Here is a 57,671-nt window from a genome sequence, read left to right as displayed (position 1 = left end):
ATGCCGAGTCAGCACTCATTGATCGGATTCATCAGGCACGCGAAGACAAGGTTGACTTCATTATTATAAATCCGGCCGCATACACTCATACCAGTGTCGCGATCAGAGATGCCCTACTGGGCGTTAGCATCCCCTTTATTGAAGTCCACCTGTCCAATGTTCATGCTCGTGAAACTTTCCGACATCACTCTTACCTATCAGATATCGCCAAAGGCGTCATTTGTGGTTTAGGAGTTGATGGCTATAATTATGCGCTAAGTTCTGCAATTAAGCTGACAAAAAACACCTGAACCCAAACTAAAAGCGAAATTTGTATCTCGCTTTTACATTGAGAGAATGAGAATAGAATGGACATCCGCAAAGTAAAAAAGCTGATTGAACTTCTGGAAGAATCCGATATTAACGAAATCGAAATTAAAGAAGGTGAAGAGTCGGTCCGCATTAGCCGTGCATCTAGCGTTCAACCTCAATACGCTATGCCTTATCCTCCACAACAAGGATATGCGCCTGCACCGGCTCCGGCAGCTCCCATTGCTGCGCCAGCAGCCCCGGCTGCCCCAATAGCAGAAGCTAAACAGTCAGGCCATCTCGTCTGTTCACCTATGGTCGGTACTTTTTACCGCTCAGCATCTCCCAGCTCACCAGCGTTCATCGAAGTAGGTCAGCATGTTAAAGCAGGTGAAGTTATCTGTATCGTTGAAGCCATGAAAATGATGAACCAGATTGAAACTGATAAATCCGGCGTAATCGAAGCTATTTTGATTGAAGACGGTCAGCCTGTTGAATTTGACCAGCCGCTGGTTACCATTGTTTAACTGCCCGAATATCGCTAAAGGAACTTAACCAGATGCTGGATAAAGTTGTTATTGCCAACCGTGGCGAGATTGCTCTGCGCATTCTGAGAGCCTGTAAAGAACTAGGCATCAAAACCGTTGCTATCCATTCTCAGCCAGACCGCGACCTTATGCATGTACGACTGGCCGATCAGGCCGTTTGTATTGGCCCTGCGTCTTCAGCAAAGAGCTACCTGAACATCCCTGCAATCATCAGTGCTGCCGAAGTTACCGATGCTACTGCTATCCACCCAGGGTATGGATTCTTAGCAGAAAACGCTGCATTTGCAGATCAGGTAGAGCAATCAGGCTTCGTATTTATCGGCCCTACTGGCGATGTCATTCGCATGATGGGTGACAAGGTATCCGCTATTTCCGCCATGAAAACAGCGGGTGTACCTACGGTGCCGGGTTCTGACGGTGCACTACCAGACGATCCTGACAAGATCCACGCCATTGCTAAACGTATTGGCTACCCCGTCATTATCAAAGCAGCATCAGGCGGTGGTGGACGCGGCATGCGAGTGGTGCATTCTGAAGCATCGCTTATCAGCTCTATTCACGTGACTCAATCCGAAGCAGCCGCTGCATTTGGCGACCCTACGGTCTACATGGAAAAATATCTTGAAAATCCGCGCCACGTGGAAATTCAGGTATTAGCCGACGGCCAGGGCAACGCCATTCATCTTTACGATCGCGACTGCTCGATGCAGCGCCGCCATCAGAAAGTAGTTGAAGAAGCGCCTGCACCTCACATTGATCCGGAAGCTCGTCGCCAGGTTTTACAATCCTGCGTAGATGCCTGTATCAAAATTGGTTATCGCGGTGCGGGGACGTTTGAATTCCTATATGAAAATGGCGGGTTTTACTTCATCGAAATGAACACTCGTGTTCAGGTGGAGCATCCGGTAACAGAGATGATTACCGGCGTCGATATCGTAAAAGAACAACTGCGCATTGCCGCAGGCCTTCCGCTTTCTTATAAACAAGAAGACATTGTCGCACGCGGACATTCATTTGAGTGCCGTATCAATGCTGAAGACGCTAAAACATTCCTGCCAAGCCCTGGTAAGGTCGTGCATTTTCACGCGCCTGGCGGAAATGGCGTGCGTGTTGATTCACATTTGTATGATGGCTACACAGTACCGCCTCATTACGACTCACTGATAGCCAAGCTGATTACTTACGGTGAAGACCGCGAAACCGCTCTGGTTCGCATGAGAAATGCATTAGATGAAATGCTGATTGAGGGCATTCGTACCAATATTGCCTTGCATCAGGATATTGTTCGTGACGCTCACTTCATTAAAGGCGGTATGAATATTCACTATCTTGAAAAGAAATTAGAACTGTAAACATCTATTTTGATTCTTAAAGCCCGCACAGCGGGCTTTTTAGTTCTCTGAAGGGAATTTTTGCGCAATACTTTAACCCAACTGTTCGATTAGGATTCTAGACACTATGCCGTGGCTTCAACTCAAAATGGAAATCAAACCTGAGTACTCCGATCAATTCGAGGATATTCTCCTAGCAGCCGGATGTGCAGCCGTCACTTATGAAGACAGTGCCGATCAGCCAATTTTTGAGCCCGACCTTGGCACTACCCCTCTTTGGCAACATACAACAATAACCGGCCTGTTTGCAGCAGAGCACGATGTCGTACAAACAGAAAAATTTATTCGACAAGCACATAAGCAAATTTTTGATAACTCCCCTTTCCCGCCCTTCAAAGCCGAGATTCTGGAAGACAAAGACTGGGAACGGGAATGGATGAAAAACTACCATCCGATGCAATTTGGTAAGCGCCTGTGGATCTGCCCTAGCTGGAGAGATGTCCCCGACCCTACTGCCGTCAACCTTATGCTTGATCCCGGCTTAGCCTTCGGTACCGGAACCCACCCAACCACGGCGCTCTGCTTAGAGTGGCTGGATAGCCAAGACCTGAACAAAAAGACGGTCACCGACTATGGATGCGGATCAGGTATCTTAGGTATCGCAGCACTCCTTCTGGGTGCCACACACGTTATCTCTGTTGACATCGACCCTCAAGCGCTTCAGGCAACACGCGATAACCTGCAACGCAACTCGCTACCCGATAAACTAATGGATGTGTATTTCCCCGAAAACGCACCCGAAGTCGAAGTGGATGTGCTCGTGGCTAATATTCTGGCAGGCCCGCTGACCTCTCTGGCACCGATATTAGCCAAGCGCGTCCGCCAGGGCGGGCTTATCGCATTATCCGGCTTACTCAACCAACAAGCTGAAGAGCTGCAAAACACCTACGGTGAATGGTTTGATTTAGACCCGATCACTGAGCGGGAAGAGTGGATTCGCATTACCGGCAGGAAGCGATGAATGGCAGCTCCATAAATACTCGCTGCCCCGCGTGCCACACGGCTTTTAATGTCACAAACGGGCAACTCAAAGTAGCGGACGGGCTGGTTCGCTGCGGAGGTTGCCTGCATGTATTCAACGCACAAGAATCCGCAGAAAGCCCTTTAGCCGGTCACGCAAATACGCCCAAGTATGCCGCCACGCCAACGCCAACCATTACTGAAAAGCACGCAGCGGCGCCCGAGGCACCAGCTGAAACGCTTTACCAGAAGCAGCCGATTCAGCAACGGGCAGCACGACAAGCTCAACAGCCGGTCCAACAATCCTCTTCGCGACTAACGCAACTAACGCAACAACCAACCCAACCGCTAACAACGCAGCAGGCCATAAAGCTGCCGCTCCTCAAACACGACTTCGAATCACCCGACGAGACAGTGGCCGAGAGTTCATTATCACACTTTATCAGCCATTCTTTACTTATCTGCCTCGTGCTTTTATGCATTACTCAAATCCTCTGGTTTCAAAAGGATGAGTGGATACAGCAAGAGCAGTTCAGGCCAGTCTATAAAGCCCTTTACGCCCTCATGGATCAGCCCTTGCCCGCCAGGCGATCACCCGACCTGATCATCAATAAGCAACTGATTATTCAACCACATAAAGAGTTCGCAGATGCTATCAGGGTCTCGATCCTACTCGAAAATACAGCCGATTTTTCACAACCCTTCCCGACGCTTCAACTGATATTCAGCGATCTGAAAGGCCGCACCACAGCGCAGCGCACCCTGACCGCCAGCGAATACATTAACACCCAGTTGTTTCCTCATCAGCTGATGCCAAGCAAACAACCCATCCAGATTCAATTAGACATGATGGCCCCCGGCCTCAGAGCTGTCGGCTACCAACTGAACTTGATTTCAAGCTAAAAAGCTAGTCGATTAGAAAAATAAGATGATCAAAAAATCATCAAAACGTCTTGGAGCATCAGCGGCTAATGGAGTATCATTACGCCCTTCCCTTGAACATCATGTCACTGTCCTTTATGGAGAGTGGTTAACTATTTTTCTGACGATTAAGGTCTGTCATGTTCAGTATTGGCACTTACAATATCGACAGCCGGGTGATACTTGCCCCGATGGCCGGTGTGACTGACCAACCCTTTCGACAACTATGTCGACGCTTGGGTGCAGGCCTTGTTGTGTCTGAAATGGTGACCGCGGATACCCGCTTGTGGAATAGCCGTAAGTCATCCTTTCGCCTCAACCATGCGGGGGAAAATGAGCCGCGTTCCGTGCAAATAGCCGGCGGTGATCCGCACATGATGGCGCAAGCTGCTCGCATGAATGCCGAGCGTGGCGCTCAGATCATCGATATTAATATGGGCTGCCCTGCAAAAAAAGTCTGCAACAAGGCTGCAGGTTCTGCTTTATTAAAAGATGAGCCGCTAGTACTTTCTATTTTACAAGCGGTGGTCGCTGCAGTTGATATTCCGGTTACGTTGAAAATTCGTACCGGCTGGTCAACTGATCACAAGAATGCTGAAACCATTGCACGCATGGCTGAAGACACGGGCATTAAAGCACTGGCGATTCATGGACGCACCAGAGCATGCGGTTATAAAGGCGAGGCTGAATACGACACGATTGCTAACGTCAGAAAAATTATTGAGATCCCTTTATTTGCAAACGGCGACATTTCAACGCCCGAAAAAGCAAAAAAAGTGCTCGATTACACGGGCGCGGATGCGGTCATGATCGGCAGAACAGCTCAAGGGAATCCTTGGATTTTCAAGGAGATCGACCATTTTCTTCGTCATAATGAACGATTAGAGAAACCTTCACTGAACGAAGTCCGAAATACACTTCTGTCTCACCTGGCCGCTCTACATCAATTTTATGGGGAATATTTAGGCGTAAGGATTGCACGCAAACATGTTGGCTGGTACTTGCATCACCAGCCAAAAGGCGTATCTTTCCGCGCTCACTTCAATCAACTGGAATCAGCAGTTGAACAGGTAGCCGCTATCGAGCAATATTTTATTCAAGCTCAATTAACAACCGCTGCTGCCTGATTCAAGTCAATGGGTATATAAGTACTGTGGATATTAAAGAAAACTCAACAATCGCTTTTACCAGAACCAACGAATCTCAGGAAGAGACACAGCATCAGACATTACGCGACAGTGTTCATACGTCGCTGGGACACTACTTTAAACAGTTAGATGGCCAGCCTGTTACTGATGTGTACCAAATGGTATTAGCAGAAATAGAAGCCCCATTATTCGAAACAGTAATGGCATACACCAAAGACAATCAGACGAAAGCCTCTGAATTATTGGGCCTTAACCGCGGCACTCTGCGCAAGAAGCTGAAACAATACGGCTTACTGTAATTTTTTCATTTTCAACGATAGTGACATTACCAATGGCTGAGCAAGACTACACTCCTATCCGTAGAGCACTCATCAGTGTCTCTGATAAAACAGGTATTATTGAATTTGCACGTGCTTTACAGGCACAGGGCGTAGAAATTCTCTCAACAGGCGGAACCTACAAGCTGCTTTGCGACAATCAGATCCCTGCTGTTGAAGTATCTGACTACACTGGTTTTCCTGAAATGATGGACGGGCGTGTAAAAACGCTGCACCCAAAAGTTCACGGTGGTATTTTAGGCCGACGCGGAAAAGATGATGCCATCATGAACGAGCACGGCATCGATCCGATCGACATGGTTATCGTCAATCTTTACCCATTCGAGACAACCATTGCACGTCCTGATTGCGATCTGGCTTTAGCCATTGAGAATATCGACATTGGCGGACCGACTATGGTTCGCTCAGCCGCTAAAAACCATAAAGATGTTGCTATCGTTGTTAATGCAGCCAGCTATGATGTGGTTCTGCAAGAACTGACTGCTAACAACGGCCTGTCGCAGAAAACCCGTTTTGACCTGGCGGTTCAGGCATTTGAGCACACGGCAGCCTACGATGGCATGATTGCCAACTATCTTGGCGCTATTGTAGAGAGCGATGATCCGGAAGATCCGGCTATTTTTCCGCGCACATTCAATACTCAGTTTATTAAAGCTCAGGATATGCGTTACGGCGAAAACCCGCATCAGCGCGCGGCTTTCTATATTGAAAGCAATCCATTTGAAGCGTCTGTTTCAACAGCACGCCAGCTTCAGGGTAAAGCATTATCCTATAACAATGTTGCCGACACGGATGCCGCATTAGAATGCGTCAAACCTTTCCGCGAGCCAGCGTGTGTTATTGTAAAACACGCCAATCCATGCGGCGTTGCTGTTGGTAATGACATTCTGTCGGCTTACAATCTGGCTTTTCAGACAGACCCGACATCCGCATTCGGCGGCATTATTGCCTTCAACCGTGAATTAGACGGCACAACAGCACAAGCTATTGTTGATCGCCAATTTGTTGAAGTTATCATTGCACCTAAAGTCACTCAGGAAGCATCTGACATCATTGCCGCCAAGCCAAATGTTCGCTTATTGGCCTGTGGTGAATGGAGCACTGAGCGCGCTCACGACTTTGACTTCAAACGCGTCAATGGTGGTCTGTTAGTGCAGGACCGCGACATGGGTATGGTAAATGCGTCTCAACTGAAAATAGTGACCAAGATCGCGCCTACCGAGCAAGAGATCCGTGATTTGCTGTTCTGCTGGGAGGTAGCCAAGTTTGTTAAATCCAATGCTATCGTTTATGCCAAAAATGGCCAGACTATCGGCATAGGCGCTGGCCAGATGAGCCGTGTGTATAGCGCTAAAATCGCCGGGATTAAAGCGGCCGACGAGGGACTGGAAGTAAAAGGCTCTGTAATGGCTTCGGATGCATTCTTCCCATTCAGAGACGGTATAGACTCAGCCGCTGCAGCCGGTATCAAAGCCGTTATTCAGCCAGGTGGTTCTATGCGCGATCAAGAAGTTATTGATGCAGCCAATGAACACGGTATGGCGATGGTCTTCACCGGCATGCGCCATTTCCGCCATTAATCGTTAACAGACAATGCAGCCTGCGGGCTGCATTTGTATTTTACAGAGTAGATTAAAGATGAAAGTGTTGATTATTGGTTCTGGCGGTCGTGAACATGCATTAGCCTGGTCCGCTGCAAAAGATAACCGTGTGAGCGATGTTTTTATTGCACCCGGTAATGCGGCCACCGCTCTTGAAGAGAAAATGAGCAATGTTGCGATTGATGTTATGGACATTAATGGCTTAATCGAGTTTGCTCAGCAGAATGCGGTTGACCTGACCATTGTCGGCCCCGAAGCTCCGTTAGTTGCCGGTGTCGTTGATAGTTTTCGTGACGCAGGCCTGGCTATTTTCGGCCCGACAGCCGCTGCAGCTCAACTGGAAGGCTCTAAAGCTTTCACCAAAGATTTCTTGGCACGCCAACACATTCCGACAGGCTGGTATCAGAACTTTACTGAAATTGAGCCTGCCCTTGCCTATGTACGTGAGAAAGGCGCCCCCATTGTTATAAAAGCAGATGGATTAGCCGCAGGCAAAGGCGTTATCGTCGCCATGACTCTGGACGAAGCAGAATCAGCCATCCGCGACATGCTGGCAGGTAATGTTTTTGGCGATGCCGGCAGCCGCGTAGTTATTGAAGAGTTTCTCGATGGTGAAGAAGCCTCTTTCATCGTGATGGTTGATGGCGACAACGTGCTCAGCATGGCCACCAGCCAGGATCATAAACGCGCAGGCAATGCTGACACAGGGCCAAACACAGGTGGCATGGGTGCCTACTCTCCTGCTCCTGTGGTAACACCCGCCATCCATCAGCGCATTATGGATGAAGTGATCATGCCAACGGTTAATGGCATGAAAGCAGAAGGCAATGAATACACCGGCTTTCTCTATGCAGGCCTGATGATCATGGCAGACGGCACACCTAAAGTAATTGAATACAATTGCCGCTTTGGTGATCCCGAAACACAACCTATCATGCTACGCCTGAAAAGCAGCATCGTTGAATTATGCCAGGCAGCGCTGGCTAAAAAGCTCGACTCAACCACAGCAGAGTGGGACTCAAGATCGGCGGTGGGTGTTGTTATGGCCGCTGGCGGTTACCCGGGTGACTACAAAAAAGGAGATATTATCTCCCTGCCTGACAGCACCCCTGAAGGCACTAAGATCTTCCACGCGGGTACTCAAGAAGTTGATGGCAAAGTAGTCACGGCAGGCGGACGTGTTTTGTGCATTACCGCACTGGGAAACAGCGTGACGGAAGCTCAACAACGCGCTTACCTGTTACTCGAAAAGGTTAGCTGGAAGGACGCCTATTTCAGAACCGATATCGCCTATCGGGCAATTGCCAGAGAGCAGTCATAATCAGCACCTATAAGGCCACTTTCGAGTGGCTTTTTATGCTCTATATGGCGCTTCTTATTACACTTTTTACTACTCCCTGCTATTTTTTAAAGTTTACAATCTATTAAGCCACACTTACTTAAAGTTATTTAAATTCAGGTAAACTTTTGGACGCTACGCAAAAGTAGAATAATCAGGCTATAATTATCGACCTAATCCGATTAATCAGATATTTGTATTCTTCGGCAATGACACATAAAGTAAGCGATTACATCAGCGGACAAAGACAGCGATTCATGGATATTAAACGTACCCCTATTGCCCTAATTATTGCGGCTACCGTGACCAGCGGTTGCAGCGCAGACGGTCGTGAATCAAGTACCGAGTATTGTCGAAACGGTGGATTCAGTACCGACTACACGTGTGAACAGAGCCAACAGGTTCCGGATCGTAAAATGATTGATGTGAAGGCGCTGCCTTCTACTGATGAAGCTTGGATGGAAGGTAAACTCGCTGAAATTAAGGCGTGGCTGCAACAAGAGCACAGCCCATCAGATACAAAGGGAGGCCAGGCAGCGACAGTCACCCCACAAGGTATTGCTGTCAGAAACCCATCAGCCACCGATCCTGAACTAATGCGCATTGAAACAATGTCGCGTGAAAACAATCATCGTGCAGCCATGTCTGCGGTTAACAGCTTTCTCGCCGCTAATCCCGACAGCCTCGAAGGCAAACTAACCAAGAGCCTTGTGCTGAATAATATGGGCCAATTTGATGAAGCCGAAGCACTTCTGAAAAACACCATTGGCCGCTACCCTAACTCTCCGGAGCTGTACAATAATCTCGCTGTTCTTTACTCAGAACAAGGGGACTATGGGCGTGCAATTGAAACCCTGCTAAAAGCTTTCAGCACTCACCCGACTTATGCACAAGTTCATCAGAACCTTCGTGAACTGTATGCGACCGTTGCATCACAGGCTTACAGCCGGGCCTTAGACCTGAATGAAAACAAAAATGCGCCAAAACTGGTGATGTTACGCCGCACCTCTGACAATAATGCGCCTGTTTTAAATTACCAGCCTAGTGTGCTTGTTACAGATGACGCTCAACTAGCCGCCGCTACAGCAGCATCAACAACACTAAAAGCACCAACTATCGCCAAATCCACTATTCAGCCTGTCACAGCGATGGCGCAAGCCACCACACCAACAGCACCAGCTGTTGAAAAACCCGTGGTAGTCAAACCTCAAAATACACAAGCTGTGATTGTTGAAGCATCAACTCCCACGCCGAAAGCAGCACCGATAGATACAAAAATATTGGTTCAGGAAGCGGTCAGCCACGTCAACAACTGGGCCTCGGCCTGGGCTAACCAGAATGTGGAAGGCTATTTGAACGCCTACATTCCTGACTTCCAACCCTTGAACGGCTTGTCTAATAGAGCATGGCAGGCTCAACGTCAGCAACGCCTGACCAAACCAACATTTATTAAAGTGAAACTTCGCAATATCAATACCACACTTATCAATGCAGATACGGCTAAAGTGACTTTTAAGCAAACTTACCAATCCAATACATTTAAAGACACTTCAAAAAAGCAGATCTTGCTGACTCGCATTAATAATGCATGGCGCATCAAAGAAGAACGCTCTCTTTGATCAGCTACTCCTGAGATAGCGGGCGAACTTCTTGGTTAATTTCGCCCGCTATTTTCCAGATACCCGCTTCTTTTCTTAATACCAGCGTTTTTAACGTATCATCCTGATAACCCGCGGAACGATACAACTGCCAGAAAGTTGCATGTAACTCTTTATTCAATTCTCCTTTTAACTCGCCTGTCAGCTCTCCTTGTAACTCGCCTTCTGCTCCACGCTTAACCGCCATCGGCCCTATTTCAATACTGATCCAAAGCGGTTTTTTCAACCGGGCAGTACGCCATGAACGCCACTCGTTTGACGACATAGTTTTGTCGGCAGAATAACCAGAACTATACATGGAAAAATACTCATCAATATTCTGCTGCTGCCACGCGCCAGACCAGCGTTCGATTAATGCTATTACTTCTGATATTTCACTTTGCGAAACAGAATCAATCTGAATATCTGGTCTTTGTGTTTCTGGTGCATCTGTTTCTGTCGTATCTATTTGTGGCGTATCTATTTCTGGGGGATCTATGCTTACTACAGCCACTTTCAGCGTATCCATGTCAGCCGGAGCCTGGAGCGGCGGCGTCTCAACGGATTGGCTCTGGGAGCGATTCGAAGACATTACGGGCGGCAACACGTCATCAGCATCTTCTGTTTTCGCCAACGCTGATTTTTCTTGTGACGTTAGATACCAGGTAGTAGTAATACTGGCTGCAGATAAGACCAAGATAAGAAGATAAGCAGCGTAAACCTTAAACCTGTCGGGATTATACGATCTGTGCTTAACAGGCAGAGGCTCACCAACGCGTTCGTGAATAGCCTGCGCTAACGGTGCAAAAGATGTGTCACGCTGTTTGTCAGCAGAAACTTTCAATAAGATACGAATAGCAAACTGTCCGGATCGCGATAAAGGACGAAAACGCAGTAACTCAACGAGCTGTTCATTTGGAATATTATCGCCTTCAACCAGAATCCACAGCACAGCACTCTGCTCGGCCCACACTCTGAGACGGTGCTGCAGATAAACATACTCAGCTGATGGAAAATCAAGCGCGTCAGCCAACAGCTGAGCATAATCTGAAAACTGTTCTGTGGAGTTCCAGCGAAGCAGTGGGGTATCAATAAGCTGTTCAAATTGCGCAACAATCGAAGCAGCCCGACCTCCGTCCAATTGCACAATGCCAAAGTCCGGTAACACCTGCAGTAACCAGTTGGCGCTGAGCAGATCTTTCTCAGGTAATGGCGAGGTTAGGCCAGGATTGAGGCGAGAGCTCAGGCGCGAGTTGTGTCTGAATATCTGTCCGGATGTCATTAATAACTCTTAGCACACAACTGTTTTGATATCAGGAGCAGATATTTAAGGGATTCCTCGGGAAGGGTCGCCCTCATAAGCTATTCTCCAATGCCCCTCTTCTTTCACCCAATACTGGCGTTTAATCGATTCACCTTGATAGCTATCGGATTGGTAATCCTGATTAAAGGTGGCGACCATCAAGTTTGGATCATTCGGGTATGTGAAAAGACTGACATCTTTCAAACCCACTTTGATAAAGCGCTTACTCGCATTGACGCGTTGTTTGTATTCGGAAAAGGAGTTGAAGTCTCGCGAAGCATCACGATATTGCTTAGAATAATTTGTAATATAGCGGCTGTGCTCCTGGCTCTCCCAGTCGACACGCCATTTTTCTACATATTGCTCAATCTCTTTCTGTTGCTCAACCCAGGACTGCTGATCGATCCATTTCATATTGCTGCCGATCAGCACCGGTGTATTTTTAATATTCACCAGCTTATCAAGATCAATAAAATCCGGATTAGTCAGAGAAATACAGCCCTCACTGGCTTTAGGTGGCCGGCTATAGGTATCGACTGGCGAACCATGCAGCCATATACCATTACCGGTATGGCCGTTACGTGAATCCCACACATTAGGATAGTTGATGGGCAAAGCGCCTGAACCATAGCGCTCCGGGAGGCGCTCATCCAAAAAGCGATCCGTCACAAAGTACACGCCTAAAGGTGTTTTCAGGTCACCTTGTTTTCTCTTTTCTATACCACCACGACCATAGGATGCATAAAAATCTTTGATGAGTACGGGCACCCCGTTACGATTTTCAAACACAAATAATCGAGAAAACTTTGCATCAACAACAATGACATATTTTTGGTCATCACTCATTTTGATCAGGCTTTGCGGTACATAACCTGGCACCGGCTTATCTTTACTGATCAGGATTCTGGCACGCGCCTCATCAATTAAACCATCGATCTCTTTCCTGCGTTGTTTTGTTTCACTACCAATCTGCCCCAAAGGGTTAGTTTGTGCGACCAGCAAATCACCATAAACCAACTGAGCCAAACGAAAATCCGGACGTTTCTGTGTTAGTTCTTTGAATTGCGTTAATGCTGTATCAAATTGCTGTGCCGCCAATGACTCTAAGCCTTTTAACAGCAGCTCTTCATTACCCTCAGATATACCATAATCTGATGCGGCATGGAGTGAAAAAGAACTGCTCAACAATACACTAAAGAGAACTGTTTTAAGCTTGCGCATGAATAACCCGAACCACTAAGGCCTGAAAAAAAATTTATAGTATGTAATGTAGCACTCATACCCTGTAAAACGGAGCTTGTTTACATTTTATTTATGTCAATTGTACTTTATCAACAAGCATACTCAACCCTTCTTAACAATGAGTTTATTTTAAATATTTTTTTGTTTGCTTCAATGCACAAAAATAGCATAACGCTTACCGATATAACGCATAAAGCACCTGTTTGAAGCACGCTTTCATATTCTGCTGCAATGCAAAATAAATTTCTCCGGTCATATTTCACTCATAAAAACTGGCGGAATTTTCTGTTAATTTGTGTTATCCAGAATATAACTAATATTAAATGCAGCTGTATTAAACAAGCTTGTTTCCACAGTTAACAGCAGCGGAGGATCCCGTTATGTTTACCCAGATGGAATACCAAGGCGCTTCAGACCTACACCTTTTCCATGATGCGGCAACGGGTCTGCAAGCCATTATCGCGATTCATTCGACCGCGCTGGGCGCGGCCATCGGCGGTTGTCGCTTTATTGAATACACCACACACGACGATGCCATTCAGGACGCGCTCAGGCTAGCAAAAGGGATGAGTTACAAGGCGGCCTTAGCAGGCTTACCTCACGGTGGCGGAAAGTCCGTCATTATTAAACCTCGGAAACCTTTTGATCGCCGCGCACTGATGCTCGCTTTTGGTGAGTGTATTGATCAGCTACAAGGACGCTACATTACCGCGATGGACAGCGGCACACTCACTACGGATATGGATGCTATTGCTGAAAAAACCCGGTGGGTGTCGTGCACCTCCTCCGCAGGTGATCCGTCAACTTACACCTCACTCGGCGTTATTGAAGGCATTAAATCAGCGGTCAAACACCTTTTCGATAAAGACAACCTGGAAGGTATTCGTATTGCTATACAGGGTTTGGGGCATGTGGGTATGGCAGTCGCTTCGCATTTATCGATGGAAGGAGCACATCTGACGGTGACCGATATCAACACGTCGCTGATGAAAACAGCCGTTGAAGAATACAAAGCTAAGGCGGTCGCTCCGGATGATATATACGCAACCGATGTCGATATTTTCTGTCCCTGTGGTTTAGGCGGTGTGCTGAATAAAAATACCATCGGGCAGATAAAAGCGCAGATTATAGCGGGTTCAGCCAACAATCAATTACTCACGTCTGAAGATGGTTATGCACTGGACAGACGCCAGATTCTTTATGTGCCTGATTATGTCATTAACAGTGGCGGTCTTATTTTTGTCGCATTAGCACATGCCAAGGAAGACCCACAGACAATTCATCATCAGGTCGCCAATATTGGGAAAACATTAACTCAGCTTTTCAGTGCATCGCAAACAAGCTCTATTCCCCCGTTTGCTTTAGCCAATCAGCAAGCTGAATCTATCATCAGCGCAGCAGCATTTCACTCACGCGATGATAGGAGGATCATCTCATGAATATTTCCTATAAAGGCCAGATTACTTTTTCTCAGTTCATTAATGAACATAGTCAGGTCATAACCCCCCTACCCGAATGGGCACAGGTAGATAAAACGCTGATCGAGTACTACAAACTAATGGTGATCGCCCGTCAGTTTGACAATAAGGCGATCGCGTTGCAGCGAACCGGACAGTTAGGAACCTATGCCTCTTCATCGGGTTGTGAAGCGATCGATGTGGTAACCGCCTCATTGATGTCAAAAGAAGACGTGCTTGTTCCTTATTACCGCAACCATGTAATGCAGATGATTCGTGGTATGAAGCTATCCGATATCTTGCTCTACTGGGGCGGTGACGAACGAGGTAACAGTACAGCAGCACAAGCAGAGGATCTGCCTAATTGCGTGCCAATCGCCACGCAATGCTTACATGCCTGTGGTATTGCCTCAGCGATCAAAATTCGCGACCAACAGCGCGCCACCGTCTGCATGCTGGGGGACGGGGCAACCTCAAAAGGCGATTTCCCGGAAGCACTGAATGTTGCCGGCGTCTGGCAACTACCGGTTGTTTTCATTATCAACAATAATCAATGGGCTATTTCGGTACCCCGATCATTGCAATCTATCGCCCCCACACTTGCACAAAAAGCACTGGGTGCCGGTATCCGTGGCGAACAGGTGGATGGTAATGATGTTGTTGCCCTGCATCAAAGTGTTGAGCAGGCATTACAACGCGCACGGGATGGCAAAGGGCCGACCGTAATTGAAGCGGTTAGTTATCGATTATCTGACCATACGACTGCAGACGACGCGACCCGCTATCGCCCTCCTGAAGCGTTAAAAAGCGGTTGGGAAAAAGAACCCATCAAGCGTTTGCGTGACTATCTTCATGCGCAAGGCTGGTGGCAGGAAAACAATGAAACCGAATGGCTTCAACAAGCGACTCAACAGATACAGGAAGCCGTCGATGAGTATTTGGAGACACCTCCCCAGCCGGTCAGCAGCATATTCGATTACCTTTATGCCGACCTCCCGGCGCAGCTGTCTAAACAACGGGATATAGCCGTCTCACGCAGTCAAAACCAAGGGCAGCAGCAGAATCACAAGGAGGCACAATCATGAAAAGCGAAGAAGCTATCTGTATGGTTGAGGCCATTAATCTGGCGTTACATCGTGCCATGCAAGACGATGCAGATGTGATCCTGCTCGGTGAAGACGTAGCGACTAATGGCGGGGTTTTCCGTGCCACCGTTGGCCTCAAGGAAGCCTTTGGCATAAAGCGGGTTATGGACACGCCTTTAGCCGAAAATATGATTGCCGGTTTAACCGTAGGCATGGCCGTGCAAGGCTTAAAGCCCGTTGCTGAAATCCAGTTTATGGGGTTTATCTTCCCTGCTATGGAACAAATTGTCTGCCATGCCGCGCGAATGCGTAACCGAACCCGTGGCCGCCTAAGCTGCCCGTTAGTGATTCGTGCACCCTATGGTGGCGGTATTCATGCACCAGAGCATCATTCAGAAAGCACTGAAGCATTATTTGCCCATATTCCCGGATTGCGAGTCGTTACCCCTTCCTCTCCACAACGGGCTTATGGCCTTTTATTGGCCGCTATTCAAAACCCTGACCCGGTTATCTTTCTGGAACCTAAACGCATTTACCGCAGTCAGAATCAGCACGTTGAGGATAATGGCAAAGCACTCCCCCTGGATACCTGTTTTACATTACGTGAAGGCAGCGACATCAGTTTAATCAGTTGGGGTTCAATGATTAAGGAAACACTGGAAGCCGCCAGCCAACTGGCTGATGAAGATATCCAATGTGAAGTGATTGATGTAGCAACTCTGAACCCGATTGACAGGGAAACCCTACTCGCCTCCGTTGGAAAAACCGGTCGCTGCGTGATCATTCATGAGGCTCCCATAACGTGTTCAGTTGGCTCAGAAATTGCCAGCATACTGGCAACGGAAGCGTTACTTGATTTACGAGCACCTATCGCACGTGTCGGCGGTTACGATACGGTCATGCCCTATTTTCGACTGGAAGACCAGTATATGCCACACACGGATCAGATAGTCGACGCCGTCAAACGTACACTGGAATTTAATTAAAGGAATGAGCAACAGGGCTGATCTAAAAAGCTGAGCTAACGTATGAAATAGAAAGCTGAGCTAAAGGGTTCTGATTAGGAGTTGTACTGCTATGAAATATTTCAAACTACCGGACCTTGGAGAAGGGCTGCCTGAAGCGGATATTCTGGAATGGCACGTCAAAGAAGGCGATCATGTCGATGAAGATCAGTTACTGGTGTCTGTTGAAACAGCCAAAGCAGTGATCGATGTACCCTCTCCTCAAACCGGCACCATTGCGCATTTATTCGGCGCTGAAGGTGACACCGTACACACAGGAGAGCCGCTGGTCGAATTTGTTACCGATGAAGAAGAGGACAGTGGCACCGTCGTCGGTTCGCTGAGTAAAGCCGATAGCACCTCCCAGGAAGATGATTTTATGATTGGCGCGTCGCCCAGCTCGTTAGCACACCGCCGGCAACGTACCAGTTCAGCAGGCAGGGCGCTTGCCAACCGTCTTGATATTGATCTTGATACAATTAAAGGAACAGGGCATCAAGGCTCAATCAGCGTAGGCGATATTGAACAGGCGGCCCGCTACAAACGCCAATTTGGCGCACCAGAACGGCTAAAAGGCGTACGTAAGCATATGGCGATTAATATGAGCCAGGCGCATGCTCAAATCGTCCCCGTCTCACTGTTTGAAGATGCAAATATCAGCCACTGGCCGCAAAAAACAGATATCACCATGCGATTGATTCAGGCGATTAAAGCAGCATGCCAGAGCGAACCTATTATCAATAGCTGGTTTGACGGCCAACAACTGACGCTTCGCCAACATAAGCACATTGATCTTGGGGTTGCTGTTGATACAGAAAAAGGGCTATTTGTACCCGTTTTAAGAAATATTGCCGGGCGCTCAGACGCTGAACTTCGCGACGGACTGAATCAATTACGCAGTGATGTAGCCGCCCGAACCATTCCTGCAGCTGAATTGCAGGGTGCTACAATCACGCTCAGCAACTTTGGCACCATGGCAGGGAGGTATGCGACACCGGTGGTGGTCCCCCCCCAAATCGCCATTATTGGTGCCGGTGCCATACACGAGGCAGCCTTGGTTGAAAAAGGCAAAATAGTCATCGGTAAAGTACTACCAATTTCATTGACTTTTGACCACAGAGTGGCAACAGGAGGAGAGGCAGCGCGCTTTTTAAAAATATTTATCAGCTCACTAGAAGATAAATAAACTAAATTGAAACCAATAGCTTAAGTAAAATGTCTAAAAATTAGCGAGTACAAATATATACAGCGTGAGCTACACTGAAAGTATAGTGATGAAATTCGTGACAAAAAAACAGGTGCTACAAAAAAGCTTTTCTCTGCAGCGCCTTAACTAGCTCGCCAGCAAACAGAAGGGTGAATGCGATGGGTATCTTTGAGAACTACAAAACGCGCTACACATCAACGATACAGGAAGAGATGTCTCTGACAGATTATCTCGAGCTCTGTAAAACAGATTCTATGGCTTATGCCAGTGCAGCAGAACGTATGCTGAAAGCCATTGGTGAGCCTGAACTCATTGATACTGCCAAAGATCCACGTCTGAGCCGTATCTTTTCAAACAAAGTGGTTAAGCTGTATCCGGAGTTTAACGAGTTTTATGGTGCTGAAGATGCCATAGAAAATATCGTCTCTTACTTTCGCCATGCGGCACAGGGACTGGAAGAGCGCAAACAGATTCTTTATCTGTTAGGCCCGGTGGGTGGCGGTAAATCCTCATTAGCCGAACGCCTGAAATACCTGATGGAAAAGATCCCCTTTTATGCCATTCAAGGCTCTCCGGTGTTTGAATCTCCTTTGGGATTATTCAACCCTACTGAAGATGCGGAAATTCTAGAGCAAGAGTTCAATATTCCTCGCCGCTACCTGAAAGGTATCATGTCACCGTGGGCAGTAAAGCGCTTACATGAGTACGGTGGTGATATTTCCAAATTTAAAGTGGTTAAGCTCTACCCTTCCATCCTCAATCAGATTGCTATTGCTAAAACCGAGCCGGGCGATGAAAACAACCAGGATATTTCCTGCCTTGTCGGTAAGGTTGATATCCGTAAGCTGGAAGAATTCCCACAGCACGACCCTGATGCTTACAGCTTTTCGGGTGCTTTATGTCATGCAAACCAAGGGGTCATGGAGTTTGTTGAGATGTTTAAAGCGCCTATCAAGGTGCTTCATCCTCTGTTAACGGCAACTCAGGAAGGTAACTACAACAGTACCGAAGGAATGGGGGCTATCCCGTACGACGGTATTATTCTCGCCCATTCTAACGAATCTGAGTGGCAGACATTTAAAAACAATAAAACCAATGAGGCCTTTATTGACCGTGTTTACATTGTCAAAGTGCCTTATTGCACACGTATCTCAGAAGAGATAAAAATCTATGAAAAACTTTTAGAAAATAGTTCGTTACACGCAGCACCCTGTGCACCAGACACATTGAATATGCTGGCTCAGTTTTCTGTACTGTCGCGCCTTAAAGAGCCTGAAAACTCTAATCTTTATTCAAAAATGCGTGTTTATAATGGTGAAAACCTGAAAGACACCGATCCTAAAGCCAAGTCGATGCAAGAGTATAAAGACCTCGCTGGCGTGGATGAAGGCATGAAAGGGCTATCGACACGTTTTGCCTTCAAGATTCTGTCAAAAGTCTTCAACTTTGACTCGTCTGAAGTAGCTGCTAACCCAGTGCATCTGATGTATGTGCTGGAACGAGAAATTGAACAGCAACAATTTGCGCCAGAGGTTCAAGAAAAATATATCGGCTTTATTAAAGAATATATTGCCCCTAAATATATCGAACTCCTGGGTAAAGAGATTCAAACCGCCTACCTCGAATCTTATTCTGAGTACGGTCAGAATATCTTTGATCGATATGTAACCTATGCCGATTTCTGGATCCAGGATCAGGAATACCGTGATCCGGAAACAGGCGACATTCTGAACCGACAAGCGATCAGCGAGGAACTCGAAAAAATCGAGAAACCTGCCGGCATCAGTAACCCTAAAGATTTCCGTCATGAAATTGTTAACTTTGTTCTGCGTGCACGCGCCAGTAACGACGGTAAGAATCCGTCTTGGTCTAGCTATGAAAAAATGCGCTCAGTCATCGAGAAAAAAATGTTCTCTAATACTGAGGACCTGCTCCCCGTTATCTCTTTTAATGCGAAAGGATCGTCTGATGAGCAGAACAAGCATGGCGAGTTTGTAAAACGGATGACCGAACGTGGCTATACAGAGAAACAGGTTCGTCTGTTATCTGAATGGTATATACGCGTAAGAAAATCCCAGTAACATAGTTCGGTTTCTCGCCGAGAGAAGGAGTACGGAACATGAGTTACATTATTGATCGCCGTCTCAATAGCAAGAAAAAAAGTGCTGTCAACCGGCAGCGCTTTTTGCGCCGATATAAAAAGCAGATCAAAGAAGCTGTTGAAGAGTCGATCAAAAAGCGCTCAATTCAGGATATGGATCGGGGAGGCCAGATCACCATTCCACGAAAAGGCACCTCTGAACCACTTTTCCATCATGGTAAAGGTGGCAAACAAACACGTGTTTATCCCGGTAATAAAGAATTCAACACCGGCGATGAATTCCAACGCCCCCAGGGAGGAGGCGGCGGTGGTGGAGGTCAGGGACAAGCCAGCAATCAAGGTGAAGGGGAAGATGATTTTTCTTTTTCGATTAACCAGGAAGAGTTTCTGGATTTCATGTTTGATGGTTTAGAGCTGCCCTATCTGGTCAAAAAGCAGCTCATGGATGCCACTCAGTTTGAGACGCACCGGGCAGGATTTACTCAGGCGGGCTCGCCCGACAAGCTGAATATTGTTCGCTCGTTGCGAGCAGCGCATGCCCGACGTATTGCGCTTTCCGGCTCTGATCGGGATGAGTTACGCGAGCTGAAAAAGCAATTATGGGCACTCGAAACGGAACCGGTCAGCGATGATCGCAATCAAAAGATACATGCTCTGAAAGAACAGATCAAAGCGCTGGATATCAATAAAAAAAGAATACCCTTCATCGATGACTTTGACCTGCGTTACAACAATATTGTAAAAACGCCGATACCCTCGAGCAAAGCTGTGATGTTTTGCATCATGGATGTGTCAGGCTCAATGACACAATCGATTAAAGAGATAGCCAAGCGCTTCTTTATTCTTTTATACCTGTTTTTGACTCGTAACTATAAGCAAATCGAAGTTGTCTTCGTGCGCCACCACACCCATGCGAAAGAGGTCGATGAAGAGGAATTCTTCTACTCACGTGAAACCGGTGGCACTATTGTCTCCAGCGCACTGGAGCTTACTGCTGAAATTCTGCAGCAACGCTACCCTCGCCATGAGTGGAATATCTACGTGGCACAGGCATCAGATGGCGACAACTGGGATGGTGACTCGCAAAGATGCACCCAGCTGCTAACTGAAAAGATCCTTCCTCTGGTTCAGTATTACGCCTATGTTGAAATTACCAATGGGCCGCAGCAAAACCTCTGGAATGAATATCAACAGATACATCAGAATCACCCGGAACAGTTCGCAATGCAGCATATAGAAGAACTTTCTGACATCTTTCCTGTTTTCCGCCGATTGTTTGAGCGTAAAACCAAGGGGGCCGCATGAGCAATAAGCCAATATCTACTGGTGCAGAATGGACCTTCGAACTGATAGAAGAGTATGATCGTGAAATTGGGCGTATCGCTGCTAATTTTGGTCTGGATACCTACCCAAACCAAATCGAGGTAATCACATCCGAGCAGATGATGGATGCTTATGCCTCGGTTGGTATGCCGCTGAACTATCATCACTGGTCGTATGGTAAGCAGTTTGTAGAAACAGAACAGCGTTATAAACGTGGTCAAATGGGTTTAGCCTACGAAATAGTCATTAACTCTAACCCATGTATCGCGTACCTGATGGAAGAGAACACAATGACCATGCAGGCACTGGTCATTGCCCACGCCTGCTACGGACATAATTCATTTTTCAAAGGCAATTACCTGTTCCAAACCTGGACGGATGCCTCTGCGATTGTAGACTACCTGGTCTTTGCTAAGCGCTTTATCGCGCAGTGTGAAGAGCGTCATGGTATTGATGAAGTGGAGTCCATTCTCGACGCTTGTCACGCTTTGATGAATTATGGCGTGAACCGCTATCTGCGCCCTAAACCCTTAACAGCCGCAGAAGAAAAAGAACGCCTGAATGCGCGTGAAGAATACAATCAACGTCATATTAATCAATTGTGGAATACAATTCCGAAAAAAGAGGAAGGAAGCGACTCGTCAAAACAACCCCGATACCCTTTAGAGCCTGAAGAAAACCTTCTCTATTTTATTGAAAAAAACGCTCCCCTGCTTGAGTCGTGGCAGCGTGAAATTGTTCGCATCGTACGCAAAATCGCACAGTATTTTTATCCCCAGAAACAAACTCAGGTTATGAATGAAGGCTGGGCTTGCTTCTGGCACTACACATTACTGCATCAGCTCTATGACGAAGGTTTCGTCAATGACGGCTTCATGATGGAGTTTTTGCACTCCCATAGTAGCGTAGTGTATCAGCCACCTTTTGATAGCAAGTCTTTTTCTGGTATTAATCCCTATACGCTCGGCTATAACATGATGCAGGACATCCGTCGCATCTGCGAGAACCCGACACCTGAAGATTATGAATGGTTTCCGGACATTGCCGGCAGTAACTGGCAAACAACGCTCGATCACGCCATGCGTAACTATAAAGATGAGAGCTTTATTCTGCAGTTTCTGTCTCCGCACCTAATCCGGGAACTCAGACTATTCTCTATTATTGATGATTCAGAAAAACCAACACTGCACGTTTCCGCCATTCATAATGAACCGGGATACCGTCAAATCCGCGAACAGCTATCCGCCCAATACAACCTCGGAAACCGAGAGCCGAACATACAGGTATATAACGTAGATATCAGAGGAAATCGCTCACTAACACTCCGCCATTTCGTGCATAACAACATGCCATTGGGCGAAGATACTGAAGAGGTGTTAAAACATATTCACACGCTTTGGGGATTCGATGTTCATCTGGAATCTGTTCAACCTGATAATACAACGAGCGCCAGTTACCATTGCCCGCCCAAAGAGAAGCTTGAGCTGTACTAAGGTGCATCGCTATACTCGTAAGCTAAGCGTAAGCGAGCGCATTTAAACTGCATAGCGATCTCATGCTGGCATTATTACTCACTATCTAAACAGAGAACTTATAATGGACTGCCTTTTTTGTAAAATAGTTAATAAAGATATTCCGGCGCAAGTCATTTATGAAGACGATCAGGTTATCGCCTTTAACGATATCAACCCACAAGCGCCTTTGCATTTCTTAGTGGTTCCTAAAAAACATATCAGCACGCTAAATGATATAAATGAAGATGACCGCGAGCTGGTAGGCCACATGGTCATGACCGCAGGGAAAATATCTAAAAATCAAGGTATTGCAGAAGATGGATACCGAACCGTTTTTAACTGCAACAATCATGGCGGGCAAACGGTTTACCATATTCACCTGCATGTTCTCGGTGGTAAAGCCATGGGATGGCCACCCTACCAAGCGACATTAAAACAGCCAATTTGAGCATGTTTCGAGAAATTATGAACAAAATATGAACATTTCCGTTCATATTTCCTTCATTAAAAGATCTATAGACTTCCCTTAACCCCAAAAAAACAATCCCCAGGGAAGTCTGTCATGAAAAAGCAAATTTTTACTTTCACCGTTTCAGCTATGGCTATCGCAGTACTCTCAGGCTGCTCGGCTACCAACAATAATTCTGCTCAGACAGATATCAAAAATTCGTCTGAATATCGAGCGCTTCAGCAAGAACTGGCCACGGTAAGAAACGCCCAGGGCGATACGTCTCAACTGGAGTCTGAAATTGCACGTCTGACACGAGAAAGCCAGACAACCAGCTTGCTGCCACCCAACCCTCAGCCAGGCGAATGCTACGCACGTGTTGTTGTCCCTGCTAAATACGCTATGAAATCTGAAACTGTTCAGGTAAGAGACGCTGGCCAGCGTATCAAAACCTCAGCACCTGAATATGGTTACGCTGAACAACGAGTACTGGTTAAAGAAGCCTATGAGCGCTTAGAAGTCATCCCGGCTACTTACAAAAATGTATCTGAAAGCATGGTCGTCGCTGAAGCATCTGAGAAACTTATTCGTGTGCCCGCTAAATATAAAACAGTCACAGAGAAAATTCTGGTTCGCCCAGCTCATACTGAATGGAAAAAAGGCACTGGCCCCATCCAGAAAGTTGATGCCGGAACCGGTGAAATCATGTGTTTAGTGGAAGTACCCGCTCAATACAAAACCGTAACTAAAACGGTTCTGGTTGAACCTGAAACGGTAAGAACCGTTGCTATTCCGGGTAAAACCCAAACCATTACGCGTCGTGTAGTAGACAAACCAGCTACTACCCGTAAGATTGTTGTGCCTGCTGAATACAAAACCGTTAAAGTGCGTAAGCTGATTAAACCGGCTCAGCAACAAGCGATTGCTATTCCTGCTGAATTCAAAACCGTTGAAAAGCGTGCCAAAATCAGCGATGCCTACCTGGAATGGCGCTCAATTCTTTGTGAAACGAACACTAAGCCAAGTCTGATTAGTGATCTGCAGCGCGCCCTTAAAGCCAAAGGCTACAACCCTGGCAGCATTGATGGCATACTCGGTAAGGGTACAATGGAAGCCGTGAACGCTTACCAGAAAGCTAATGGTATGGCTTCTGGCCAGTTGACAATGAATACGCTGAAGTCTTTAGGTATTGCTATCTAACTCCTCAATAGACTTTTTTAAAGCCCGCTTCGGCGGGCTTTTTGCTGTTTGAAAATCAACCAATCACACCCAGTAACTTAAGCAACAGCCAAGCAGCAATGGCCCACATCATCAGTGCGACTAACCCCTCGACCCAACGCCAGATATGCGGTTTACCCAACCAGGGTGATAAGCTTTTCGCCAGAAACGTCAAAAAAACGAACCAACTAAATGAGGCTAAAATTGCGCCGACCCAAAAGCTGGTTTTCTCCCCTCCTGCAAACTGATTACCAATACTACCGAGCAAGACAACAGTATCCAAATACACATGCGGATTTAAACAGCTCACTGCCAAGGCTGTGATAATTGCTGATTTAAGATCCCCTTTTGCCTGACCCGCAGTCAGTCCTGTGGGCGATATAAACGCCCTGAATGCAAACAGACCATAAACACATAAAAAAATAAAACCACCGACCTGAAACAGCTTAAGCGCAATCGGCCACTGCTGGATGACAACGCCAGCGCCAATCATGCCTATGCTAATAAAAAGCGCATCAACCAGAATACAGATAGTGGCGACCGGCCAATGGTATTGACGCTTAACCCCTTGTGCTAATACGAAGGCATTCTGCGCACCAATCGCCATTATGAGGACGGCTGCTGCCATATACCCCTTCGCCATAAAAATAAACATATCGCCCCCTTCTGAATAAACACTGGAGAAGAGTGTGCTTGATAACTACAATATAATAAAACTAATGATTTTAATATTTGATTAGAATTTCTTATGATTGACTATAAACAACTCAAAGCACTTTCCACCGTTCTTGAAGAAAAAAACTTCGAACGAGCGGCTCAACGACTGCATGTGACTCAGTCCGCCGTTTCTCAACGCATTAAACAACTGGAAGAGATGGTCGGGCAAACATTACTCATCCGCTCGCATCCAATAAGCCCAACGCCTGCAGGCCAGACACTGCTTAAACATTTTCGCCAGATTGAGATGCTGCAAAATGAAGTCATGTCAGAACTGAACCCTGTGCTGAAATCGGGGCATATCAGATTATCTATTGGCGTCAACGCGGATAGTCTGTCGACCTGGTTTTTACCCGCCATAGATCCGATCTTAAAACAGCATAACGTACTGTTGGATCTTAAAGTTGATGATCAGGATCAAACACATCACCTGTTGCGCAGTGGCGAAGTGATGGGGTGCATTACTTCCAGTTCGACACCCTTGCAAGGTTGCCACTGTATTCCACTCGGGGTATCAGTATATCGCTGCCTGGCATCCCCTGAATACATACTAAAGTACTTCCCTAATGGCTGTGATAAGCAGCATCTGATGCAAGCCCCCATCGTTGAATACAACTATAAAGATGCACTGCAACATCGTTATTTAAGTAAATTTTTTGATATCTCTCAGGGAGACTACCCTGCTCACCGCGTCCCTTCATTCGCAGCATTTATCGATTTTATTACCCGTGGATTTGCAGCAGGCATGATTCCTGACCAGCAAGGTGACACACTCCTTAAATCAGGACAACTCATTGATATTAAACCTGGATATTTTTTATCAGTACCGCTTTACTGGCATGTATGGAACTTAAAAACACCGTTAGCAAACACACTGACAAACGCACTTATTAAACAGAGCGAAATAGACCTTGAACCTTTCTCAAGGCATCCAGAACTGACGACATGTTAATAATCATTAGACTTTGTGATATAGATCATGAAAACTATTTGTTGCAATGCGTCACAAACATTAAATTGTACTAAACTATACTTCAAATACATTCCAGAGCGGTCAAGATAGCTGGATCACCCTTGAACTAAGGTAGATAGATCATGATTCTTAAAGAACAACCTCCTGTGCATAACCAGCTCGAATTTTTTATTGAACAAGCGGTAAAAGCACGCCCCATTCGTACAGCTGTTGTACATCCGGTTGATCACAATGGTTTAATGGGTGCGATTGAAGCCGCTGAGCATAATCTTATTGTCCCTACTCTGATTGGTCCGAAAAGCAAAATTCTGGCGGCAGCAGAAAAACTTAATCTTAATATTTCAAATTATGAAATCATCGATGTAGAGCACAGCCATGCTGCCGCAGAAATGGCATGCGAACTGGCACGCCAGGCTGATGTAGAAGCGATTATGAAAGGCGACTTAGGCAGCTCTGAACTAATCAGCGCCGTGATTCACAAAACAAAAGGCATACGGACTGAACGCCGCCTAAGCCATGTATTTGTATTTGATATTCCTAATTACCACAAGCCTTTAGTTATTACAGACGCAGCCATTAATGTCGTTCCTAACCTGATGACAAAACGTGATATCGTACAAAATGCTATCGATTTTTGCCGTGCCCTTGGCGTAGCCGAGCCTAAAGTCGCTATTCTGGCCGCCATCGAAAAAGTAAAACCTTATATGCCCAGCACCATTGATGCGGCTTGTCTGTGTAAAATGGCAGATCGCGGACAAATAACCAACGGTCTTCTGGACGGTCCATTGGCATTTGACAATGCAATCTCTTTGCAGGCGGCTATCGACAAGCATATTAACTCACCCGTTTCTGGTGATGCCGATATTCTGCTAGCGCCCGACCTGGAGTCAGCCAACATGATAGCCAAGCAGCTCATTTATCTGGCTGATGCGAAGTCTGCGGGCATCGCATTAGGCGCTAAAGTCCCTATTATTCTGACCAGCCGCTCAGAGAAGACTTTAGGCCGCCTGGCATCCTGCGCGCTGGCATCACATATGGTTCATCACCCAGTATCGTAAGAAGGAAATATGCAAACTATCCTGACTATTAACGGCGGCTCATCCAGCCTGAAGTGCACTCTTTTCAAAGCAGAAAAGGATAATGCAACGCCAATCTACCAGTTCAAACTGGGGAATATTCTGGGTGATCCCCGCATTACACTCAAAGATGGCAACGGCGACAAAATTACGCCACCGTCCATCGATGTTAGCGGTATCGATAAACCTGAACGGCATAAAAAAGCACTCAGTACTGTTTTAGAATGGCTGGCAGAGCACACGCCGCATCTTGAAATAACGGCTTTTGGCCATCGCGTTGTGCACGGGGGTGAGCAATATAGCGCTCCTGTCTTGATCAATGAGCATGTGTTAAAACAACTGAAAACCTTTATTCCGCTGGCTCCATTGCATCAGCCGTATAATCTACTCTTGATTGAAGCATGCCAGGCGCTTGCGCCGGAACTACCGCAGATAGCCTGTTTCGATACGATGTTTCACGTGGGTCAACCCGCGGTTGAGCGCCATTATGCCATTCCGCGTAAGTTCACGGAGGAAGGCATTCATCGCTATGGCTTTCACGGGCTGTCTTATGAGTATATTCAAAAAAGCCTGAGTCACATTTCAGATAAAGCCGGCAAAGCTAAAACCATTGTTTGCCACTTGGGTGCGGGTGCCAGCATGTGCGCTACCCTCCAGGGAAAAAGTATCGCTTCAACCATGGGATTCACCGCAGTGGACGGTTTGCCCATGGGAAGCCGATGCGGAAATTTGGACCCGGGGGTTTTACTTTATCTGCAACGCCATCACCATATGGACACCGACGCACTTGAAAAAATGATTTATCAGGAAAGCGGCTGGCTGGGCGTTTCAGGTCTCTCATCTGATATGCTGACACTTCATCAGGCAAATACACCGCAAGCAGAAGAGGCTATTGATATGCTGGCCTACCGTATCGCACTGGAGTTAGGTCGCTTGTCCGCCGCGCTGGGTGGCTTAGAACAGATCGTTTTTACCGGCGGTATTGGTGAAAATGATGCGGACTTACGAGAACGGGTATTAAATCGTAGCCAATGGCTGGGGGTTGTATTTGATGAAAAAGCGAACACAAACAACCTTCAGGTAATCAGCACAGAATTAAGCAAGATCACTGTCAGAGTGATTCCCACTAATGAGGAAGCGATGATCGCGTTACATACTCTGGATGTTATTGACGCCTGATACTATCCGTAAAAAAACCGGCATATGACCCTGAGCCAAGGTTCAGGGTCATTAACTCAATGATCATTACTCAGTGATCTGTGCCGGCATAAATCCACATAGCGTGAGCCTTTCCTGCTTTTTCAAAACCCAAGCGTTTGTAAAATCCGATAGCATCACCATCCGCCGTTAGCATTTGCTGATGAAAATGTGTGTACTTTTGTTGTAACGCCTGCATTAACTGTCGCCCAATCCCTTGTCCATGAAAACTCGGATGAACCAGCAGATGAGGATAGTAGACTACCAAAAAACCATCCGAAATAGCATTGCCGATACCCACCAGCTTGCCTGCTATACGAGCCGTCACTAAGGTATCGGAATTACGCAGCGCTTGCATCAGCTGCTCTGGCTTATCTGCTGAGGACCATTCATTTGCCCGGTATAGTGTCATCACTTCATCTAACTGAAGCGTGTCTTGCATACTAACGGTAACCACGTTACCTCCCTGTTTCTGCACCTATTATAACTCTTCATTCTGGCGCTTTTATTTGTGTCGTTATTCTTGCAGCTCAATAATGCACTTGATCACTTCAGACAACGCCAAACCCAGCGTTTGATGCTGGTCTTCATCAAGATGAATACCATCGATCCGGCTCGCCTCTGTCACATCTGAGGCGTCAAAAAAGTATACTTGCTGCTCTTCAGCAACACGCTTCAAGGCGTCAGCCAGCCCTATACATTTATGTTCCGCATCCTCAAATTTAACAGCAACGGGGCCTTTAGGAGATAGCATTTTCGGTGGCGCAACAATTAAAATATCCGGAACAGGCATTCCTGGTTCAATAGGAGCCTGACGAATAATCGTAATCAATTTTGCCATACCTTGCGATGACATCCAGGTATTGTGATGATGCATCACTTGAAAGTCATTGGTGCCGAGCATCAACACTACAAGCGCTAACGGCGAGCAGATCTCAATGGCCTGCCCAAGTCCCTCTGAACCATCACGTCCTGGCTTATATGGATCACTCCATACTGTGCGCCTGCCATTCAGACAGTTTTCAATAACTCTGATGGCATGACCTTGCGCCAGCAACTGCTTTTCAACTACGCCGGGTAAACGCTTATCAAACGCCAAACGTTTTCGGCTTCCGGGAATAATCCCCCAGGATAAAGAGTCGCCATATACCAATATCTGCTTCATCATGTTGTCCTTAACAGCAAGCTAGGTTGTACCCACTATAACTGACGTTGACGCACCGCTTCAAACAAACACACACCCGTAGCTACTGAAACATTCAGGCTACTGACCTCACCGGCCATCGGGATTTTAATCAGAAAATCACATCCTTCACGCGTCAGGCGACGCATTCCTTTTCCTTCAGCCCCCATAACAAGCGCCATCGGCCCGGTGAGATTGGCCTGATAGACCATCTGCTCCGCTTCACCCGCAGTTCCGGTAATCCAGATACCGCGTTGCTGTAACTCTTGCAAAGTACGCGCAAGATTAGTCACTTGCACATACGGAATGACTTCTGCGGCACCACAAGCAACCTTAGAGACAGTCGCATTTAACGGCGCAGACTTATCTTTTGGTGCGATCACAGCATGTACACCAGCAGCATCCGCCGTACGTAAACAAGCACCCAGATTATGTGGATCAGTGACGCCATCCAACACGAGTAAAAAGGGAGCCTCATCCAGCTTATCCAACAGCTGATAAAGAAAACTTTCAACCTTTGACTCCATCGGTGTACACACAGCGATCACTCCCTGATGCGCCCCGCCCTGCGCCATCTCATCCAGTTTTTGCCGGGGAATCCGCTCAACGCGGATATTATCCCCCAGTTCTTCTAATAGTTGGTTGAGACGCTCATCCTCACGCCCTTTAAGAACCACAACTCGTTGTACGCGAGCCGCATCATACTTAAGCGTGGTCTTAACGGCATGAAAGCCAAATATTAATTCAGGCTGCATTAGTTTCCTCTTCTGCTTGATTATCTGACTTCAGCCAGTCAGCGGCCTGTTCTTCTATGAGTATTCTTAACGTATCGATAAAAGCAGGGGTACTATTTACAGCCGGAATATACTGATACGACTTGCCGCCTGCTTTATGGAACACCTCTTTATTCTCTTCGGCAATCTCTTCTAACGTCTCCAGACAGTCGGCCGTAAAAGCAGGACACACTACATCGATAGCTGTGACCTTCTGCTGTGCTAAGCTTTCAAGTGTTTTATCAGTATAAGGCTGCAACCACTGCGCAGGACCAAAACGTGATTGAAATGTAGTGATCCATTGCGTGTCGGCTAACCCCAGCGCTTTTGTCACTAATTCAGATGTCTTATGGCACTGCTGTGGATAGGGATCACCTTTCTCGGCATACTCTTTGGGGATACCGTGATAAGACAGCATTAGCTTTTCAGAACCCTCACTGGTCTCTTGAAACGAGCGAATACTACTTGCCAATGCGTTGATATACGCCGGATGATCATAAAAAGACTTCACGATGCGAATATCCAGCACCTCTCGTCGTCCGAGCTGAAAACGCGCAATCTGATCATAAATCGGTGCGGTTGTGGTCGCTGAGTATTGTGGATACATGGGAATAATCAATACTCGCTGATAGCCATGTGAGGCTAAAGATGCCAAGCGCTCTTTTAAACCAGGTGAACCATAGCTCATTCCGGCAAAAACACACGGAGCGGCCTGATATTTTTGCTGCAACTGCAGTTGTAACTCGGTTACTTGCTCATTCAGAATCTTACGCATCGGGGAATCATCCTCCCAGATGGCCTGGTAAAGTTTTGCCACTTTGCGTGGGCGTAAGTTCAGGATGATAAAATTAAGCACTGCCAACCAAGCCAGACGACGAACACCTTTCCCCTCAACGACACGAGCATCAGAAAGAAACTCCCGCAAGTATCGTTTTACCGCGCCAGCTTCTGGTTTATCAGGCGTCCCAAGATTGGTAAGTATAACCGCTGTTTTGATCGAGTCAGGCATATCGATTATCTGCTCAAAATGAAAGCAGCTATTATCCCGAAGATACATTCAAAAACCCAGCCCTGCTTTGAATGTACCCAAGCAAAAACAGAAAAAGCCGCATAAAGCGGCTTTTTCCTATTTCTTAACCTGAAATAATATTTTACTCAGGCTTTTATCTCTACTCGGCTTCCTTTAAACCCGCAAAGACTTCTTCACGGATATCATCAACTGTTCCGACACCGGCAACATAGACATATTTAGGTGCATTTGGCTTTTTAGCTTCACCCCAGCCTTTATAGTAGCTGATCAGAGGTGCTGTCTGATCGTGATAAACATTCAGACGATCACGTACGATCTCTTCAACGTCATCCGCACGCTGTACCAGATCTTCGCCAGTAACATCGTCCTTGCCTTCTACTTTCGGCGCATTGAAAACGAGATGATAGGTACGGCCTGAACCTGGATGAACCCGGCGGCCACTCATGCGCTTAATGATTTCGTCATCTGCCACGTCGATCTCAACAACAGCATCAATAACAACACCGGCATCTTTCAGGGCATCAGCCTGAGGGATAGTACGAGGAAAACCATCAAACAAGAAGCCATTCTCACAATCTGCTTCTGTAATACGCTCTTTTACCAGCCCGATAATAATATCATCGGATACCAGTTCACCAGCATCCATGACTGCCTTAGCTTTAACGCCAAGAGGTGTACCGGCTTTCACAGCCGCTCGCAGCATATCGCCAGTTGAGATCTGAGGGATGCCGTACTTCTCGGTGATGTACTGCGCTTGAGTGCCTTTACCAGCGCCTGGTGCGCCAAGAAGAATAATACGCATTAAGGATTTCCCCTACTCTAACTATTAAGAAAATAAATTTTTTAGTGTGCTCGATTGGACCATCCAAAAATGGCTTGCTTCGCTCTACGCCTATAAAACCAACGCAACCAGCACGATATTGGGTAAGAACCATACTGGGGCATTGCCACACCGACAATTCGACATTAGCACTAGCATTATCTAGAAAACATCACCCAAAGGACTATTTGACTGATTTCCTTAGCAAAATATCGGACATAATTTAAAACCAAGAGGCGAGAGTAAGCCAAAGTAGCCTTTGGCTCAACCCCGTACTTACATTAACCCGTATTACGCATCCCCGCAGAAATACCCGCCATCGTCACCATTAATGCCTGTTCTAAGCGCTGATCAGGATGATTTCGGTCACGATAAAGCAGCTCAGCCTGTAAAAAATGCAGAGGGTCTATGTAGGGATTCCGTACATCAATGGATTGCTGAATCACCGGATTATCCACCAACAACTCCTTACGCTGCTTTATATCCAGCACTTTTTCTACGGCAACCGATAAACGATGCCTCAGACTTGAACCCAGTACCTTCAACTCATCCGAGACCAGCCTTGATTCATAATATTCAGTCAGGCGCGTATCACTTTTTGCCAACACCATTTCCAGCATATCCACATAAGAGCGGAAAAACGGCCATTTGGCGTACATATCATGCAGCAAGGGCAACTCATTATTGCGAACAGCTGCTTCCAGTGCGGTATCAGAACCCAGCCAAGCCGGTAGCATCAGTCGAATCTGAGTCCAGGCAAATATCCATGGAATCGCGCGTAAGCTTTCAACGCCGCCGTCCGCTTTGCGTTTAGCCGGCCGGGATCCCAGCGGCAGTTTACTCAACTCCTGTTCGGGTGTGACCGCTCTAAAATAAGGCACAAATTGCGCATCATGTCTCACCACAGACCGATAAGCCTGCAGCCCTGTTTCCGCCATCTTCTCCATCTGGTCACGCCAGACATTCTTCGGTGAAGGCTCAGGAGACAGAGTCGCCGCCAGAACAGCACCGGTATAGAGCTCCAGATTTCGTACCGCCAGCTCAGGGATACCGAACTTAAAGCGAATCATCTCTCCCTGCTCGGTCACCCGCAGGCTGCGATCCACCGATCCCGGCGGCTGAGCAAGTATGGCTGTATGGCTAGGGCCACCGCCACGTCCGACTGTACCACCACGGCCATGGAATAGCGTTAGGTGCACATCATGCGCCTGACATAGTTCAGTGAGCGCCTCTTGTGCTTTAAACTGCCCCCATGCAGCAGCTAACTGACCCGCATCTTTGGAGGAGTCTGAATAACCGATCATTACCTCCTGATGACCATGCGTATATTGCTTGTACCACGGCACAGAGAGCAATGCATCGACACAATCGCGTGCACTGTCCAGGTCATCCAATGTCTCAAACAACGGCACCACACGCATATCATGGCTGATACCCATTTCACGCAACAGCAGAATGACAGAGAGCACATCAGACGGATGGCTGGCCATCGAGATAACATAAGAACCTAAGGATGCCGGATCAGCTTCTGCGACGACTTTACAGGTATCCAGGACCTCCTGCACTTCAGGCGATGGATGCCAGCCACGCGGGATCAGAGGACGTTTGCTTTGCAGCTCTTTTAACAAAAATGCCTGCCGCCCCTCTTCTGTCCAATGAATATAGGAGCCCAATCCATAAAACTGTGAAATTTCTTCAAATACCTGCGCGTGCCGGTCTGAACTCTGACGGATATCCAAACGAACCAAGGTCATACCAAAGCAACCCACCCGCCTGATAATATCTTCAAGCGGCCCCTCTGCAATAATCTCCATACCACATTCAACCAGCGAACGATGACACAACATCAGAGGTTCTAGCAGCTTATCAGGCGTCAGCATCGGGCAAAGCACACTACTGACTTCACTCTCCTGATCCAAACGCTCTTTAATCCAACGTTGAGTACATACCAGTGAATCGCGCACCTCACCCAACAATTGACGATAGGGCTCAGGGGCATCTCCTACCCGCTGACGCAGCTCCTGATTACAGTTATACATGGATAACTCAGCACGCAGGACATCAATATCCCGCACATACAGGTCTGCAGCCATCCAGCGGGATAACATCAGTACTTCTTCAGTAACAACGGCCGTAACATTAGGATTACCGTCACGATCGCCGCCCATCCACGATGAGAAACGTATCGGCGAGCAATCAAGCGGCAACCCCTGGCCCAGAATGGCATGGGTTTGCTCATCTAAACGTTTTAAAAAGGTAGGAACAGCCTCCCACAAGGAGTTTTCAATGACAGCAAAACCCCACTTTGCTTCATCAATAGGCGTAGGGCGTACCTGACGGATCTCATTCGTATGCCAAATCTGGCTAATCAGTTCTTTTAAACGGTGCTGCTCGGACTCTCCGCGATCTAATCCACGCAAACAATCAGTGATGGCGTCATACTTCTGAATCAGTGTACGGCGATTAACTTCGGTAGGATGTGCAGTCAGCACCAGATCAACTTGCATCTCAGCTAATGTTTGTTGAATCTGCGTTACACCAATGCCTTCTTTCTTCAGCCGTTTCAATAGCTGCACATAAGAATCGGCTGCTTCAAGATCACAGATTTCCTGATGACGCCGAACCCGGTGATGCTCTTCAGCGATATTGGCTAAATTAAGGAATTGCGTAAAACCGCGGGCAACGGGAAGCATTTCGTCCTCACTCAACCCTTTGAGTTCAGTAAGCAGATTATCTCTGTCTTTTTCGGTGCCATGACGACCCGCTTTAGCCAGTTTGCGTACCCGTTCTATTTTCTCCAGAAATTTTTTACCCAGATGTTTTTCTATTGTCTGCCCGAGGCTATCGCCCAACATCCTGACATCATCGCGTAAGGCTTCATGCAGATCGTTCATTCCCAGCTCCTTAGTGAATATCGAATCACAATCCACAGAGCATAGATTTTATTTTAACTTTGCACAAATCAGGCTTTAGTCGCCTATGGCAGAAGTGAAGGGAAGGCAAATCAATTCAAGTGAAAAGTTTATAGTCGTATTAGTGGAAAGCTAATGCCAACAATGACTTAACGAAGCGCCGAGTGTAGCTTTTCCAATGCGGCCCTGGCTAACGTCTCATTTTCATAGACAACAGGCCCAGCCGACCTCTCAGACATTATTAATTGCAATTCGATCCGAAAATTTTTATCTATCTGAACGCCACGATCAAACTCCATCTCGCTGTGAACAATCGCGCTCATTGGAATAATCCGATAACCCTGAGGACTAACGAGTGCCAGCTGCCTCTGAGTACTATCAATAACAAGACGAGGCTCACCTTTTAAGTCAGCCGTTATATTAAAACTACTATTGCGTAGTACCTGAAGCTGATCCTGGGTTTTCTGCCAATTCCAGTAACCTAAGCCGGCCATGACTATCACAACCAAGACAAACCATGTCATTTTCATAACCCTTTCTGTTTTGCCTCATCCCAAAAATGATCCAATTCATCCAGAGCATACTCATCCCAGGCTTTACCGGAGCTTTCCACACAGGCTTCAACGTGATTAAAGCGCCGCTCAAATTTCTGATTAGTGGAACGTAACGCAATCTCAGCCTTCACCCCCAGATGCCGTGCTAAATTAACCTGAGCAAAAATCACATCGCCCATCTCATCGAGAATAGCGGCCTGATTTCCCTGCGCGATCGCTTCACGAAGCTCTGCGATCTCCTCCTCTATTTTATCCAGGACCAGCAGCGGATCGTTCCAATCAAAACCTACCTGGGACGCCCGTTTTTGCAGTTTTTCTGCGCGACTCAACGCCGGTAATCCTTTAGGCACATCATCAAGAATAGCCGCTTTAGCTTTGCCGACGCGCTCTTGCTGTTTAATCTTCTCCCAATTTGCATTGATCTGTTGTTCATTCAGCTTGAGCTGTGCGGGCGGGGTTCTTAACCGGCCATCAGGAAACACATGTGGATGACGACGAATAAGCTTAGTGACCAATTGATTGACGATGGAATTAAACTCGAACAAAGACTGCTCTTTACCGAGTTGACTATAAAAGATGACCTGAAATAACAGATCACCCAATTCATCTTCCAGGTGTGCCCAATCTTTTCTTTCTATGGTATCGGCAACCTCATACGCCTCCTCCAGCGTGTGCGGCACAATGCTGCTGAAATCCTGCTTAAGGTCCCACGGACAACCATGCTCCGGATCACGCAAGCGCTCCATTAAATAGATCAGGTCTTGTAAAGAGTAGCCATTCATTCTTGAGAAAAACCATTTCGCTGGCGATGCACATCCACCACATTCGGTAACTGACTAATTTTATCCATGATACGACCCAACAACTCCAGACGAGAAATTTCTATCGTCAGTGATAAATTTGCAACATTGCTATTTTTATCTGTCAGGGTATTAGCCGACAGGATGTTGAGCTTTTCATTAGCCAGTACCATCATGACATCATGAAGCAGCCCGGAACGGTCATACGCTTCAATGAGGATATCAACCGGATAAGTTGTCCCACCCCCTTCATCCCAGTCAACAGCAACGACCCTCTCCCCTTCATGCTCTCTCAGATTTAGCAAATTAGCGCAATCTTCACGATGAATTGAAACCCCTCGCCCCTGCGTGATAAAGCCCACTATCAAGTCTCCAGGTACCGGTTTGCAGCACGAAGCAATAGTGGTCAGCAAATTCCCCACGCCGAGAATACGCACTCCGGAGCTTGACGTTTTTTTGTACTTGTCTCTGGCCACACTAGGCAGGGCTAAATCTAACTGCTCATCATGCGAGGATGCTTCCACCTGGCGTTGCGCCGCGTTGAGTATCTGAGAAAAACGAATATCCCCGGCGCCCAATGCCGCAAACATATCTTCAACCGACTTATAGTGTACTTCCTGAGCAAGAAGCGTCATATCGACCTCGCTCATCGAAAGCGCCAGACGTTTGAACTCACGCTCGAAAATCTGTCGACCGGCTTCCTCGTTTTTATCCTTGTCCTGCAACTTAAACCAATGGGCCACTTTTGCGCGGGCGCGAGAGGTAGTCAGATATCCATTATTCGTATTCAGCCAGTCGCGGCGAGGCAGTTCCTCTTTACCGGTAAGTATCTCTACCTGATCTCCCGTTTTTAACGGCTTATTCAACGCTATAATACGGCCATTAACTTTCGCACCACGACAACGATGACCAACTGAAGTATGCACCCTATAGGCAAAATCCAGCGCGGTGGACTCCAACGGCATATCAATAACATGTCCACCTGGCGTAAAGACGTAAAGACGATCCTGTACAACATCGCCGCGTAATATATCGCCAAAAGCCTCGGTATCCCCCAGGTCTTCATGCCATTCAAGTACTTGACGTAACCAGGCAATCTTATCTTCATAAGCATCGCTCTTCGAATAGGTATCGGTACCTTTATATAAGTGGTGTGCACAGACACCCAACTCAGCCTCTTCATGCATTTCTGGTGTGCGAATCTGTATCTCCAGAACCTTACCTTCCGGACCAAACACAGCGGTATGTAACGATCGGTATCCATTCGGTTTGGGCGATGCTATGTAATCATCAAATTCATGCGGTATATTGCGCCATAAGCCATGCACAATCCCTAATGCGGTATAACAGTCCCGGATCTCAGGCACCAGAATACGCACAGCACGCACATCATATACCTGGCTGAATTCTATATTCTTACGCTGCATTTTCCGCCAAATACTGTAAATGTGCTTTGCTCTGCCATTCACATCGGCTTTGATATTCTGGGCTCCCAGATCACGCTTCAACGTGGTCACAACAGTATTAATAAACTGTTGACGATCTAAGCGTTTTTCATCCAAAAGCTGGGCAACATGCTTATAATCGGTGGGCTTCAAATAACGAAAGGAGAGATCTTCGAGCTCCCATTTAATATGCCCGATCCCCAAACGATGCGCGAGTGGGGCATAGATATCAAACACCTCACGCGCGACCAGAAAACGCTTTCTTCGCGAGGAATCTTTTACCCCACGGATGGCACTGGTGCGCTCAGCAATTTTGATCAGTGCAACCCGCACATCATCAATCATGGCCACCAGCATCTTACGCACTGTATCGATTTGACGGGCTTTAGCGCCTAATACCGTATGTTCAATACGTGGATTAGCACGGCTACCAATAGCCGCCATCTGCAGAACACCCTCAATCAATGTTCCGATCACCGGGCCAAACTGATTTTTAACTGTATCGAGTTTTAATTTATCTTCGCGCACACTACGATATAGAATCGCAGCAATAATGGATTCCTGATCCTGCTGCAGTTCAGCCATAATCTGAGCCATTTCAAGCCCGGCAAGATAACTGTTTCCTGATGTGCTACTTGTCTGCTCAAAAACCTGTTTTGCAATATCACAGGCAAGACGAACCTGTTCAATATCTTCAAGCTCAACTTGCTGCTGCAGACGCCACAGCCACAAATCCAAATCAACTGTCCCATCATCATGTACAGGATGATCTTCTCGAACCTTTACCATGGCTAATTGCCACTCCTTTAGTCACGACTCTGCCGTTTTTATAACGGTTCTTCTTTCAATCTCGTTACATGAAATAACCTAACGCGATAACACACGGTCATTCTCATACGACAAAGAGCCGAATATTCTATTCTTAAGACCTATAATCACAAGCAAGTTCCATGCTAAAACAAAACGGTCTATACACAATTGTAAAAAAAGCCGCTTTAGCGGCTTCTCTTAGTATAGGTTATATGGGGTCAAACACCCCGGTTGACAAGTACCTGTCACCTCTGTCGCAGATAATGCAGACGATAACAGCATTTTCTACCTGCTCACTGAGTCTTAATGCCCCCGCGACAGCGCCGCCGGAGGATACCCCGCAGAAAATCCCTTCCTTAGCAGCCAAGTCACGCATAGTCACTTCTGCTGCCTGCTGGGAAACATCCAATACGCTATCGACTCGCGTCTCATCAAAAATTCTCGGCAAGTACTCTTTAGACCAACGACGAATACCCGGAATTTGCGAACCATCTTCAGGCTGAAGCCCTACAATGCTAACCAAAGGGTTTTGCTCTTTAAGGAAGCGCGAAGTCCCCATAATGGTGCCAGTGGTTCCCATTGAACTGACAAAATGTGTAATACGCCCCTGCGTTTGCTCCCAAAGCTCCGGCCCGGTACCTGTATAATGAGCCTCGGGATTATCATTGTTGGAGAACTGGTCCAACACAGTACCTTCTCCCTTTTCCTGCATCGACAACGCCAGATCACGCGCATATTCCATACCTTGCGCTTTAGTAACAGAAATCAACTCAGCGCCATACGCTGTCATTGCTGTTTTTCGCTCCATACTCATGTTATCTGGCATGATCAGCACCATTTTATAACCTTTAATGGCTGCCGCCATCGCCAGAGCAATACCAGTGTTCCCCGATGTCGCCTCAATCAGTGTATCGCCTGGTTTTATATCACCACGCTTTTCAGCACGCTCAATCATGCTTAATGCAGGACGATCTTTAACTGAACCGGCAGGGTTATTACCCTCCAGCTTACAAAGAATTACATTACCACGTGCATTTTTGCCAATTCGTTGCAAACGAACCAATGGCGTTTTACCAACGTAATCGGCAATGGTGGGAAACTCAATATTCATGGCGAAACCTGTCATTTAACAAAACGAAAAAGCATAAAAAAGGCATGACTTATATCGGAAAATTCTACTAACGGATAATAAAGCCAGTCATAACAGGAGTCAAATAATTAGGCGTCGCAAAAAACACAGTTGAAATTATGTCTGTAAATGACTTTTCAACTTACTCAACGACGGGCTAAAGGAAAAGCCCAACTGCTGGCTGAGTTCTCGTGCCTGCGCTTTAAGCTGCTTAGCCGACTGTTTATTAATACTGGTCCCTGCAAAAATAACCCAGTTACCACTTTGTGTAGCACAGCTTCGTATATCAGAAAACAGTTCACCTAACATCGCCAATGTCGCTTCGCTCTGATGATCGCGCCAGCAGTTGAGTACCAACCAACCTCCCGGCTTTAAACGGTAGTAACACTCATGGATAAAGTCTGGCTGGAGCTGCTGCTCATCCAGACCATCGGCACCGTAAATATCACTAAAAATAATATCTGCTTTTTTACTTTCGACGCTTTGCAGAAAATCCTGAGCATCCAGGTGATGCAAAACAAGCCGCTTACTGCGAGGCAGTTGAAAGTATTTATAAGCCGCATCGATTACGCCCGCCCTAAGTTCAACCACCTCCTGCTTTAATGAAGGTAAATGATGGTGAAGACAGCTAGTCAAACTCCCGGCCCCCAACCCCAAAGTGATGCAGCGCTTAGGTTCACAAAATAGCAACACCAGCAACATGGTACGCACATACTCATGTTGTGGGATATGTGGTTCACTTTTAAGCCAACAGCTTTGCTCATCAACATCACCAAAAGATAGGTAACGTTTATTGCCATCATCCAGCACCCGAATGACACCAAATTCATCGTAGCCGCAATGAATCTCTTTCCCGGGAAGTGACATTAATTATCCTTAGCTGTTTGGCTGATATATTTGCAGGCAGCATCGCCCGAAGAAGCACTTATTTGTGGTTGAGTAGATCTGTTTTTGCAGCGCAGATCAGATCATTGCGATGTAACCCTTTAATTTTGTGAGTCCACCAAGTGACTGTCACCTTTCCCCACTCTGTCAGAATAGCGGGGTGATGGTCTTCAATTTCCGCAAGCTCACCTACTTTTTGAGTGAAAACCATCGCTTCAACAAAGTCATTAAAACGATAGACGCGTTCAAGCTGCATAATATTATCACGCGTTTTGAGTTTCCATTCAGGGATTTGTAACATAAGCGCTTTCAACTCATCCGGGGTAACCAACGGAGCTCTGGCCTGACAGGCTTCACAACGCAAGGTTTCTAGCTTATCCATGTTTCTCTCCAATGCTTGATAGAGCTAGTTTACTCTCGATATCAATCACATTGTAATAGAAAGAAAATCTGCCCTATTGAGCTCTTACAGGGCAGACTATTTTATACTTACTGCTTCGCCTCTATAACGCTTTTTTTACCTGCATCATTTTCCGCGCTTCCACCACCCAGCACTCCAGCAAGATTACTACGCGACAATTCCCCTTTCAGGTTTCCATCCTCATCAACAACCGGAAGAGGGTACTTCCCTTCAAGCGTCTCGGGAATCACACTCTCCAGCATGGCATCGGGTGAAATACCGGGCATATCTTCCCAGACTTTATTACTCATTTTCTGAGAATCATCACTGCATGCTTCCAGAGCATCCTGAGTGACCACGCCCTGATATCCATCAGCATTTACATAATAGCCATAATCGCCTTTAATCGCTTTCATCTGCACAAGTGCTTCGGCAATGGTATCTGCGGTAATACGTCGTGAAGGCGGTTTCATAACGGTTTCTACGGTCAAGGCTCTGGCGCGATTGACATCTTTAACGAACGCCTCAACATAATCGGTAGCGGGGTTAAGAAGAATATCGTCTGGCGTACCTTGCTGAACCATCTCACCATCTTTCAAAATAGCAATACGATCACCTAATCTGAGCGCTTCATCCAGATCGTGAGTAATGAAAATAATAGTTTTATGTAATTTATCCTGAAGTTCAATCAGCTGATCCTGCATTTCGCTACGAATCAACGGATCTAATGCCGAGAATGCTTCATCCATTAACAAAATTTCAGCATCAGTACACAAGGCTCGCGCCAATCCTACTCTCTGTTGCTGACCGCCCGATAGTTGCGCGGGATATTGAGCTTCATATCCAGCCAGACCGACGGTTTCAAGCCATTCAGTCGCCTTAGCAGTCCACTCTGCCTTGCTCTTTCCTTGAATGGAAAGACCATAACCCACATTTTCAAGCACAGTACGATGTGGCATCAACCCAAAGCGCTGAAACACCATCGACATCTTATGCCGTCTGAACTGTTCCAGCTCTTTAGAAGAGAGTTTCATCACGTCAATATTGTCGACTTTGATGACGCCTTCGGTCGGATCAATCAAGCGGTTAAAGTGACGGATTAGGGTCGACTTCCCAGAACCTGACAAACCCATGATAACGAAAATTTCGCCTTTATTAATCGTTAAATTAATGTCTTTCAGGCCTAACGTATGTCCGGTTTCAGCAAGAATATCGTCTTTTGAGCGCCCTTCATGAACCAGCGGCATAACTGATGCAGGCTTATTCCCAAAGAGTTTATAAAGACCTTCAATCTTAATTAGTGGTTCAGGCATTTTCTATACCCTGCATATGTCGTTGGGTTCGTTTTGCATAAGCTTGTGAAACACGGTCAAAAATAATAGCAAGCGCAACAATTGCCAGACCATTAAACAAACCTAAGGTGAAATATTGATTAGTAATCGACTTCAATACAGGCTGCCCTAATCCTTTAACACCAATCATTGACGCGATAACGACCATAGAAAGGGCCATCATAATCGTCTGATTAATACCCGCCATAATAGTAGGCATAGCCAAGGGTAGCTGAACACCAAACAAGCGCTGAGTTGGGTTTGCTCCATAAGCGGTTGCCGCTTCCATTACTTCTGAGTCAACTAAACGTATCCCAAGGTTGGTTAAACGAATAACAGGGGGAATTGCATAAATAATAACCGCGATAACGCCCGGTATTTTCCCGATTCCCAACAGCATCACTACGGGTATCAAATATACGAAAGCTGGCATCGTCTGCATAATATCCAGCATCGGTGTAATAACGCTACGCGCTTTATCAGAGCGGGCCATCACAATACCAATAGGAATACCTAAACCAATCGCCATCAGAGTACAGACGGTAATGATACTCAGCGTTCGCATCGTATCTTCCCACATGCCAAAATAACCGATGGCAAGGAACGAGACGACGACACCCAATGATAACTTCCATGAACGGCTCACGAGATATACCAGTGCGGCGACAGCAACAATAATGATCCACCAAGGCGTGGTAAGCAGTAATTTTTCGAACCATACAAGAAACATCAACAGAGGATCAAAAACTGACTCAATAACCTCTCCGTACTCTCTGGAAAAGTCACGGTAAGCTGAGTCCAGCCCTTTACGAATTTCAACTAAATCTACACGGTCCATCTGGGGAAATTTTGTTAACCATGACGAGTCGGCCATGCGTGTACCTCAAATATGCAACAAAGGAGCTACGGCCAGCAAAAGCTGGCCTGATTTTTCATAATTACAGGTTATCGAGCGCTTTTTGCACTTTTTCCGCAACATCTGCAGGAACCCATGTCATCCAATTATCTTTGTTATTAGTTAGGTAATATTCCATTGCCACATCGCCATCGGCTTGATTATCTTCCATCCAGGCAAGTAGCTCGTTCATCTTTTCATTTTTAAATGAACGTTTAGACAAATATTCATAAGCGGCTGGAGATCTAGCAGCAAAGCTCTCTGTTGTTAGCGTTTGTACTAAAGAAGGTGGGTACATTGTCACCTTAGGCTCGAGACAATCTTCTTTCGATGAGCAGTTTATAAACTCTTCTTTATCGACCCCTGACCCAAAATCAACCTTGACCATTTTATACTTACCAAGCACGGCTGTGGGTGCCCAATAATAGCCAAACCATGGTTCCTGTCGTGCATAGGCTTTGGCAATAGAGCCAGACAAACCTGCACCTGAACCCGGGTCAATCAAATCAAACCCTTTATCTTTAAGTTTTAGTGCAGTAAATAAGTTTCCTGAAGAGATCTGGCAGTTCCACCCGGCCGGACAACCATAAAAAGCTGACTTCTCCGGATCTTCCGGATGCTTAAACATGGCTGCACTTTTAATTACACCCTCAATCGTAGCCAGACTCGGGTCCTTATCCACCATATATTGCGGAACCCAGAAGCCTTCCTCGCCACCATCAGAAAGGGATTGACCCGCGAAACGTAAACGTTTCTCGGCTACCCCTTTATCCAATGCGTCCTTCATTGAGTTACTCCACATTTCAGGAGCGATATCAGGTTCACCTTTTTCAATCATGGCGGTGCCTGTCGGCATAGTATCGCCAGGCACAAGCTCGGCTTCACAACCATAGCCTTTCTCAAGGATGAAACGGTCAATATTGGCGATTAAACTGGCAGAGCTCCAGTTCATGTCTGCAATAGTGACTTTTCCACAGCTATTATCAGCCTGCGCTAATGAACTCGCAATCAACAATGGTATTGCTATAAAAATAGGCTTCATATGGGCATCCACATCCTAAATCTGACATAAAGATAATATACCTTACACCTCTAATGATTAGATCTCAAATCAAATACCCATTATACTCATCTGATTGCTTTATACCGCAAGGTTCAGATTTCTTGGAGTAACTATGTTGAACTTATTATGAGCAGCTCTTTGTACTGGCAGGAAGTTTTAATTTCATTGCGGCGCATTATCCGCGCCACCGACATGCAATCCAAACGCATTATGAAAACCTGTGGGCTTACTATTCCGCAAGTCATGGTTCTGCGCGCCATCAATATTCTGGGAGATGTCACGGTTAAACGAATCTCTGATGATGTATCCCTCAGCCAGGCCACTGTGACAACTATCCTTAACCGCCTTGAAGATCGCCAACTGGTTGAGCGTGTTCGTAGTGTAAAAGATCGCCGCATCGTCAATGCGCGTCTGACGAACACAGGAGAACAGACATTAGCGTCCGCCCCTCCGCTACTTCACGAAGAGTTTATTAGTCGCTTTGGGAATTTAGATGATGTTGAAAAGGTAAGAATTCTTTCATCATTACAGCAAGTAGCAACAATGATGGATGCAGGATCGTTAGATGCGGCTCCTTTACTGGATATAGCAGCACCGGCAAAAGATATACTTAGCGAGGTTTCCAACGAACCGCTTCAGACAGACTCTGCAATAGCAAAAGCAACAACATAATCACGCTCGTCACTGTAAGAGATATGCACAGTATCAATACCCTGACGCTGAGCATGTGCTTGAGCGCCACCTGAAAGAAAAACCTCAGGCTTTCCCAGTTCATTATTGCTGATGGCTATATGCTGCCAGCTGACACCACGCCCAATACCTGTACCCAGAGCCTTCACAACAGCCTCTTTTGCGGCAAAACGCTTAGCAAAAAAGCGCTCAGGTTGAGCGCTTTTCTCATAGAACTCCAACTCAGCCAGCGTTAAGACACGCTTGGCCAAGCCAGGGGTTCGCTTAAGCGCTGCACATGCACGCTCAAGCTGAAGGATATCAGTCCCAATCCCATGAATCATCGCGTCAGGGCATCTCGCTGTGATTGAACCCGTGTTTGTGCAATTGTCATGAGCTGTTTCATTTCAGCAACCGCCTCTTTCAACCCAACAAAAACGGCCCGGGCAATAATACCATGACCAATATTCAGTTCATTTAGCTGCGGGATTTCAGCAATCTGCTCAACATTGTGATAATGCAATCCATGACCCGCATTAACAATCAACCCCTTCTCAAAGGCATACGCAGCTGCTTTCTGGATACGCTGCAGCTCATTTTTTTGTTCGGCGGGTGTCTCAGCATCAGCATAGGCCCCCGTATGCAGCTCAATGACAGGTGCGCCACAGGCAAGTGTCGCATCTATCTGGGCGTTATCCGGATCGATGAAAAGCGACACTTCAATACCGTGAGCAGCAAGACGTTGTGCAGCTGACCTGATCTTTTCCAGCTGCCCGACAACATCCAATCCCCCTTCGGTGGTGAGTTCTTCGCGTTTTTCAGGCACTAAACAGCAATGCCTTGGCTTCACCTCAGAAGCGAGGCCGATCATCTCTTCAGTGACTGCCATTTCAAAGTTCATACGTGTTTGCAGTGTTTCTTTCAGCATGTAGATATCACGATCCTGGATATGTCTTCTATCTTCACGCAAATGCACCGTAATCCCATCTGCACCAGCCTCTTCTGCCAATGCGGCCGCTAAAACAGTATCCGGATACCGTGTACCTCGCGCCTGACGCAGTGTCGCAACATGATCAATATTAATGCCTAATAATAAGCGGCTTGGCTCAACCACGGTGTATTCCTCATTGTTTCTGAAAGAGTGAACGGCTATTCAATGGCCGACCAGCAAGTAGATGATCAATCGCAAGACGCATGAGTCGTTTAGCTGACTGACGTGTTTCAGGCGTATCATAGCAATCCTGCTCGATAGCTAGAAGATCTTTACCATGAAAACAGCGACTCCGATCTGCATCAGCAACAAGCGTAACCTTTCTGAACCGCCAATGATCCACGTCAAACAGATAGAGTCCCAGTTCTGAAATCGAATCCATTGGTAATCCATAACCTGTTTCCGCCAGTAATCGATGTTCAAAGGTACGCAATGCACCTTCTATATCCAGTCCTGAGATTAATTCATTCAGCACATACTGATAATAGACGTATAAATGAGGGTGAGGATCGAAAGGAGAAAGCAGCCGCTGCATCATCTCATTGACATACATACCGCACATCAGCGCTCGGCCTTGCATAATGCCATTCATTCCCACTGACTCGGCTTGCGTCAGGGTTTTTAACTGCTGGCGACCTCGCAGGGTTATCTGCAATGGAACGAAAGGCTGCAGCACGCCCCGCAGTTTTGAACCCGGGCGGCGTGAACCTTTAACGACGGCGCTGATTCGCCCTTGTTCCAACGTAAAGAAGTCGACTAATGCACTGGTTTCAAGGTAGGGACGGGAATGAAGTACGTAGGCCGCTTGCGCGTCAACCTTGTAGTTCATTATTCGCCATGATCATAGCCGAGACTGCGCAAGGCACGTTCATCATCGGCCCAGCCACGGCGAACTTTTACCCAGAGCTTCAGCATTACTTTACAATCAAACAAAGCCTCAATATCTAAACGAGCATCCCGTCCAATCGTTTTCATGCGGTCGCCTTTGTCTCCAATAATAATCTTCTTCTGGCCTTCTCGTTCTACCAAAATTAGTGCGCTAATGGTTAACAACCTTCCGTCATGTACAAACTCTTCTATCTCAACGGCTGCACCATAGGGCACTTCGTCACCGACATTGCGCATCAACTTTTCACGTACGATTTCCGCTACCATAAAACGCGAACTTCGATTGGTTAGCTGATCTTCCGGGTAATGATGCACACCTTCAGGCATGTAGCTGCAGATAATCTCTTCCAGCTTGTCTACATTCCTTCCGCTCTTAGCAGAGATAGGAATAATATCGGCAAAATTCATTTTTTCTGCAAGAATGCCAAGCTGCGGCAATAACGATGACTTATCAGCCAATTGATCGACTTTATTAACGACCAGAATTACCGGACATTTGGCGTGCTGAACTTTTTCAAGAACAATCTGGTCTTCTTCAGTCCAGGCGGTTCTATCGACAAGAAAAAGAACCAGATCCACACCGCGTAATGCTTCCGATGCGGCCTTGTTCATGTAACGGTTCAGTGCTTTATTTTGTTCTTTATGTAACCCAGGAGTATCCACAAACATAATCTGCAGATCATCCACTGTCTTAATGCCCAGTATCTGATGGCGGGTTGTTTGTGGCTTTTTCGAAGTAATACTGAGTTTCTGCCCTAACATGAAATTCATCAATGTTGATTTACCCATATTAGGGCGTCCAACGATCGCAACAAAACCACAGCGTTGCTCATCACCTTCTGAATTTTCAGGTTGAATCCAGCTTTGCATATCTTCGCTCATTTTTTCACCTCTTCTACTTGAAGAAGCGCTTGCTTAGCAGCTTCCTGTTCAGCCTGGCGACGGCTATTTCCAACCCCTTCAGTGGGCTGATCCAATGGCTGTATACGGCAAGTGATATAAAATGTTTGTGCATGTGCTTCACCCTCCACCCTGACCAATTCATAATCGGGCAAAGGAAAACGGCGCGATTGGAGATATTCCTGTAAGCGAGTTTTTGAATCTTTTAATGCTTCATCAATATCAAGGTTAGTAAGTCGTTCTTCAAACCAGCCTAAAATAAAGCCTCTAACCACTTCAAGATTACTGTCCAGATAAATGGCACCGATTAACGCTTCAACAGCATCAGCTAATATCGAGTCGCGGCGAAAGCCACCACTTTTTAATTCACCTGGGCCAAGCCGAAGATAATCACCGAGCTTTAACTCACGCGCGATTTCGGCAAGTGTCTCCCCTTTAACCATACTGGCCCGCAAACGACTTAACTGCCCTTCTCTTGCTTTAGGAAAGCGTTGAAAAAGATCGTCCGCTATAACGAAATTAACAATCGAGTCGCCAAGAAACTCCAGACGCTCATTATTGCTTTTTCCACAGCTTCTGTGTGTCAGTGCTAACTCACAATAAGCGGGTTCATTAAATGAGTAACCGAGGCGACGTGTCAGTTCAGGTATAGATTTAATCAAGGTCTTACTGCTTCATAATATTCTGCAAATTTTATAACAGCATCGACATTGAAAAACATCGGAAGCCGAACTTCATACTTCAGGTCAAACTTCAGCAATCCTTTGTCATCAATGATGCTCAACGCTTCCGGATTCGGCAAGCTCACCTGATTAATATACAAACGCTGATTGATATCAGTTCTGATCGTAGCCAATGGTTTGCGTAACTCGTCATAGTCAACTGTGATATTTTCAAGCACAGATTTAACCGCCATATGATCAAGATAGGGCTGATATATTTTAAATGCTGTTGCCAACAAGCTTCCTGCCATCATCAGCACTATTAACATACTGAAGAACGATGCACCTCTTTCATGTCTAGCCATTATTCTCACCAACGTGTTCTGGGATTAATTAATAGATCGCATGGCGGTAACATCAGGAATGCTAAAGAAGCTTGGCCAGTGCATCCAGACGGCAAAAGCCTTACCCACTAACATCTCATCCGGTACAAACCCCCAATAACGGCTGTCATTACTGTTATCGCGGTTATCACCCATCACAAAATACTGCCCCTCAGGCACTGTCCATTCACCAGTCCTGTTTGGCGCTTGTACATCATTATAGATTTCGTGAGCAACTTCGCCCAACTTTTCGTTATAAAGTAATGTCTGTGGACTTCTTGGTGGTAATTTTGCCAGCAAGTCCTGCATCTGAGGCTCGCCATTCACATAAATTATTTTATCCTGATAGCGAATCACATCACCGGGCAAACCCACTACACGCTTAATATAGTTTACGGCAGGATCATTCGGGTATTTGAATACCACTACATCGCCGCGCTCAGGATCATTAAACGGAACGACTTTAGAGTTCAATACTGGCAAGCGCAATCCGTAGTGATATTTATTCACCAGAATAAAATCACCTATTTGCAAGGTAGGCAACATAGACCCCGAAGGTATCTGGAATGGCTCTACCAAAAAAGACCTGACGACCAGCACTACAGCAAGAACCGGGAACATTGACTGTGAAAAATCAGCCCACCATGACATTCTGGTGATTTTTTCTTTTACCTCCTCCGGAAGTTGACCATCGGCGGATTGTTCTGCCGCCAGCAAAACCTCCTTTCGCCCTTCAGCAAACAGGAGCGTATCAGCTAACCATGCAACCCCAGTGACAAACGTAGCCAATACCAAGACAAATGCAAAATCAAAATTCATCGTTTTTCCTTAACTATCCATTTTCAAAACGGCCAGGAAAGCTTCCTGCGGAATATCGACACTACCGACCCGTTTCATACGCTTTTTACCTTCTTTCTGCTTCTGCAATAGCTTTTTCTTACGACTTACATCGCCACCGTAACATTTTGCGATAACGTTTTTACGTAATGCTTTAACCGAAGTTCGGGCAATAATTTTCCCACCCAAAGCCGCTTGAATAGCCACGTCAAACATTTGCCGGGGAATCAGCTCTTTCATTTTTTCACATAAAGCACGGCCACGAAATTGCGCGTTATCCTTGTGTAAGATAAGCGCTAAAGCATCCACTTTTTCGCTATTAATCAATACATCCATACGGACTAATGAGGCCGGCTCAAAACGAACAAAATTATATTCAAGTGATGCATAGCCGCGGCTTACTGATTTGAGACGGTCAAAAAAGTCCAGTACAACCTCTGCCATCGGCAACTCGTAAGTCACCTGTACTTGCTGCCCAACGAACTGCATATTTTTCTGCACTCCGCGCTTCTCAACACACAAGCCAATCACCTGTCCAAGGTAGGTGTTGGGTACGAGTATGTTGGCCTGAACAATTGGTTCACGCATCTCTTTAACACGTGCAGGATCCGGTAACTTTGAAGGGCTATCAATATGAATAACTTCATCGGTATTCAATAATATTTCATAAATTACTGTTGGCGCAGTGGTAATCAGGTCAAGATCATATTCACGTTCGAGTCGTTCTTGAATGATCTCCATATGAAGCATACCCAGAAAGCCACAGCGAAAGCCAAAGCCCAGTGCATCAGACGTTTCTGGTTCAAAAAACAACGAAGCATCGTTTAAGGTTAACTTATCCAGTGCATCGCGGAAATCTTCATAGTCATCAGAGCTGGTAGGAAAAAGTCCCGCATACACTTGCGGCTGTACTTTTTTAAACCCTGGAAGCACAGCCACATCAGGTGTTTTAGCGTGGGTAATCGTGTCCCCGACCGGTGCTCCATGAATGTCCTTAATACCGGCGACGACATAGCCAACCTCACCGGCTTTAAGAATGCCGGTTTCAGTTCTTTTCGGCGTAAATATACCTACGGAATCAACCAACTGAGTTTGCCCGGTTGATTTCATGAGAATTTTATCTTTTTTGCGTAATGTTCCGTTTTTGACACGAACCAGGGAAACCACACCCAGATAATTATCAAACCACGAGTCAATAATTAACGCCTGCAGCGGAGCATCAATATCGCCTTCAGGAGCAGGGATGGTCTGGACTAGTGCTTCCAGCACATCATCTATGCCCATACCGCTTTTAGCCGAACAAGAGATTGCATGGGTTGCATCTATGCCAATAACCTCTTCAATCTCATGACGAACGCGTTCAGGCTCTGCCTGCGGCAGGTCCATTTTATTGAGCACCGGAAGCACTTCCAGCCCTTGTTCTAAAGCCGTATAGCAGTTCGCTACCGATTGCGCTTCAACCCCCTGAGCGGCATCAACAACCAGCAACGCCCCCTCGCATGCTGCCAGCGATCGTGACACCTCGTACGAAAAATCCACATGCCCTGGGGTATCGATAAAATTCAGCTGATAAGTTTTCCCATCCTTTGCCGTGTAATCCAATGTCACACTCTGGGCTTTAATGGTAATGCCACGCTCTCTTTCCAGATCCATGGAATCAAGGACTTGAGCCGCCATTTCACGTGATGAAAGACCGCCACACGTCTGAATAAAACGATCAGCCAGTGTGGATTTACCATGGTCAATATGGGCAATAATGGAAAAATTGCGGATATGCTCGATCTTACTCACAATATTTGATTCTCAGGCACTTGAAGCGATTGGCGAAGCTTACGAAAAAGGCGCAAGTTTAACGTATTTATAGGCTTTCGGCTATCTCGCTGGTCGAATAACAGCATAACAGCCAGATACAAAAACACCCCAAACGGGGGTGTTTTTAAACAATTGAAGACTTTACAAATTAACTACCCAATTTAAGCGGAATAAACAATGGGCTGCCACGACGTACGATCCGCAAAGGCACTGAACGACCCGCCGGCAAATCATTAACCAAACTGATAAACTGCTTAATTGATTCAACACGCTTGCCATTCAGCATGGTGATAACATCACCGGCCACTAAGCCAGCATTCGCACCAGCACCTGCTAATACTTTTTCAATAACAACACCGTTACGAAGATTCCACTTATCTTTTTGTTGATCTGTTAATTCAGAAACAACAACATTGAGGCGATTACCCTCTGGCTCAGGAGAAATACCATGAGAAGCCTTTTCTGTCCGCTCCCCATCCGCTAACGTACCGATTTTTACTGCTATTTTTCTATTTTTGCCGCCGCGGACGATATCAAGCTCAACACTACTACCCGGCACAACTCGTCCCACCTGATGCGGCAGATCTGAAGAAAGATTAATGCGCTGACCATCAAATTTCAGAATGATATCACCGTCCTGCAAACCAGCATTTTCAGCAGGGCTATCTGGAAGCACCTTGGCCACCAGAGCGCCTGCTGGCTTATCTAGTCCAAAAGATTCAGCTAAATCCTTATTAACCTCCTGGATAACAACACCCAACCAACCGCGTGTCACAAAACCATCTGACTTTAACTGTCTGGATACATTCATCGCTACATCAATAGGGATAGCAAAAGACAACCCCATAAAACCACCAGAGCGCGTATATATCTGTGAGTTAATGCCTACCACTTCCCCTTCCAGATTAAATAGCGGACCACCGGAATTACCAGGGTTGATAGCGACATCTGTCTGAATAAATGGAACATAGGTTTCGTTTTCCAACGCCCGGCCTGTTGCACTGACTATCCCCGCCGTCACCGTATGATCGAATCCAAATGGCGACCCTATCGCCAACACCCACTCACCCGCCTCTAGCGTCGACGAGTCACCAAACTTCACAACAGGCAGATCCCTGGCATCGATTTTCAAAAGAGCAACATCTGAGCGTTCATCAGAGCCAACAACCTCCGCGTCTAATTCGCGACGATCATTTAAACGCACTAAAACCTGATCCGCGCCTTTGATCACATGATGGTTAGTAAGAATGTAACCATCCGTACTAATAATAAAACCAGATCCTAGTGATTGAGGAGCCTTCTGGGAGGGAGCATCAGGCGATTGATCCTGATCAGGAAACCGAAAAAAATGCCTGAAAATCTCAGGTATCTCTTCTCCATTAGGCCCTTTAAAATCAAACCCAGGCAGCGACTGCCTGCTTTTCTTCTGTATCGTACTGATATTAACAACAGCAGGTGCTGCTTTTTTGACCAGACTTTTAAAATCGGGCAGCTCAGCCTTTACAGACGACGCGACTACCGACAGCAACAAAAAAGATGCAATCACAAAACGTTTCATGATTTAACTATCCCTTCACTATTTAAGAAATCCTGAGCAATACAGGGTTAAATTGGGAGCGATTATCCAGCCGTTGACCCCACAACTTCACGCCTAAGAAGCCAACTAAAAGACCAACGAAAGATGTCAGTATGATAGTGACTTCAGCATATTCAAGATATTCAGCCAAGCCACCCAGCAAAACCATCAACAACAGCGGTAACAAATACATCAGAGCTGATACTTTTAAAAAACTTCCTTCATCGATACCGACAACAACCCTATCGCCCGTTTTCACTAAAATGCTGGCCGGATTGTCAATTTCTAACTGCGTCATCTTAGATGCAGCCCACTCTGAAATAGCTTTTTGTCCGCAACTTTGCTTTGCCTGGCACTGCCCACATGCAGAGCTTCGTTCAGATTCTATTAGCACTCGCCCGTCGACAACACTGACTACCGTTGCATACTCTTCAATCATAATTAACGAACTGATTTCACGGAAGCCGCTATACGATCAGCGATCATCAAAGGAACATCTCCGACCACAGTAACGAAACCATTCTCTGTTGCACGCCCAACAGCCACGATATTATTTGATTGCACTACGCCTGAAGGAACACTTTGACGCCCTAAAGGCTCAATACTGATTGAAACGGAGTGCTTACCATTACTGAATACCATCACTTCGGCATGTGGCATGACTTCATGACGGACCTGCTGGTATCCCTCAGGCAACCAATCAGTTTGCCATGCAGGCTGACTAGAACTCAGCAAGTGTCGATGCTGTTCAATGTAACGATTTAATCCTTGTGACAGACGGATAACTTCCGGCTCACCGGAGCTACCAGAAACGCTTTTATTTGGCGCAGCGTAATTACTACTGTACTGCGCACGCACAAAATCCTTCGAACTCTGAACACTCGGAATGGTATAAGCCTGCCTGAAAGAGCCGTCAACTGCTGCATCATTGTTTATAAACTGCTGGCCGCCGAGGATTACGATAGCGGTCACAGAAGCCGCCATGGCCATACTGACCACTGGCTTCCACCATGCATGCTGCTCGCTATTATCGAGCGTTTCAGCAACCGGTGACTGAACAGCCGGCTGATCTTTTTCGCCCTCTAGCGCCGCACTTACTCTGGAAACCAGATTTGTATTCATTGCCTGTTGGCTAATGCCTTCACCATGAATAGCTTGTTGAGCAAGGTGGTAACGTTGCCATTTATCAAGAGACTGCTCACAATCAAGGCCTTCTTTATCCTGAATACGCGCAAGCACCCGGCGTAGTTCAAAAGATGAAACCTCACCATCCATCGCCGCCGAAAGGGACGCGGAAAGCGACTCGTTAGACTCATCGCTCATAAATACACCTCATCATTGGACCTTCATGTTAAATATCAACTTAAATACCAAAAAGCATCACTCCATCAGCGGTGCTATTTGTTTATCAATCGCCTCTCTGGCTCTGAAAATCCGCGAACGAACTGTTCCCACAGGACAGTCCATAACTAACGCGATATCTTCATAGCTCATTCCATCAAATTCACGCAAGGTCAGTGCCGAGCGTAAATCCTGTGGAAGCTGATCCAGCGCTTTTTTGACAACTAATTCTAACTCGTCTCTAAATAGACTATTTTCTGGGTTCTCAAGTTCCCTTAATTCGTCTCCGCCATCAAAATATTCCGCATCCGCCACATCCACATCCACATCCGGCGTCCTTCTGCTTCTCGATACCAGATGATTTTTAGCTGTATTGATAGCAATTCTGTAAAGCCATGTATAAAAGGCACTGTCCCCCCTGAAACGCGGCAATGCACGATAAGCTTTTATAAAAGCCTCCTGTGCAATATCCATTGCTTCATGGTGGTCATATACATAACGACCGACTAAACCAATAATTTTGTGCTGATACTTACCAACAAGAAGATCAAAAGCACGCTTATCCCCGGCCTGAACCCTCTCTACCAACTGTTGGTCGATATCCGTCTGGTTCTCACTCGACACCACTAATCCTTATCACCAATAAGAACAAAAACCTACCCGAAAACAACGGATACTATAAACAGCGCAGTATGTAACCGGATTCTACTTAAATGCAACCCTCAGCTTTTTACAAACTATGAATATGACTCGGCATAGAAAAAATAGTTCACTATCAAATTCGGATAAAATACATGACGTTATTATAGAGAAAACGGCATAATAGACGCCCGACACAACGGAATTGATGTACTAGCATGCAACAAGAATTTGATATCCTTATCATTGGTAGCGGGGCAGCCGGGCTTTCTCTGGCACTACGCCTGGCAGATTCTGCAAAAATAGCAGTACTCAGCAAAGGCAGTCTGACAAGCGGCTCGACCTGGCTTGCTCAAGGCGGCATAGCCGCGGTGCTTGATGAAACCGATCTAATACAAGATCATGTCTCAGATACACTTACCGCCGGTGCTCACTTAAGCCACAATGATGCTGTCGAGTTCACCGTAAAAAATGGACGACAATCCATCGAATGGCTCATCGAACAAGGTGTACCTTTTAGCCGCGATGGTAAACGTTACCATCTGACGCAGGAAGGGGGACATTCGCATCGACGCATCATCCATGCCGCTGATGCAACCGGCAGAGCCGTGCAAGAGACTTTGATAACTCGCGCAAAAGAGCACGACTCCATCCATCTTTTTGAACACTGTACCGCCGTAGACCTTATCACCAGACGCAAACTGAAGCGCGCCAATAATCGCTGCCTGGGTGCTTACGTTTTTGATTCTTCAACAGGTCATGTCAACGTTTTAAAAGCAAAGTTTGTTGTTTTAGCAACTGGCGGAGCGTCAAAAGCGTACCTTTACACCAGTAATTCTGATGGTGCCAGCGGCGATGGTATCGCCATGGCCTGGCGGTCAGGCTGCCGTGTGGCTAATATGGAGTTCAACCAATTCCATCCCACCTGCCTCTACCACCCTCAAGCAAAATCATTTCTCATTACTGAGGCAGTTCGGGGCGAAGGAGGTAAATTACTCCTGCCTGACGGGACACGCTTTATGGATAAATTTGATAAGCGCGGTGAGCTGGCCCCCAGAGACATTGTGGCCCGCGCTATTGACCATGAAATGAAACGCCTGGGAAGCGACTGCCTGTATCTTGATATTTCTCACAAGCCGAAAAGTTTTATCCTTGAGCACTTTCCTACTATTTACGAGCGCTGCTCCAAACTAGGAATAGATATCTCAAAAGATCCTATTCCTGTTGTACCCGCTGCGCACTACACTTGCGGCGGCGTTATGACGGACCAACAAGGACATTCGGATTTAAACGGACTTTACGCTATTGGTGAAACCTCTTTCACGGGCCTGCATGGCGCCAACAGGCTTGCCTCAAACTCACTTCTGGAGTGTCTTGTCTTTGCCGAATCAGCGGCCAATGATATTCGCAGCCGACTCGATGAAAGCTTAGACACCGCCTACATCCCTGATTGGGACGAGTCTCAGGTAACGGACTCAGATGAAGATGTGATTATTTCGCACAACTGGGATGAGCTAAGACGCTTTATGTGGGACTATGTTGGTATTGTCAGAACCAACAAACGTTTGCGCAGAGCAAAACATAGAGTCGATCTATTGCAACAAGAAATTACCGAGTACTACTCAAACTATAAGATCAGTAAAGATTTGTTGGAACTACGTAATTTAGCATTAGTCTCAGACCTGATCATTCGTTCAGCAGCGCTTCGCAAGGAGAGCCGAGGGCTACATTACACACTTGATTACCCAGGCCAGGGACCGGAACCTCGCGATACGATACTAACTCCCATTAACTTCGAATGGCCTTAGACACCAAGGCCATTTTTCCCAACTTCAGCGCTACTTTCAATCGCCTTAACCCCTCATGCGAAACCGAATCAGGAAAAATCGCTATTGAGATTCTTTCCCCGGACTTCGTGATTACTCTGAAGGCAAATAAATAAGGCAGTAAATGTATCTTTTCGATCATCAAACCATCGTGCCAACTTCCATCTGCGCGTAACAACTTCATTGACTGCCTGTCTAAATCCCAGATCAAACGTATTACTTCAGGCTTGTCGAAGGGAAGGCAAACCAGGACAAGCAGCAGCGCCCCCAAAAACAACAAGAAAATAAGCGAAATATTAGAATAGAGCCCGGCACAAAAAGCTATTATCAGGCAACTGAAATAAAAAGCCCGAAAATAGCGCGAAGGCCTGATGGTTATATCAAGAGGGCTGAACACGATCTAAAATAATTCGTACTATTTTATGTAAGTCGGGATCTTGCGGTATTTCCCTCTCCATTACCCAGAGAAAAATATCCTGATCTTCGCAAGCCAAAAGATTCACAAAACGATCCTGATCATCCTCCGGTAAGTCCCGAAACGCTTCTTTAACAAACGGTTCAAACAGGAGGTCAAGCTCAAGCATGCCTCGACGACTTTGCCACAATAAACGACGTATATCTTCTTCAGAATACATAGCAACTCAAATATAAAATGTTATTAAAGGGGTATTTAACACCAATATAAAAAACTAAAGAAGCATGATTCGTCATTTTTAATGAATTAGTTTGTCCGTAACAAAAAACAACTAAACAGCCTCTCCGTTTAGAATAGAGCATTGAGATTCTTTTCATCTCTCACAGGCATAAAAAAACCCCGATCACAGCGTGATCGGGGTTTCTCTAATAGGTGCTTGGCAATGACCTACTCTCACATGGGGAAACCCCACACTACCATCGGCGCTAAAACGTTTCACTGCTGAGTTCGGGATGGGATCAGGTGGTTCCATTTCGCTATGGTCGCCAAGCGTAAACTGTCACAACGAGGATTTGATGAATGTTTTTGGTTGGTATCTTTTGTGTTTGTCTGTGTTAACAAGCGCTAGTAACTTTATCTTTTACGGTGATGCCTACTTCATTCAGC

The 57,671-nt window shown here is 46.4% G+C and carries 56 protein-coding genes and 1 rRNA gene (1 of these 57 running past the window's edge); 24 read left to right on the top strand and 33 right to left on the bottom strand.

Annotated elements, in window-relative coordinates; translation table 11 throughout:
* The 10 genes from aroQ to BM099_RS11485 all read left to right on the top strand — a co-directional run.
* On the top strand, nucleotides 1–290 hold the 3' portion of the coding sequence (aroQ, locus tag BM099_RS11530; RefSeq protein WP_090728255.1) for a type II 3-dehydroquinate dehydratase. It extends 154 nt beyond the left edge of the window; the window shows 290 of its 444 coding nt (coding positions 155–444); its start codon lies off the left edge, out of view; the stop codon is at nucleotides 288–290.
* Nucleotides 291–347: 57 nt separating this feature from the next.
* Entirely contained in the window at nucleotides 348–815 is a 468-nt protein-coding gene (gene accB, locus BM099_RS11525; protein WP_090728252.1) for an acetyl-CoA carboxylase biotin carboxyl carrier protein, read from the top strand.
* 32 nt (nucleotides 816–847) lie between these two features.
* Nucleotides 848–2,188 (top strand): acetyl-CoA carboxylase biotin carboxylase subunit, encoded by a 1,341-nt coding sequence (gene accC / locus BM099_RS11520; protein WP_090728249.1) that lies wholly within the window; start codon nucleotides 848–850, stop codon nucleotides 2,186–2,188.
* Nucleotides 2,189–2,294: 106 nt separating this feature from the next.
* The gene (gene prmA, locus BM099_RS11515) at nucleotides 2,295–3,188 is read left to right on the top strand and encodes a 50S ribosomal protein L11 methyltransferase (protein ID WP_090728246.1); all 894 of its coding nucleotides are present in this window, start codon (nucleotides 2,295–2,297) and stop codon (nucleotides 3,186–3,188) included.
* Complete coding sequence (locus BM099_RS11510; RefSeq protein WP_143083765.1) at nucleotides 3,158–4,090, top strand: DUF3426 domain-containing protein; 933 nt, start codon at nucleotides 3,158–3,160, stop codon at nucleotides 4,088–4,090. The genes prmA and BM099_RS11510 overlap by 31 nt, the downstream gene beginning before the upstream one ends.
* A gap of 158 nt (nucleotides 4,091–4,248) precedes the next feature.
* On the top strand, nucleotides 4,249–5,235 hold the full coding sequence (dusB, locus tag BM099_RS11505; protein ID WP_090728240.1) for a tRNA dihydrouridine synthase DusB: 987 nt from the start codon (nucleotides 4,249–4,251) through the stop codon (nucleotides 5,233–5,235).
* Between the two features lie 32 nt (nucleotides 5,236–5,267).
* The gene (gene fis, locus BM099_RS11500; protein ID WP_280522151.1) at nucleotides 5,268–5,555 is read left to right on the top strand and encodes a DNA-binding transcriptional regulator Fis; all 288 of its coding nucleotides are present in this window, start codon (nucleotides 5,268–5,270) and stop codon (nucleotides 5,553–5,555) included.
* A 32-nt stretch (nucleotides 5,556–5,587) separates the two neighbouring features.
* A complete protein-coding gene (gene purH, locus BM099_RS11495) occupies nucleotides 5,588–7,174 on the top strand; it encodes a bifunctional phosphoribosylaminoimidazolecarboxamide formyltransferase/IMP cyclohydrolase (protein ID WP_090728237.1) in 1,587 nt (528 codons plus the stop codon).
* Between the two features lie 58 nt (nucleotides 7,175–7,232).
* The gene (purD, locus tag BM099_RS11490) at nucleotides 7,233–8,516 is read left to right on the top strand and encodes a phosphoribosylamine--glycine ligase (RefSeq protein ID WP_090728235.1); all 1,284 of its coding nucleotides are present in this window, start codon (nucleotides 7,233–7,235) and stop codon (nucleotides 8,514–8,516) included.
* Between the two features lie 275 nt (nucleotides 8,517–8,791).
* The gene (locus BM099_RS11485; RefSeq protein WP_177201158.1) at nucleotides 8,792–10,153 is read left to right on the top strand and encodes a tetratricopeptide repeat protein; all 1,362 of its coding nucleotides are present in this window, start codon (nucleotides 8,792–8,794) and stop codon (nucleotides 10,151–10,153) included.
* Nucleotides 10,154–10,157: 4 nt separating this feature from the next.
* Here BM099_RS11485 and BM099_RS11480 read toward each other — a convergent pair whose 3' ends face one another.
* Entirely contained in the window at nucleotides 10,158–11,453 is a 1,296-nt protein-coding gene (locus BM099_RS11480) for a L,D-transpeptidase Cds6 family protein (RefSeq protein WP_090728230.1), read from the bottom strand.
* Nucleotides 11,454–11,498: 45 nt separating this feature from the next.
* Complete coding sequence (locus tag BM099_RS11475) at nucleotides 11,499–12,695, bottom strand: L,D-transpeptidase family protein (RefSeq protein ID WP_090728228.1); 1,197 nt, start codon at nucleotides 12,693–12,695, stop codon at nucleotides 11,499–11,501.
* Between the two features lie 401 nt (nucleotides 12,696–13,096).
* On the opposite strand from BM099_RS11475, the gene BM099_RS11470 reads away from it, so the two are divergent.
* The 9 genes from BM099_RS11470 to BM099_RS11430 all read left to right on the top strand — a co-directional run bounded on the left by BM099_RS11470 (nucleotide 13,097) and on the right by BM099_RS11430 (nucleotide 24,055).
* The gene (locus BM099_RS11470) at nucleotides 13,097–14,155 is read left to right on the top strand and encodes a Leu/Phe/Val dehydrogenase (protein WP_090728225.1); all 1,059 of its coding nucleotides are present in this window, start codon (nucleotides 13,097–13,099) and stop codon (nucleotides 14,153–14,155) included.
* Complete coding sequence (gene pdhA / locus BM099_RS11465) at nucleotides 14,152–15,258, top strand: pyruvate dehydrogenase (acetyl-transferring) E1 component subunit alpha (RefSeq protein WP_177201157.1); 1,107 nt, start codon at nucleotides 14,152–14,154, stop codon at nucleotides 15,256–15,258. Before BM099_RS11470 ends, pdhA begins: the two co-directional genes overlap by 4 nt.
* The gene (locus tag BM099_RS11460) at nucleotides 15,255–16,244 is read left to right on the top strand and encodes an alpha-ketoacid dehydrogenase subunit beta (protein ID WP_090728223.1); all 990 of its coding nucleotides are present in this window, start codon (nucleotides 15,255–15,257) and stop codon (nucleotides 16,242–16,244) included. The genes pdhA and BM099_RS11460 overlap by 4 nt, the downstream gene beginning before the upstream one ends.
* A gap of 91 nt (nucleotides 16,245–16,335) precedes the next feature.
* Nucleotides 16,336–17,448 carry a dihydrolipoamide acetyltransferase family protein gene (locus BM099_RS11455; RefSeq protein ID WP_090728221.1) on the top strand — a complete coding sequence of 371 codons (1,113 nt, stop codon included), beginning with the start codon at nucleotides 16,336–16,338 and terminating at the stop codon, nucleotides 17,446–17,448.
* A 179-nt stretch (nucleotides 17,449–17,627) separates the two neighbouring features.
* On the top strand, nucleotides 17,628–19,550 hold the full coding sequence (locus BM099_RS11450) for a PrkA family serine protein kinase (protein WP_090728218.1): 1,923 nt from the start codon (nucleotides 17,628–17,630) through the stop codon (nucleotides 19,548–19,550).
* Nucleotides 19,551–19,588: 38 nt separating this feature from the next.
* Complete coding sequence (locus BM099_RS11445; protein ID WP_090728216.1) at nucleotides 19,589–20,875, top strand: YeaH/YhbH family protein; 1,287 nt, start codon at nucleotides 19,589–19,591, stop codon at nucleotides 20,873–20,875.
* Nucleotides 20,872–22,386 (top strand): SpoVR family protein, encoded by a 1,515-nt coding sequence (locus BM099_RS11440; RefSeq protein ID WP_090728214.1) that lies wholly within the window; start codon nucleotides 20,872–20,874, stop codon nucleotides 22,384–22,386. Before BM099_RS11445 ends, BM099_RS11440 begins: the two co-directional genes overlap by 4 nt.
* A gap of 103 nt (nucleotides 22,387–22,489) precedes the next feature.
* Complete coding sequence (locus BM099_RS11435) at nucleotides 22,490–22,855, top strand: histidine triad nucleotide-binding protein (protein WP_177201156.1); 366 nt, start codon at nucleotides 22,490–22,492, stop codon at nucleotides 22,853–22,855.
* 114 nt (nucleotides 22,856–22,969) lie between these two features.
* Entirely contained in the window at nucleotides 22,970–24,055 is a 1,086-nt protein-coding gene (locus BM099_RS11430) for a peptidoglycan-binding domain-containing protein (protein WP_232349161.1), read from the top strand.
* 55 nt (nucleotides 24,056–24,110) lie between these two features.
* On the opposite strand, the gene BM099_RS11425 is transcribed toward BM099_RS11430, so the two are convergent.
* A complete protein-coding gene (locus BM099_RS11425) occupies nucleotides 24,111–24,728 on the bottom strand; it encodes a LysE/ArgO family amino acid transporter (RefSeq protein WP_090728209.1) in 618 nt (205 codons plus the stop codon).
* A gap of 93 nt (nucleotides 24,729–24,821) precedes the next feature.
* On the opposite strand from BM099_RS11425, the gene BM099_RS11420 reads away from it, so the two are divergent.
* From BM099_RS11420 to BM099_RS11410, 3 genes are all read left to right on the top strand, one after another.
* The gene (locus BM099_RS11420) at nucleotides 24,822–25,742 is read left to right on the top strand and encodes a LysR family transcriptional regulator ArgP (RefSeq protein ID WP_090728207.1); all 921 of its coding nucleotides are present in this window, start codon (nucleotides 24,822–24,824) and stop codon (nucleotides 25,740–25,742) included.
* 143 nt (nucleotides 25,743–25,885) lie between these two features.
* Nucleotides 25,886–26,821 (top strand): bifunctional enoyl-CoA hydratase/phosphate acetyltransferase, encoded by a 936-nt coding sequence (locus BM099_RS11415; RefSeq protein ID WP_090728204.1) that lies wholly within the window; start codon nucleotides 25,886–25,888, stop codon nucleotides 26,819–26,821.
* A 9-nt stretch (nucleotides 26,822–26,830) separates the two neighbouring features.
* Nucleotides 26,831–28,018 (top strand): acetate/propionate family kinase, encoded by a 1,188-nt coding sequence (locus BM099_RS11410; protein WP_090728202.1) that lies wholly within the window; start codon nucleotides 26,831–26,833, stop codon nucleotides 28,016–28,018.
* Nucleotides 28,019–28,088: 70 nt separating this feature from the next.
* On the opposite strand, the gene BM099_RS11405 is transcribed toward BM099_RS11410, so the two are convergent.
* The 15 genes from BM099_RS11405 to BM099_RS11335 form a co-directional block, all read right to left on the bottom strand.
* A complete protein-coding gene (locus BM099_RS11405) occupies nucleotides 28,089–28,493 on the bottom strand; it encodes a GNAT family N-acetyltransferase (protein ID WP_244889937.1) in 405 nt (134 codons plus the stop codon).
* Nucleotides 28,494–28,553: 60 nt separating this feature from the next.
* Nucleotides 28,554–29,201 carry an SGNH/GDSL hydrolase family protein gene (locus BM099_RS11400; RefSeq protein WP_090728200.1) on the bottom strand — a complete coding sequence of 216 codons (648 nt, stop codon included), beginning with the start codon at nucleotides 29,199–29,201 and terminating at the stop codon, nucleotides 28,554–28,556.
* Between the two features lie 35 nt (nucleotides 29,202–29,236).
* Nucleotides 29,237–29,974: a 23S rRNA (guanosine(2251)-2'-O)-methyltransferase RlmB gene (rlmB, locus tag BM099_RS11395; RefSeq protein WP_090728198.1), complete on the bottom strand. Its 738-nt coding sequence runs from the start codon at nucleotides 29,972–29,974 to the stop codon at nucleotides 29,237–29,239.
* A complete protein-coding gene (hemH, locus tag BM099_RS11390; RefSeq protein WP_232349162.1) occupies nucleotides 29,964–31,049 on the bottom strand; it encodes a ferrochelatase in 1,086 nt (361 codons plus the stop codon). The genes rlmB and hemH overlap by 11 nt, the downstream gene beginning before the upstream one ends.
* A gap of 112 nt (nucleotides 31,050–31,161) precedes the next feature.
* Entirely contained in the window at nucleotides 31,162–31,824 is a 663-nt protein-coding gene (gene adk, locus BM099_RS11385) for an adenylate kinase (RefSeq protein WP_090728196.1), read from the bottom strand.
* A 299-nt stretch (nucleotides 31,825–32,123) separates the two neighbouring features.
* A complete protein-coding gene (ppc, locus tag BM099_RS11380) occupies nucleotides 32,124–34,736 on the bottom strand; it encodes a phosphoenolpyruvate carboxylase (RefSeq protein WP_090728193.1) in 2,613 nt (870 codons plus the stop codon).
* A gap of 167 nt (nucleotides 34,737–34,903) precedes the next feature.
* Nucleotides 34,904–35,278 carry a hypothetical protein gene (locus BM099_RS11375; RefSeq protein WP_143083764.1) on the bottom strand — a complete coding sequence of 125 codons (375 nt, stop codon included), beginning with the start codon at nucleotides 35,276–35,278 and terminating at the stop codon, nucleotides 34,904–34,906.
* 2 nt (nucleotides 35,279–35,280) lie between these two features.
* Nucleotides 35,281–36,090, bottom strand: coding sequence for a nucleoside triphosphate pyrophosphohydrolase (gene mazG, locus BM099_RS11370; RefSeq protein WP_090728188.1), 810 nt, complete (start codon nucleotides 36,088–36,090; stop codon nucleotides 35,281–35,283).
* On the bottom strand, nucleotides 36,087–38,342 hold the full coding sequence (gene relA, locus BM099_RS11365; RefSeq protein WP_090728186.1) for a GTP diphosphokinase: 2,256 nt from the start codon (nucleotides 38,340–38,342) through the stop codon (nucleotides 36,087–36,089). The genes mazG and relA overlap by 4 nt, the downstream gene beginning before the upstream one ends.
* Before the next feature lie 229 nt (nucleotides 38,343–38,571).
* Complete coding sequence (gene cysM / locus BM099_RS11360) at nucleotides 38,572–39,474, bottom strand: cysteine synthase CysM (RefSeq protein ID WP_090728184.1); 903 nt, start codon at nucleotides 39,472–39,474, stop codon at nucleotides 38,572–38,574.
* Nucleotides 39,475–39,609: 135 nt separating this feature from the next.
* On the bottom strand, nucleotides 39,610–40,359 hold the full coding sequence (locus tag BM099_RS11355) for a spermidine synthase (RefSeq protein WP_090728183.1): 750 nt from the start codon (nucleotides 40,357–40,359) through the stop codon (nucleotides 39,610–39,612).
* Between the two features lie 58 nt (nucleotides 40,360–40,417).
* Nucleotides 40,418–40,759: a 4a-hydroxytetrahydrobiopterin dehydratase gene (locus BM099_RS11350; RefSeq protein WP_090728182.1), complete on the bottom strand. Its 342-nt coding sequence runs from the start codon at nucleotides 40,757–40,759 to the stop codon at nucleotides 40,418–40,420.
* Between the two features lie 107 nt (nucleotides 40,760–40,866).
* Entirely contained in the window at nucleotides 40,867–42,090 is a 1,224-nt protein-coding gene (locus BM099_RS11345) for a quaternary amine ABC transporter ATP-binding protein (RefSeq protein ID WP_090728180.1), read from the bottom strand.
* Nucleotides 42,083–42,982 (bottom strand): ABC transporter permease, encoded by a 900-nt coding sequence (locus tag BM099_RS11340; protein ID WP_090728178.1) that lies wholly within the window; start codon nucleotides 42,980–42,982, stop codon nucleotides 42,083–42,085. The genes BM099_RS11345 and BM099_RS11340 overlap by 8 nt, the downstream gene beginning before the upstream one ends.
* Before the next feature lie 64 nt (nucleotides 42,983–43,046).
* Nucleotides 43,047–44,045, bottom strand: a complete 999-nt coding sequence (locus BM099_RS11335; protein WP_090728176.1) for an ABC transporter substrate-binding protein — start codon at nucleotides 44,043–44,045, stop codon at nucleotides 43,047–43,049.
* 147 nt (nucleotides 44,046–44,192) lie between these two features.
* On the opposite strand from BM099_RS11335, the gene BM099_RS11330 reads away from it, so the two are divergent.
* Nucleotides 44,193–44,738 carry a MarR family winged helix-turn-helix transcriptional regulator gene (locus BM099_RS11330; protein WP_090728174.1) on the top strand — a complete coding sequence of 182 codons (546 nt, stop codon included), beginning with the start codon at nucleotides 44,193–44,195 and terminating at the stop codon, nucleotides 44,736–44,738.
* Here the strand turns inward: BM099_RS11330 and acpS are convergent.
* The 12 genes from acpS to rpoE form a co-directional block, all read right to left on the bottom strand.
* Complete coding sequence (acpS, locus tag BM099_RS11325; RefSeq protein ID WP_090728171.1) at nucleotides 44,702–45,079, bottom strand: holo-ACP synthase; 378 nt, start codon at nucleotides 45,077–45,079, stop codon at nucleotides 44,702–44,704. The genes BM099_RS11330 and acpS overlap by 37 nt on opposite strands.
* Nucleotides 45,076–45,849 (bottom strand): pyridoxine 5'-phosphate synthase, encoded by a 774-nt coding sequence (gene pdxJ / locus BM099_RS11320; RefSeq protein WP_090728168.1) that lies wholly within the window; start codon nucleotides 45,847–45,849, stop codon nucleotides 45,076–45,078. The genes acpS and pdxJ overlap by 4 nt, the downstream gene beginning before the upstream one ends.
* A 10-nt stretch (nucleotides 45,850–45,859) precedes the next feature.
* Entirely contained in the window at nucleotides 45,860–46,555 is a 696-nt protein-coding gene (gene recO / locus BM099_RS11315) for a DNA repair protein RecO (RefSeq protein WP_090728165.1), read from the bottom strand.
* On the bottom strand, nucleotides 46,555–47,496 hold the full coding sequence (gene era / locus BM099_RS11310; protein ID WP_090728162.1) for a GTPase Era: 942 nt from the start codon (nucleotides 47,494–47,496) through the stop codon (nucleotides 46,555–46,557). The genes recO and era overlap by 1 nt, the downstream gene beginning before the upstream one ends.
* Nucleotides 47,493–48,176 (bottom strand): ribonuclease III, encoded by a 684-nt coding sequence (gene rnc, locus BM099_RS11305; RefSeq protein WP_090728159.1) that lies wholly within the window; start codon nucleotides 48,174–48,176, stop codon nucleotides 47,493–47,495. Before rnc ends, era begins: the two co-directional genes overlap by 4 nt.
* Nucleotides 48,173–48,541 (bottom strand): DUF4845 domain-containing protein, encoded by a 369-nt coding sequence (locus BM099_RS11300; RefSeq protein ID WP_090728158.1) that lies wholly within the window; start codon nucleotides 48,539–48,541, stop codon nucleotides 48,173–48,175. Before BM099_RS11300 ends, rnc begins: the two co-directional genes overlap by 4 nt.
* A 24-nt stretch (nucleotides 48,542–48,565) precedes the next feature.
* The gene (lepB, locus tag BM099_RS11295) at nucleotides 48,566–49,378 is read right to left on the bottom strand and encodes a signal peptidase I (RefSeq protein ID WP_090728156.1); all 813 of its coding nucleotides are present in this window, start codon (nucleotides 49,376–49,378) and stop codon (nucleotides 48,566–48,568) included.
* A 9-nt stretch (nucleotides 49,379–49,387) separates the two neighbouring features.
* The gene (gene lepA / locus BM099_RS11290) at nucleotides 49,388–51,187 is read right to left on the bottom strand and encodes a translation elongation factor 4 (RefSeq protein WP_090728153.1); all 1,800 of its coding nucleotides are present in this window, start codon (nucleotides 51,185–51,187) and stop codon (nucleotides 49,388–49,390) included.
* Nucleotides 51,188–51,356: 169 nt separating this feature from the next.
* On the bottom strand, nucleotides 51,357–52,766 hold the full coding sequence (locus tag BM099_RS11285; protein WP_090728151.1) for a DegQ family serine endoprotease: 1,410 nt from the start codon (nucleotides 52,764–52,766) through the stop codon (nucleotides 51,357–51,359).
* Nucleotides 52,767–52,788: 22 nt separating this feature from the next.
* Nucleotides 52,789–53,223 carry a SoxR reducing system RseC family protein gene (locus tag BM099_RS11280; RefSeq protein WP_090728149.1) on the bottom strand — a complete coding sequence of 145 codons (435 nt, stop codon included), beginning with the start codon at nucleotides 53,221–53,223 and terminating at the stop codon, nucleotides 52,789–52,791.
* A gap of 2 nt (nucleotides 53,224–53,225) precedes the next feature.
* Entirely contained in the window at nucleotides 53,226–54,107 is an 882-nt protein-coding gene (locus BM099_RS11275) for a MucB/RseB C-terminal domain-containing protein (RefSeq protein WP_090728146.1), read from the bottom strand.
* 57 nt (nucleotides 54,108–54,164) lie between these two features.
* Entirely contained in the window at nucleotides 54,165–54,749 is a 585-nt protein-coding gene (gene rpoE, locus BM099_RS11270) for an RNA polymerase sigma factor RpoE (RefSeq protein WP_090728144.1), read from the bottom strand.
* Nucleotides 54,750–54,982: 233 nt separating this feature from the next.
* Here rpoE and nadB point away from each other — a divergent pair, with 233 nt between their 5' ends.
* Nucleotides 54,983–56,572: an L-aspartate oxidase gene (gene nadB, locus BM099_RS11265; protein WP_090728142.1), complete on the top strand. Its 1,590-nt coding sequence runs from the start codon at nucleotides 54,983–54,985 to the stop codon at nucleotides 56,570–56,572.
* Here the strand turns inward: nadB and BM099_RS20925 are convergent.
* From BM099_RS20925 to rrf, 3 genes are all read right to left on the bottom strand, one after another.
* Entirely contained in the window at nucleotides 56,553–56,987 is a 435-nt protein-coding gene (locus BM099_RS20925) for a protein YgfX (RefSeq protein WP_415860150.1), read from the bottom strand. The two genes, nadB and BM099_RS20925, sit on opposite strands and share 20 nt — an antisense overlap.
* Nucleotides 56,971–57,225 carry an FAD assembly factor SdhE gene (locus tag BM099_RS11255; RefSeq protein ID WP_090728136.1) on the bottom strand — a complete coding sequence of 85 codons (255 nt, stop codon included), beginning with the start codon at nucleotides 57,223–57,225 and terminating at the stop codon, nucleotides 56,971–56,973. Before BM099_RS11255 ends, BM099_RS20925 begins: the two co-directional genes overlap by 17 nt.
* A gap of 214 nt (nucleotides 57,226–57,439) precedes the next feature.
* Nucleotides 57,440–57,555, bottom strand: a 5S ribosomal RNA gene (rrf, locus tag BM099_RS11250).
* Between the last annotated feature and the right edge of the window lie 116 nt (nucleotides 57,556–57,671).

The sequence above is a fragment of the Neptunomonas qingdaonensis genome (assembly GCF_900113275.1).
Taxonomy (GTDB): Bacteria; Pseudomonadota; Gammaproteobacteria; order Pseudomonadales; family Balneatricaceae; genus Neptunomonas; species Neptunomonas qingdaonensis.
Note: the sequence above shows the minus strand (reverse complement) of the source record. Positions and strands in the feature narration are given on the sequence as shown.

Excerpts from the sequence above, each read along its gene's own strand:
- accB (WP_090728252.1), top strand. The coding sequence starts at position 348 with ATGGACATCCGCAAAGTAAAAAAGCTGATTGAACTTCTGGAAGAATCC.
- accC (WP_090728249.1), top strand. The coding sequence starts at position 848 with ATGCTGGATAAAGTTGTTATTGCCAACCGTGGCGAGATTGCTCTGCGC.
- prmA (WP_090728246.1), top strand. The coding sequence starts at position 2,295 with ATGCCGTGGCTTCAACTCAAAATGGAAATCAAACCTGAGTACTCCGAT.
- dusB (WP_090728240.1), top strand. The coding sequence starts at position 4,249 with ATGTTCAGTATTGGCACTTACAATATCGACAGCCGGGTGATACTTGCC.
- purH (WP_090728237.1), top strand. The coding sequence starts at position 5,588 with ATGGCTGAGCAAGACTACACTCCTATCCGTAGAGCACTCATCAGTGTC.
- purD (WP_090728235.1), top strand. The coding sequence starts at position 7,233 with ATGAAAGTGTTGATTATTGGTTCTGGCGGTCGTGAACATGCATTAGCC.
- BM099_RS11485 (WP_177201158.1), top strand. The coding sequence starts at position 8,792 with ATGGATATTAAACGTACCCCTATTGCCCTAATTATTGCGGCTACCGTG.
- BM099_RS11480 (WP_090728230.1), bottom strand. The coding sequence starts at position 11,453 with ATGACATCCGGACAGATATTCAGACACAACTCGCGCCTGAGCTCTCGC.
- BM099_RS11475 (WP_090728228.1), bottom strand. The coding sequence starts at position 12,695 with ATGCGCAAGCTTAAAACAGTTCTCTTTAGTGTATTGTTGAGCAGTTCT.
- BM099_RS11470 (WP_090728225.1), top strand. The coding sequence starts at position 13,097 with ATGTTTACCCAGATGGAATACCAAGGCGCTTCAGACCTACACCTTTTC.
- pdhA (WP_177201157.1), top strand. The coding sequence starts at position 14,152 with ATGAATATTTCCTATAAAGGCCAGATTACTTTTTCTCAGTTCATTAAT.
- BM099_RS11460 (WP_090728223.1), top strand. The coding sequence starts at position 15,255 with ATGAAAAGCGAAGAAGCTATCTGTATGGTTGAGGCCATTAATCTGGCG.
- BM099_RS11455 (WP_090728221.1), top strand. The coding sequence starts at position 16,336 with ATGAAATATTTCAAACTACCGGACCTTGGAGAAGGGCTGCCTGAAGCG.
- BM099_RS11450 (WP_090728218.1), top strand. The coding sequence starts at position 17,628 with ATGGGTATCTTTGAGAACTACAAAACGCGCTACACATCAACGATACAG.
- BM099_RS11445 (WP_090728216.1), top strand. The coding sequence starts at position 19,589 with ATGAGTTACATTATTGATCGCCGTCTCAATAGCAAGAAAAAAAGTGCT.
- BM099_RS11440 (WP_090728214.1), top strand. The coding sequence starts at position 20,872 with ATGAGCAATAAGCCAATATCTACTGGTGCAGAATGGACCTTCGAACTG.
- BM099_RS11435 (WP_177201156.1), top strand. The coding sequence starts at position 22,490 with ATGGACTGCCTTTTTTGTAAAATAGTTAATAAAGATATTCCGGCGCAA.
- BM099_RS11430 (WP_232349161.1), top strand. The coding sequence starts at position 22,970 with ATGAAAAAGCAAATTTTTACTTTCACCGTTTCAGCTATGGCTATCGCA.
- BM099_RS11425 (WP_090728209.1), bottom strand. The coding sequence starts at position 24,728 with ATGTTTATTTTTATGGCGAAGGGGTATATGGCAGCAGCCGTCCTCATA.
- BM099_RS11420 (WP_090728207.1), top strand. The coding sequence starts at position 24,822 with ATGATTGACTATAAACAACTCAAAGCACTTTCCACCGTTCTTGAAGAA.
- BM099_RS11415 (WP_090728204.1), top strand. The coding sequence starts at position 25,886 with ATGATTCTTAAAGAACAACCTCCTGTGCATAACCAGCTCGAATTTTTT.
- BM099_RS11410 (WP_090728202.1), top strand. The coding sequence starts at position 26,831 with ATGCAAACTATCCTGACTATTAACGGCGGCTCATCCAGCCTGAAGTGC.
- BM099_RS11400 (WP_090728200.1), bottom strand. The coding sequence starts at position 29,201 with ATGAAGCAGATATTGGTATATGGCGACTCTTTATCCTGGGGGATTATT.
- rlmB (WP_090728198.1), bottom strand. The coding sequence starts at position 29,974 with ATGCAGCCTGAATTAATATTTGGCTTTCATGCCGTTAAGACCACGCTT.
- hemH (WP_232349162.1), bottom strand. The coding sequence starts at position 31,049 with ATGTATCTTCGGGATAATAGCTGCTTTCATTTTGAGCAGATAATCGAT.
- adk (WP_090728196.1), bottom strand. The coding sequence starts at position 31,824 with ATGCGTATTATTCTTCTTGGCGCACCAGGCGCTGGTAAAGGCACTCAA.
- ppc (WP_090728193.1), bottom strand. The coding sequence starts at position 34,736 with ATGAACGATCTGCATGAAGCCTTACGCGATGATGTCAGGATGTTGGGC.
- BM099_RS11375 (WP_143083764.1), bottom strand. The coding sequence starts at position 35,278 with ATGACATGGTTTGTCTTGGTTGTGATAGTCATGGCCGGCTTAGGTTAC.
- mazG (WP_090728188.1), bottom strand. The coding sequence starts at position 36,090 with ATGAATGGCTACTCTTTACAAGACCTGATCTATTTAATGGAGCGCTTG.
- relA (WP_090728186.1), bottom strand. The coding sequence starts at position 38,342 with ATGGTAAAGGTTCGAGAAGATCATCCTGTACATGATGATGGGACAGTT.
- cysM (WP_090728184.1), bottom strand. The coding sequence starts at position 39,474 with ATGAATATTGAGTTTCCCACCATTGCCGATTACGTTGGTAAAACGCCA.
- BM099_RS11355 (WP_090728183.1), bottom strand. The coding sequence starts at position 40,359 with ATGTCACTTCCCGGGAAAGAGATTCATTGCGGCTACGATGAATTTGGT.
- BM099_RS11350 (WP_090728182.1), bottom strand. The coding sequence starts at position 40,759 with ATGGATAAGCTAGAAACCTTGCGTTGTGAAGCCTGTCAGGCCAGAGCT.
- BM099_RS11345 (WP_090728180.1), bottom strand. The coding sequence starts at position 42,090 with ATGCCTGAACCACTAATTAAGATTGAAGGTCTTTATAAACTCTTTGGG.
- BM099_RS11340 (WP_090728178.1), bottom strand. The coding sequence starts at position 42,982 with ATGGCCGACTCGTCATGGTTAACAAAATTTCCCCAGATGGACCGTGTA.
- BM099_RS11335 (WP_090728176.1), bottom strand. The coding sequence starts at position 44,045 with ATGAAGCCTATTTTTATAGCAATACCATTGTTGATTGCGAGTTCATTA.
- BM099_RS11330 (WP_090728174.1), top strand. The coding sequence starts at position 44,193 with ATGAGCAGCTCTTTGTACTGGCAGGAAGTTTTAATTTCATTGCGGCGC.
- acpS (WP_090728171.1), bottom strand. The coding sequence starts at position 45,079 with ATGATTCATGGGATTGGGACTGATATCCTTCAGCTTGAGCGTGCATGT.
- recO (WP_090728165.1), bottom strand. The coding sequence starts at position 46,555 with ATGAACTACAAGGTTGACGCGCAAGCGGCCTACGTACTTCATTCCCGT.
- era (WP_090728162.1), bottom strand. The coding sequence starts at position 47,496 with ATGAGCGAAGATATGCAAAGCTGGATTCAACCTGAAAATTCAGAAGGT.
- BM099_RS11300 (WP_090728158.1), bottom strand. The coding sequence starts at position 48,541 with ATGGCTAGACATGAAAGAGGTGCATCGTTCTTCAGTATGTTAATAGTG.
- lepB (WP_090728156.1), bottom strand. The coding sequence starts at position 49,378 with ATGAATTTTGATTTTGCATTTGTCTTGGTATTGGCTACGTTTGTCACT.
- BM099_RS11285 (WP_090728151.1), bottom strand. The coding sequence starts at position 52,766 with ATGAAACGTTTTGTGATTGCATCTTTTTTGTTGCTGTCGGTAGTCGCG.
- BM099_RS11280 (WP_090728149.1), bottom strand. The coding sequence starts at position 53,223 with ATGATTGAAGAGTATGCAACGGTAGTCAGTGTTGTCGACGGGCGAGTG.
- BM099_RS11275 (WP_090728146.1), bottom strand. The coding sequence starts at position 54,107 with ATGAGCGATGAGTCTAACGAGTCGCTTTCCGCGTCCCTTTCGGCGGCG.
- nadB (WP_090728142.1), top strand. The coding sequence starts at position 54,983 with ATGCAACAAGAATTTGATATCCTTATCATTGGTAGCGGGGCAGCCGGG.
- BM099_RS11255 (WP_090728136.1), bottom strand. The coding sequence starts at position 57,225 with ATGTATTCTGAAGAAGATATACGTCGTTTATTGTGGCAAAGTCGTCGA.